At 46.3% G+C, this 57671-nt stretch carries 57 protein-coding genes and 3 tRNA genes (1 of these 60 running past the window's edge); 30 read left to right on the forward strand and 30 right to left on the reverse strand.

The window, feature by feature from the left end:
- Nucleotides 1-316, forward strand: a 316-nt coding sequence (locus B5D26_RS05610) for an IS30 family transposase (protein WP_143833099.1), incomplete at its 5' end; no start/stop codon positions are given.
- A gap of 90 nt (nucleotides 317-406) precedes the next feature.
- On the opposite strand, the gene B5D26_RS05615 is transcribed toward B5D26_RS05610, so the two are convergent.
- The 4 genes from B5D26_RS05615 to hisB all read right to left on the reverse strand — a co-directional run bounded on the left by B5D26_RS05615 (nucleotide 407) and on the right by hisB (nucleotide 3182).
- Complete coding sequence (locus B5D26_RS05615) at nucleotides 407-727, reverse strand: hypothetical protein (protein WP_078744756.1); 321 nt, start codon at nucleotides 725-727, stop codon at nucleotides 407-409.
- 383 nt (nucleotides 728-1110) lie between these two features.
- Entirely contained in the window at nucleotides 1111-1884 is a 774-nt protein-coding gene (gene hisF, locus B5D26_RS05620; RefSeq protein WP_078744757.1) for an imidazole glycerol phosphate synthase subunit HisF, read from the reverse strand.
- Nucleotides 1885-1926: 42 nt separating this feature from the next.
- Nucleotides 1927-2574 (reverse strand): imidazole glycerol phosphate synthase subunit HisH, encoded by a 648-nt coding sequence (gene hisH, locus B5D26_RS05625; protein WP_078744758.1) that lies wholly within the window; start codon nucleotides 2572-2574, stop codon nucleotides 1927-1929.
- Nucleotides 2575-2588: 14 nt separating this feature from the next.
- On the reverse strand, nucleotides 2589-3182 hold the full coding sequence (hisB, locus tag B5D26_RS05630) for an imidazoleglycerol-phosphate dehydratase HisB (RefSeq protein WP_078744759.1): 594 nt from the start codon (nucleotides 3180-3182) through the stop codon (nucleotides 2589-2591).
- Between the two features lie 116 nt (nucleotides 3183-3298).
- Between hisB and B5D26_RS05635 the strand changes: the two genes are divergently transcribed.
- The 8 genes from B5D26_RS05635 to B5D26_RS05670 all read left to right on the forward strand — a co-directional run bounded on the left by B5D26_RS05635 (nucleotide 3299) and on the right by B5D26_RS05670 (nucleotide 9942).
- Nucleotides 3299-3757 carry an acetyl-CoA sensor PanZ family protein gene (locus B5D26_RS05635; protein ID WP_078744760.1) on the forward strand — a complete coding sequence of 153 codons (459 nt, stop codon included), beginning with the start codon at nucleotides 3299-3301 and terminating at the stop codon, nucleotides 3755-3757.
- A 24-nt stretch (nucleotides 3758-3781) separates the two neighbouring features.
- On the forward strand, nucleotides 3782-6472 hold the full coding sequence (locus B5D26_RS05640; protein WP_078744761.1) for an AsmA family protein: 2691 nt from the start codon (nucleotides 3782-3784) through the stop codon (nucleotides 6470-6472).
- A gap of 95 nt (nucleotides 6473-6567) precedes the next feature.
- A complete protein-coding gene (gene mutY / locus B5D26_RS05645) occupies nucleotides 6568-7671 on the forward strand; it encodes an A/G-specific adenine glycosylase (protein WP_234985199.1) in 1104 nt (367 codons plus the stop codon).
- A gap of 44 nt (nucleotides 7672-7715) precedes the next feature.
- Nucleotides 7716-8003 carry an oxidative damage protection protein gene (locus B5D26_RS05650; protein ID WP_078744762.1) on the forward strand — a complete coding sequence of 96 codons (288 nt, stop codon included), beginning with the start codon at nucleotides 7716-7718 and terminating at the stop codon, nucleotides 8001-8003.
- 75 nt (nucleotides 8004-8078) lie between these two features.
- Nucleotides 8079-8154 (forward strand) — tRNA-Phe (locus tag B5D26_RS05655).
- Between the two features lie 9 nt (nucleotides 8155-8163).
- Nucleotides 8164-8238 (forward strand) — tRNA-Gln (locus tag B5D26_RS05660).
- Between the two features lie 24 nt (nucleotides 8239-8262).
- Nucleotides 8263-8338, forward strand: a tRNA-Thr gene (locus B5D26_RS05665).
- A 125-nt stretch (nucleotides 8339-8463) separates the two neighbouring features.
- A complete protein-coding gene (locus B5D26_RS05670; RefSeq protein ID WP_078744763.1) occupies nucleotides 8464-9942 on the forward strand; it encodes a response regulator in 1479 nt (492 codons plus the stop codon).
- Nucleotides 9943-10026: 84 nt separating this feature from the next.
- Here B5D26_RS05670 and B5D26_RS05675 read toward each other — a convergent pair whose 3' ends face one another.
- Together B5D26_RS05675 and pomA are read right to left on the reverse strand one after the other, a co-directional pair.
- Nucleotides 10027-10947 (reverse strand): flagellar motor protein MotB, encoded by a 921-nt coding sequence (locus tag B5D26_RS05675; RefSeq protein ID WP_078744764.1) that lies wholly within the window; start codon nucleotides 10945-10947, stop codon nucleotides 10027-10029.
- 25 nt (nucleotides 10948-10972) lie between these two features.
- Nucleotides 10973-11746: a flagellar motor protein PomA gene (gene pomA / locus B5D26_RS05680; protein ID WP_078744765.1), complete on the reverse strand. Its 774-nt coding sequence runs from the start codon at nucleotides 11744-11746 to the stop codon at nucleotides 10973-10975.
- Between the two features lie 361 nt (nucleotides 11747-12107).
- Here pomA and B5D26_RS05685 point away from each other — a divergent pair, with 361 nt between their 5' ends.
- From B5D26_RS05685 to dxs, 3 genes are read left to right on the forward strand one after another with little or no spacing between them, the layout of a single operon-like run.
- Nucleotides 12108-12350 carry an exodeoxyribonuclease VII small subunit gene (locus B5D26_RS05685; RefSeq protein ID WP_078744766.1) on the forward strand — a complete coding sequence of 81 codons (243 nt, stop codon included), beginning with the start codon at nucleotides 12108-12110 and terminating at the stop codon, nucleotides 12348-12350.
- 9 nt (nucleotides 12351-12359) lie between these two features.
- On the forward strand, nucleotides 12360-13244 hold the full coding sequence (gene ispA, locus B5D26_RS05690; RefSeq protein ID WP_078744767.1) for a (2E,6E)-farnesyl diphosphate synthase: 885 nt from the start codon (nucleotides 12360-12362) through the stop codon (nucleotides 13242-13244).
- Between the two features lie 25 nt (nucleotides 13245-13269).
- Nucleotides 13270-15168 (forward strand): 1-deoxy-D-xylulose-5-phosphate synthase, encoded by a 1899-nt coding sequence (gene dxs, locus B5D26_RS05695; RefSeq protein WP_078744768.1) that lies wholly within the window; start codon nucleotides 13270-13272, stop codon nucleotides 15166-15168.
- 23 nt (nucleotides 15169-15191) lie between these two features.
- Here dxs and ribA read toward each other — a convergent pair whose 3' ends face one another.
- Entirely contained in the window at nucleotides 15192-15827 is a 636-nt protein-coding gene (gene ribA, locus B5D26_RS05700; protein ID WP_078744769.1) for a GTP cyclohydrolase II, read from the reverse strand.
- A gap of 230 nt (nucleotides 15828-16057) precedes the next feature.
- Here ribA and hemE point away from each other — a divergent pair, with 230 nt between their 5' ends.
- Both hemE and B5D26_RS05710 read left to right on the forward strand, forming a co-directional pair.
- Complete coding sequence (hemE, locus tag B5D26_RS05705; RefSeq protein ID WP_078744770.1) at nucleotides 16058-17122, forward strand: uroporphyrinogen decarboxylase; 1065 nt, start codon at nucleotides 16058-16060, stop codon at nucleotides 17120-17122.
- A 37-nt stretch (nucleotides 17123-17159) separates the two neighbouring features.
- Complete coding sequence (locus B5D26_RS05710; protein ID WP_078744771.1) at nucleotides 17160-17534, forward strand: hypothetical protein; 375 nt, start codon at nucleotides 17160-17162, stop codon at nucleotides 17532-17534.
- Nucleotides 17535-17555: 21 nt separating this feature from the next.
- Here the strand turns inward: B5D26_RS05710 and B5D26_RS05715 are convergent, their stop codons facing one another.
- The 3 genes from B5D26_RS05715 to B5D26_RS05725 form a co-directional block, all read right to left on the reverse strand.
- A complete protein-coding gene (locus tag B5D26_RS05715) occupies nucleotides 17556-18836 on the reverse strand; it encodes a DEAD/DEAH box helicase (RefSeq protein ID WP_078744772.1) in 1281 nt (426 codons plus the stop codon).
- A 196-nt stretch (nucleotides 18837-19032) separates the two neighbouring features.
- Nucleotides 19033-19623, reverse strand: a complete 591-nt coding sequence (locus B5D26_RS05720; RefSeq protein ID WP_078744773.1) for a peroxidase-related enzyme — start codon at nucleotides 19621-19623, stop codon at nucleotides 19033-19035.
- 280 nt (nucleotides 19624-19903) lie between these two features.
- Nucleotides 19904-21175, reverse strand: coding sequence for an O-acetylhomoserine aminocarboxypropyltransferase/cysteine synthase family protein (locus B5D26_RS05725; protein WP_078744774.1), 1272 nt, complete (start codon nucleotides 21173-21175; stop codon nucleotides 19904-19906).
- 213 nt (nucleotides 21176-21388) lie between these two features.
- Between B5D26_RS05725 and B5D26_RS05730 the strand changes: the two genes are divergently transcribed.
- Complete coding sequence (locus tag B5D26_RS05730; protein WP_078744775.1) at nucleotides 21389-21640, forward strand: type II toxin-antitoxin system RelB/DinJ family antitoxin; 252 nt, start codon at nucleotides 21389-21391, stop codon at nucleotides 21638-21640.
- A 276-nt stretch (nucleotides 21641-21916) separates the two neighbouring features.
- Here B5D26_RS05730 and B5D26_RS05735 read toward each other — a convergent pair whose 3' ends face one another.
- The gene (locus B5D26_RS05735) at nucleotides 21917-23011 is read right to left on the reverse strand and encodes a DNA cytosine methyltransferase (protein WP_078744776.1); all 1095 of its coding nucleotides are present in this window, start codon (nucleotides 23009-23011) and stop codon (nucleotides 21917-21919) included.
- Between the two features lie 78 nt (nucleotides 23012-23089).
- Between B5D26_RS05735 and B5D26_RS05740 the strand changes: the two genes are divergently transcribed.
- The 3 genes from B5D26_RS05740 to radA all read left to right on the forward strand — a co-directional run bounded on the left by B5D26_RS05740 (nucleotide 23090) and on the right by radA (nucleotide 26052).
- Nucleotides 23090-23347, forward strand: coding sequence for a helix-turn-helix domain-containing protein (locus B5D26_RS05740; protein ID WP_078744895.1), 258 nt, complete (start codon nucleotides 23090-23092; stop codon nucleotides 23345-23347).
- Nucleotides 23340-24440 (forward strand): hypothetical protein, encoded by a 1101-nt coding sequence (locus tag B5D26_RS05745; protein WP_078744777.1) that lies wholly within the window; start codon nucleotides 23340-23342, stop codon nucleotides 24438-24440. Before B5D26_RS05740 ends, B5D26_RS05745 begins: the two co-directional genes overlap by 8 nt.
- Before the next feature lie 241 nt (nucleotides 24441-24681).
- Nucleotides 24682-26052, forward strand: coding sequence for a DNA repair protein RadA (radA, locus tag B5D26_RS05750; RefSeq protein ID WP_078744778.1), 1371 nt, complete (start codon nucleotides 24682-24684; stop codon nucleotides 26050-26052).
- Between the two features lie 30 nt (nucleotides 26053-26082).
- Here radA and B5D26_RS05755 read toward each other — a convergent pair whose 3' ends face one another.
- Nucleotides 26083-26589, reverse strand: a complete 507-nt coding sequence (locus B5D26_RS05755; protein WP_159445603.1) for an outer membrane beta-barrel protein — start codon at nucleotides 26587-26589, stop codon at nucleotides 26083-26085.
- A gap of 206 nt (nucleotides 26590-26795) precedes the next feature.
- Between B5D26_RS05755 and B5D26_RS05760 the strand changes: the two genes are divergently transcribed.
- Together B5D26_RS05760 and B5D26_RS05765 are read left to right on the forward strand one after the other, a co-directional pair.
- Nucleotides 26796-28283: a carboxypeptidase M32 gene (locus tag B5D26_RS05760; RefSeq protein ID WP_078744780.1), complete on the forward strand. Its 1488-nt coding sequence runs from the start codon at nucleotides 26796-26798 to the stop codon at nucleotides 28281-28283.
- Nucleotides 28284-28312: 29 nt separating this feature from the next.
- On the forward strand, nucleotides 28313-29773 hold the full coding sequence (locus B5D26_RS05765; protein WP_327196249.1) for an aminoacyl-histidine dipeptidase: 1461 nt from the start codon (nucleotides 28313-28315) through the stop codon (nucleotides 29771-29773).
- 243 nt (nucleotides 29774-30016) lie between these two features.
- Here B5D26_RS05765 and B5D26_RS05770 read toward each other — a convergent pair whose 3' ends face one another.
- The 6 genes from B5D26_RS05770 to radC form a co-directional block, all read right to left on the reverse strand.
- Complete coding sequence (locus tag B5D26_RS05770) at nucleotides 30017-31015, reverse strand: 2-hydroxyacid dehydrogenase (protein ID WP_078744781.1); 999 nt, start codon at nucleotides 31013-31015, stop codon at nucleotides 30017-30019.
- A 44-nt stretch (nucleotides 31016-31059) separates the two neighbouring features.
- Nucleotides 31060-31440: a SirB2 family protein gene (locus tag B5D26_RS05775; RefSeq protein WP_078744782.1), complete on the reverse strand. Its 381-nt coding sequence runs from the start codon at nucleotides 31438-31440 to the stop codon at nucleotides 31060-31062.
- 9 nt (nucleotides 31441-31449) lie between these two features.
- A complete protein-coding gene (gene mutM, locus B5D26_RS05780) occupies nucleotides 31450-32280 on the reverse strand; it encodes a bifunctional DNA-formamidopyrimidine glycosylase/DNA-(apurinic or apyrimidinic site) lyase (protein WP_078744783.1) in 831 nt (276 codons plus the stop codon).
- A gap of 97 nt (nucleotides 32281-32377) precedes the next feature.
- Nucleotides 32378-32533, reverse strand: a complete 156-nt coding sequence (gene rpmG / locus B5D26_RS05785) for a 50S ribosomal protein L33 (protein ID WP_078744784.1) — start codon at nucleotides 32531-32533, stop codon at nucleotides 32378-32380.
- Between the two features lie 24 nt (nucleotides 32534-32557).
- On the reverse strand, nucleotides 32558-32794 hold the full coding sequence (rpmB, locus tag B5D26_RS05790; protein WP_078744785.1) for a 50S ribosomal protein L28: 237 nt from the start codon (nucleotides 32792-32794) through the stop codon (nucleotides 32558-32560).
- 200 nt (nucleotides 32795-32994) lie between these two features.
- Nucleotides 32995-33669, reverse strand: coding sequence for a RadC family protein (gene radC, locus B5D26_RS05795; protein WP_078744786.1), 675 nt, complete (start codon nucleotides 33667-33669; stop codon nucleotides 32995-32997).
- Nucleotides 33670-33887: 218 nt separating this feature from the next.
- On the opposite strand from radC, the gene coaBC reads away from it, so the two are divergent.
- The 5 genes from coaBC to B5D26_RS05820 all read left to right on the forward strand — a co-directional run bounded on the left by coaBC (nucleotide 33888) and on the right by B5D26_RS05820 (nucleotide 38217).
- Nucleotides 33888-35153, forward strand: a complete 1266-nt coding sequence (gene coaBC, locus B5D26_RS05800) for a bifunctional phosphopantothenoylcysteine decarboxylase/phosphopantothenate--cysteine ligase CoaBC (protein ID WP_078744787.1) — start codon at nucleotides 33888-33890, stop codon at nucleotides 35151-35153.
- A gap of 93 nt (nucleotides 35154-35246) precedes the next feature.
- Nucleotides 35247-35702 carry a dUTP diphosphatase gene (gene dut / locus B5D26_RS05805; RefSeq protein WP_139776624.1) on the forward strand — a complete coding sequence of 152 codons (456 nt, stop codon included), beginning with the start codon at nucleotides 35247-35249 and terminating at the stop codon, nucleotides 35700-35702.
- A 42-nt stretch (nucleotides 35703-35744) separates the two neighbouring features.
- Nucleotides 35745-36647, forward strand: coding sequence for an acetylglutamate kinase (gene argB / locus B5D26_RS05810; RefSeq protein WP_078744789.1), 903 nt, complete (start codon nucleotides 35745-35747; stop codon nucleotides 36645-36647).
- Between the two features lie 26 nt (nucleotides 36648-36673).
- Nucleotides 36674-37291 carry a nucleoid occlusion factor SlmA gene (gene slmA, locus B5D26_RS05815; protein WP_078744790.1) on the forward strand — a complete coding sequence of 206 codons (618 nt, stop codon included), beginning with the start codon at nucleotides 36674-36676 and terminating at the stop codon, nucleotides 37289-37291.
- A 116-nt stretch (nucleotides 37292-37407) separates the two neighbouring features.
- Complete coding sequence (locus B5D26_RS05820) at nucleotides 37408-38217, forward strand: response regulator (RefSeq protein WP_078744791.1); 810 nt, start codon at nucleotides 37408-37410, stop codon at nucleotides 38215-38217.
- 98 nt (nucleotides 38218-38315) lie between these two features.
- Here the strand turns inward: B5D26_RS05820 and B5D26_RS05825 are convergent, their stop codons facing one another.
- The 6 genes from B5D26_RS05825 to ftsY form a co-directional block, all read right to left on the reverse strand.
- A complete protein-coding gene (locus tag B5D26_RS05825; protein ID WP_078744792.1) occupies nucleotides 38316-41588 on the reverse strand; it encodes an efflux RND transporter permease subunit in 3273 nt (1090 codons plus the stop codon).
- Nucleotides 41581-42624 carry an efflux RND transporter periplasmic adaptor subunit gene (locus B5D26_RS05830; protein WP_078744793.1) on the reverse strand — a complete coding sequence of 348 codons (1044 nt, stop codon included), beginning with the start codon at nucleotides 42622-42624 and terminating at the stop codon, nucleotides 41581-41583. The genes B5D26_RS05825 and B5D26_RS05830 overlap by 8 nt, the downstream gene beginning before the upstream one ends.
- Nucleotides 42625-42860: 236 nt before the next feature.
- Nucleotides 42861-43721, reverse strand: a complete 861-nt coding sequence (gene rpoH, locus B5D26_RS05835) for an RNA polymerase sigma factor RpoH (protein ID WP_078744794.1) — start codon at nucleotides 43719-43721, stop codon at nucleotides 42861-42863.
- A gap of 204 nt (nucleotides 43722-43925) precedes the next feature.
- Complete coding sequence (ftsX, locus tag B5D26_RS05840) at nucleotides 43926-45035, reverse strand: permease-like cell division protein FtsX (protein ID WP_078744795.1); 1110 nt, start codon at nucleotides 45033-45035, stop codon at nucleotides 43926-43928.
- Nucleotides 45032-45697: a cell division ATP-binding protein FtsE gene (gene ftsE / locus B5D26_RS05845; protein ID WP_078744796.1), complete on the reverse strand. Its 666-nt coding sequence runs from the start codon at nucleotides 45695-45697 to the stop codon at nucleotides 45032-45034. Before ftsE ends, ftsX begins: the two co-directional genes overlap by 4 nt.
- An 83-nt stretch (nucleotides 45698-45780) precedes the next feature.
- Complete coding sequence (gene ftsY, locus B5D26_RS05850) at nucleotides 45781-47034, reverse strand: signal recognition particle-docking protein FtsY (protein ID WP_078744797.1); 1254 nt, start codon at nucleotides 47032-47034, stop codon at nucleotides 45781-45783.
- 190 nt (nucleotides 47035-47224) lie between these two features.
- Here ftsY and rsmD point away from each other — a divergent pair, with 190 nt between their 5' ends.
- Nucleotides 47225-47851, forward strand: a complete 627-nt coding sequence (gene rsmD / locus B5D26_RS05855; protein ID WP_078744798.1) for a 16S rRNA (guanine(966)-N(2))-methyltransferase RsmD — start codon at nucleotides 47225-47227, stop codon at nucleotides 47849-47851.
- A gap of 8 nt (nucleotides 47852-47859) precedes the next feature.
- Here rsmD and B5D26_RS05860 read toward each other — a convergent pair whose 3' ends face one another.
- Nucleotides 47860-48495, reverse strand: coding sequence for a TetR/AcrR family transcriptional regulator (locus B5D26_RS05860; RefSeq protein WP_078744799.1), 636 nt, complete (start codon nucleotides 48493-48495; stop codon nucleotides 47860-47862).
- A 379-nt stretch (nucleotides 48496-48874) separates the two neighbouring features.
- On the opposite strand from B5D26_RS05860, the gene coaD reads away from it, so the two are divergent.
- From coaD to B5D26_RS05885, 4 genes are all read left to right on the forward strand, one after another.
- A complete protein-coding gene (coaD, locus tag B5D26_RS05870; RefSeq protein ID WP_078744801.1) occupies nucleotides 48875-49357 on the forward strand; it encodes a pantetheine-phosphate adenylyltransferase in 483 nt (160 codons plus the stop codon).
- 28 nt (nucleotides 49358-49385) lie between these two features.
- Nucleotides 49386-49640: a YfhL family 4Fe-4S dicluster ferredoxin gene (locus tag B5D26_RS05875; RefSeq protein ID WP_078744802.1), complete on the forward strand. Its 255-nt coding sequence runs from the start codon at nucleotides 49386-49388 to the stop codon at nucleotides 49638-49640.
- A gap of 132 nt (nucleotides 49641-49772) precedes the next feature.
- Nucleotides 49773-51068, forward strand: a complete 1296-nt coding sequence (locus B5D26_RS05880) for an MATE family efflux transporter (protein ID WP_078744803.1) — start codon at nucleotides 49773-49775, stop codon at nucleotides 51066-51068.
- A 126-nt stretch (nucleotides 51069-51194) separates the two neighbouring features.
- Nucleotides 51195-53750 (forward strand): sensor histidine kinase, encoded by a 2556-nt coding sequence (locus B5D26_RS05885; protein WP_078744804.1) that lies wholly within the window; start codon nucleotides 51195-51197, stop codon nucleotides 53748-53750.
- 31 nt (nucleotides 53751-53781) lie between these two features.
- Here B5D26_RS05885 and B5D26_RS05890 read toward each other — a convergent pair whose 3' ends face one another.
- The 5 genes from B5D26_RS05890 to B5D26_RS05910 form a co-directional block, all read right to left on the reverse strand.
- Nucleotides 53782-54135: a response regulator gene (locus B5D26_RS05890; protein WP_078744805.1), complete on the reverse strand. Its 354-nt coding sequence runs from the start codon at nucleotides 54133-54135 to the stop codon at nucleotides 53782-53784.
- Between the two features lie 29 nt (nucleotides 54136-54164).
- On the reverse strand, nucleotides 54165-54935 hold the full coding sequence (locus tag B5D26_RS05895; RefSeq protein WP_234985201.1) for an EAL domain-containing protein: 771 nt from the start codon (nucleotides 54933-54935) through the stop codon (nucleotides 54165-54167).
- Between the two features lie 62 nt (nucleotides 54936-54997).
- Nucleotides 54998-56230: a heme biosynthesis HemY N-terminal domain-containing protein gene (locus tag B5D26_RS05900; protein ID WP_078744807.1), complete on the reverse strand. Its 1233-nt coding sequence runs from the start codon at nucleotides 56228-56230 to the stop codon at nucleotides 54998-55000.
- Nucleotides 56227-57534 carry a uroporphyrinogen-III C-methyltransferase gene (locus B5D26_RS05905; protein WP_078744808.1) on the reverse strand — a complete coding sequence of 436 codons (1308 nt, stop codon included), beginning with the start codon at nucleotides 57532-57534 and terminating at the stop codon, nucleotides 56227-56229. Before B5D26_RS05905 ends, B5D26_RS05900 begins: the two co-directional genes overlap by 4 nt.
- 16 nt (nucleotides 57535-57550) lie before the next feature.
- On the reverse strand, nucleotides 57551-57671 hold the end of the coding sequence (locus tag B5D26_RS05910; protein WP_078744809.1) for a uroporphyrinogen-III synthase. 680 nt of this gene lie beyond the right edge of the window; 121 of the gene's 801 nt are visible here — the last part of the coding sequence; the start codon falls outside the window, past its right edge; its stop codon occupies nucleotides 57551-57553.

Consider the following 57671-nt stretch of genomic DNA (forward strand, 5'->3'; position numbering starts at 1 on the left):
ACGTAAAAGTATGACCTATGACCAAGGCAAAGAGATGGCTAAGCATGCGGAAATCACGCAACGTACAGGTGTAGCGATCTATTTTTGTGATCCACACAGTCCGTGGCAGCGGGGAAGCAATGAGAATATCAATGGCCTAATCCGCCAATATTTACCTAAAGGAACGGATCTGTCAGTGCACAGTCAGGAGCAGTTGGATGCGATTGCTTATGAGTTGAATATCAGGCCTCGGCAGCGTTTTGAATACCGATGCCCCATTGAAGTAATTAGTGAAGTGATGGCGAAAGAATATAATACCACCACATTAGTTCAGTAGCGTGTTGCACTCAGCGTCTGCAACCGCCGGGTTAAACTATAGAGGTGACACAGAATTTTGAACACTACCGAACTATGAACATCCTCGTAATTAGAGTTGTGATTCTTTTCTACATGCACGAATCAGCTCTAGACCAAAGTTGCAAGCAGAGCTAATGCATTTTGCTTCTCTATCATAAAAAGGTGTTTTTTCAATTTCTGTTTTACAGCCTGAGCCAATAATATTGTTTACGCCCTTCGAACCGCAATACATTAAAACAGGGTCTATACTACATGCTTTTTTACACCGTTCTGTATACCTTTCCATGCATGCCTCATATCTAGCATTTTCTTTTTTATTCCTCTCCTCTTCTGACGTACATCCCATTAGGGCTGTAGTAACTAAAAAAAATATTACTGCTTTATTTAGCATTATTATGTCCTTATTTATTGGTATGCTGCCTGACAAGAGCATCTCACTATTAAATGGTTATAATAGATGGCGAATTAGTTATAGTAATTTCTTGAACAACCAAAGGACTCTAGGGGGTACTTTTTAACGCGATTTTTCCCTGTCAACCTGTGGCTTATCTACGAGTTCTTTTTGGCATATTCCGCGCCTAAGTTTCTCGTTTGGTTCACTATTGTTTCTAACTTGATGAATCTTTTACCTCTTTTCCGAAAGGCTGGCAACACTTACACCGCTAGCTATACCCGAAGGTCTTAATAAGCTGTTTTGATGATTTTATGAAGCAGCCTATATAAAAAACGCTCCAATCAAAATGATAGGAGCGTTTTTTAACTCTCAAACAAACCTCACAAACGCATTTCAATGCCTTGTGCAGCCATAAAGGCTTTGGCTTCTGGGATGGTGTATTCGCCAAAATGGAAAATACTGGCGGCCAGTACCGCATCTGCATGACCTAAGGTGACGCCATCCGCTAAGTGTTGCAAGTTACCCACACCGCCAGAGGCGATAATCGGCACCGCTGTTGCGTTGCTGATGGCATGGGTTACGTCTAGATCAAAGCCGTTTTTGGTGCCGTCTCGATCCATGCTGGTCAGTAGGATTTCACCTGCACCGTATTCGGTCATTTTAATCGCCCACTCCACCGCGTTGATGCCTGTGGCTTTGCGGCCACCGTGGGTGAAAATTTCCCAACGATTGGTTTCGCCCGGTGCGCTGACTTTTTTGCAGTCGATGGCAACAACAATACATTGGCTACCAAATCGGCTGGCGGCTTCTTTTACGAAGTCGGGGTTGAATACCGCTGCGGTATTGATGCCCACTTTGTCAGCCCCTGCGTTTAACATACGACGGATGTCTTCGCAGGTGCGAATGCCACCACCTACGGTCAGCGGGATAAACACTTCGCTGGCGATCTCTTCGACCATATGCACGGTGGTCGCGCGGTCTTCATTACTGGCGGTGATATCTAAAAAGGTGATCTCATCCGCGCCCTGTTCGTTGTAGCGCTTGGCGACTTCAACAGGGTTGCCCGCATCTCGAATATCAACAAAGTTCACGCCTTTTACCACGCGGCCTTTGTCCACATCCAAACAAGGAATAATTCGTTTTGCCAGTGCCATGATGGCTCCTATGGATTTCGATTAGGGTCTTGTGAATTGGGCTTAAGCTTGCCCATTCCACTCGGCAAAGTTTTTCAGCAGTTGCAAGCCTGCGTTATGGCTTTTCTCTGGGTGAAACTGCACCGCCACCACGTTTTGATGCGCCAAGGCGACATGGCAGGTTTTGCCATACACCGTTTCTCCAATCACCTCCTGTGGATGACTGGCTTCAACATAGTAGCTGTGGACAAAATAAAAACGGCTGTTGTCTTCAATACCTTGCCAGATTGGATGGTTTGAGGTTTGCTTGACCTGATTCCAACCCATGTGCGGCACTTTCAGCTTTTCGCCTTGTTCATCCACCAGATTGTCACCGAAGAAACGTACATGGCCGTCAAAATGAGCCAAACAAGGCACGCCGCCATTCTCTTCGCTGTCTTGCATCAGCGCTTGATAGCCTACGCAGATGCCCAGAAAAGGTTTGCCACTGGCGATATTCTCTTGCACCACTTGGTCGATACCTAAACGACGAATCTCGGCCATACAATCACGGATCGCCCCCACTCCGGGCAACACAACGTGTTCAGCGTTACGAATCACCTCTGGGTCTGCGGTTACCACCACGCGCTGGTTGCTAGCAACATGCTCTAACGCTTTGGATACGGAGTGCAGGTTGCCCATACCATAATCAATCACTGCAATTGTTTTCATATCAATCCTAGTGCTTACAAGCTGCCTTTGGTGGATGGCATCATACCTGCCATACGCGGATCTTCAGCCAAGGCCATTCTTAAGGCGCGACCGAATGCTTTGAAGATGGTTTCAGCCTGATGATGGGCGTTGAAACCTTTTAGGTTGTCGATATGCAGGGTAACGCCGGCATGGTTCACAAAGCCGTGGAAAAACTCTGAAAACAGTTGGGTGTCAAATTTGCCGATGCTGCCGCGGGTAAAGTCAACATTCAGGCTTAAACCAGGGCGACCGGAAAAGTCGATCACAACCCGTGATAAAGCTTCGTCTAACGGCACATAGGCATGGCCGTAGCGGGAGATGCCTTTTTTATCCCCCACCGCTTTGGCAAAGGCTTGGCCTAAGGTGATGCCAAGGTCTTCAACCGTATGGTGATCATCAATGTGGAGATCGCCTTTGGCAACGATATCCATGTCGATCAAACCATGACGGGCGATCTGGTCGATCATGTGTTCTAGAAAAGGGACGCCCGTATCAATATTGAGTTTGCCAGTACCATCTAAGTTGATGCTGACTTTGATTTGGGTTTCTAAGGTGTTCCGTTCAACGCTTGCGGTACGCTCCGCCATGATAATCTCCGGAGGCTGCTTATTATTGAAAACGTGAATTATAGTGAATCAACGGCGCTATCCGCTACAATGCAGCATCAGATAGAGCCAATAAGCGCTCTTTTTTGGAGATTTTTATGCCCGTCTTGTTACAAATCGTTGATAACACTACTGATAGCGCTCTAATCGAGCAGCTAGAAAAGATTTACACCGACTCACAGCCTGAGCGTTTAACCCTAAATGGTGACAAAAATCCTTTGTCAGTCACGCAATTTGTGAGTGCGGTTTTGGCAGACCCTGCTCAACAGTTCTATTGTGCGCTGTTCAACCAGCGTTTAATTGGTGCCATTGTGATCAACCCGACAGCCGATCACTGGCAAGCATCGCATTTCTGTGTACGAAAAGTGACCCGCCGCCGTCGCGTAGGAACTCGTTTGCTAGAGCTCACATTAAACGCTGCACAACAAGCTGGGCAGACACTTAAAATACCCGCTCAAGATATGCTCACGCCTGATCATATCTTGCTACAAAGAATGGGCTATTTGTTGGCCGAAGAAAACGAGCATTATTTATTGACCCAGCGTCCTGCTAAGTAAACTCAAACAAGGAAGGAACAACCCGTGCGCTTACTGATTAAATCAATTGTTTACCTATTATTAGGCATCACTGCGCTATTAGTGGCCGCTGGTGTCTATTTAACGCAATTTTTTGATGCCAATAGCTACAAATCGTTGATTATTGAGCAAGCTGACAAAGCGGGTGTTCCGTTAGAGCTGAACGGAGACTTAAAAGTCACCGTTTTCCCTTGGCTGGGTGCGAACATCAATGGCGTAAAAGTGCTGCACCCTATCACGAAAAACAGTCAGCAGCCTTTTGCGGCTTTAAATACATTGAGCGTACAGCTTAAAGTTTTACCGTTATTAAAAGGTGAGATCGCGGTTGATCGTGTCATTTTAGACGGGCTAAGTGCTGCCATTGAAATTGATAAAAATGGTGTGGGTAACTGGCAAGTTTTTATTCCTAAAGCAGATTCAACTACATCAAACAGTGCGCCAGCAGATGCTAAAACCGATACCACTCAAGCAAGTGCAGCGCAGGCTCCCTTATTGTTAGCGGTAGCGGGCATTGATATCACCAACACAAAGCTTAGCTTTGTTGATCATCAGCAAAACCTGAGCGCCACTATTAAGCAGTTCGAACTACACAGCAGCGATATTGCACTGGGTAAGTCTTTTCCATTGAATATCAAGGCAGATATTGAGACTAAAAACCCTGATCTGAACACTCAAATTGATCTGAGTAGTTTGGTCTTTGCAGACCTCGGTAAGCAGCTTTATCAATTAACCAACATCCAGCTTAACGTTGCAGCCAAAACACCGTTGATCGGCTCTCAAACCGTTAATGTGAGCTTAAAAACTAATGTAAAAGCGGATATGAACAGCCAGCAGATCAATATCAGCCAACTGGCATTCCAGCTGAGAAACTTGGCTTTAGAAGCAAAAAATCTGCCTGAAGTACAAGCCAATCTTGATATGGCCTTAGCCAACGCTGATCTAAACCTAAAAAGCCAAGCTTATAAAGCTGATAACCTCAGCTTGAAACTTTTCGCCAGAACACCATTACTTGGCCCTGATCCTGTAAATGTGGATCTCAGCACCTCTGCCACCGCCATGCTTAACAGCGGTGATGTACAGATCTCAACACTCAAACTGAATGTGCAAAATGCCCACTATGTTCAACAAGGTGGGCTGGATGTGCTAGCCAACTTAGATCTGAACAGCGCTGCCAGTTTAAACTTGAAACAACAAACCTATGATCTAAGTAAGCTCTTAGTTAAAGGCGATATTAAAACTGACTTGTTAGGTGCCAATGCACTGCCATTCCAGCTGAACAGCAGCGCCAGTGCTAACTTAAAGCAGCAAACCGCAGAGCTAAAACCCACACAGCTAAGCTTGGACAATATCACCATCACGCTGCAAGCTTTGGCCTCACAGCTTGATAAGCAACCAGAAGTGAATGCGGCCATCAAAATTGATGAATTTTCGCCCCGTGATTGGCTCAATCGCTTAAAAATTGCTCTGCCAGAAATGGCCGACAGCAGCACTTTGGGCAGCCTATCTCTTATCAGCCGTGTAAGTTTGGCAGGGGACAATGCCAAGATTTATGATCTAAGCTTGAAAGCTGATCAAACCACAGTGACAGGCCAAGCGGGTATCAATCTAAAAAGCCAAGCGATGTTTGCCGCTTTTGACATTGATAGCCTAAATGCCGACCGCTATTTACCTACCCCTGTAGAAGCAACAGACACCAAAGAAGCTGAAAAGCCTGCCCCCACAGAAGAGACCGACTTAATTCCAGTTGAGTTACTCAAACCGATTCAAGCCAAAGCCCAGATCAACGTCGGCCAGCTGACGATCAAGAAGCACCTGATTAGTGATATAAAATTAGATCTTGATGCGAATAAAGGTTTAATCAGTTTGCATGCGGCAGATGCCGCACTTTATGAAGGCACAGTGAAAAACCAAGCTAAGCTGGATCTCAACCAAACACCAATCCAGATACAGTTTAGCCACCAAACCAAAGGGCTTAGCATCTATCCACTACTACAAACTGCCGCTGAAATTGACAAAGTGCGGGGCGCAACTTACTTAAATGCCAACTTTAAGACTCAAACCAATCGTTTAAGTACTATTATGGCGAACTTGAATGGTGCGGCACGCTTTGATGTACAAAATGGTGCATTTATTGGCACAAACCTATCCAAAGAGCTTTGCAGCGCATTAAGTGGCGATGCAAAAAATACTATTTGGTCTGCCGATACAGAGTTCAGCTCATTAAAAGGTGACATCAACTTTGTCAACGGCGTAGGTAACAACAAAAATATGACGGTTGCGATTCCCGGTATTTTAACAACGGGCTTTGGCGAGGTTGATCTACCCAAGAGCAACTTTAAATATAATTTAGGTGCGCAAATTACAGATGCTAGCAACACTGTTTGTACCGTTAAAGATAGGTTTGAAGCAGTACGCTGGCCTGTGGCTTGTTCAGGACATTATGGCGAGCCTTTTGCCATCAGTTGTGGTTTAGACTACAAAGCAATTGGCGGCACTATTGCAGGTATGGCAAAAGCTGAAGCGACCGCAGCCTTCAATGCTGAAAAAGCCCGACTACAAGCAGAGGCAGAAGCCAGGTTAGCGGCTGAGAAAGCCGCGCTGAATCAACGCATTGCAGATGAAAAAGCCGCAGCTAAAAAGCAAGTTGAAGACGCCGCTCGCAAAAAATTGGAAGATGCAGTGAAGAAACTATTCTAATCTTTCACGTCTAACAAAGTGACAGACAAAAGGTCGGGCTACCGGCCTTTTGTTTTATTGCAGGTTGCGTATACGTTCAAAGACAACCTTTCTTATTGACCGATAAAAGTACTCTTATTGTGCCCAGTATTCAGCTTCACCCAACAGAGCAGATCTCTAACGCCATTCTAAGTTGGTTTGATCTGCATGGCCGTAAAAATCTACCTTGGCAGCAAACAAAATCGGCATATCACGTCTGGCTATCAGAGGTGATGCTGCAACAAACTCAGGTTGTTACCGTCATCCCTTATTTTGAGCGTTTTATTGCACGTTTTCCTACGGTACAGGCACTAGCATCAGCAGACATTGACGAGGTACTACACCTTTGGACAGGGTTAGGCTATTACGCACGTGCAAGGAATTTGCACAAATGTGCGCAAATGGTATGTAACCAGCATCAGGGTCTATTTCCCAAAACAGTCGTCGAGCTGGAAGCGTTACCCGGTATAGGCCGATCAACCGCTGGTGCAATCCTATCTATTTCAGAAAATATCTACGCACCAATATTAGACGGCAACGTAAAACGCTTTCTAGCTCGATTGCACTGCGTGCCCGGCTGGCCTAGCGCACCTCGTGTACAAAAGCAGCTTTGGCAGGTTGCGGAGCATTATTCACCACATCAGCGCTGCGCTGACTATACCCAAGCTGTAATGGACTTAGGCGCACTGGTTTGCACGCGACGCAACCCGCTGTGTAGCGATTGCCCCTTAGAGCCTTTTTGTGCAGCTAAAGCAACAGCCAGTCAGCACCAGTTTCCTGAGCCGAAACCCAAAAAAGAACGACCAGTACGTCTAGAGAAGCTATTGCTGATCAAGCATGATGGACAAATATTATTAGAAAAGCGTCCTAGCACTGGTATTTGGGGAGGGTTGTGGAGCCTCCCAGAGTTAGACTCTTTTAAATCTAAACATCTTTTAAATGAGATCCCTACCAATCTACACAGTAAAATTAACCATCAATTTACTCACTTTATTTTAGAGGCAGAGGTCCACCTAGTTAGTCTTCAGCAGCTACCCAAACTCTACCTACCGAAGAAGCCCTCTGAGGATGGCGCTGGTAGCGTACAAGATGCTCAACAGTATTTTTGGTATCAAGTAGAGAAGCCCGCTGAAATTGGTTTACCAGGACCTATTTATAAACTGTTACACTCCTCCCTATAATTTTTTATTCGTTACCTGTTACGGCTGATCATCTGGAGCATAAAATGAGTCGCACTGTTTTTTGTAAAAAATATCAACAAGAGTTAGAAGCTTTAGATTTGCCCCCTTTTCCCGGAGCCAAGGGCCAAGAAATCTTAAACAGCATTTCAAAACAAGCTTGGCAAGACTGGCAGAAGCACCAAACCATGTTGATCAATGAAAAAAGATTAAATTTAATGGAACTAAGTGCACGTCAATTTTTGAGTAACGAAATGGACAAGTTTTTCTCAAATGCTGATGGATTGGAGCTTGTAGAGGGTTACGTGCCTATCGAAACTTCAAAAGTGCAATAACCGACTGAATTTTTTTAAATTTATTTGAAAAAGGTGTTGACGAGAAAAAGAGAATCTTGTTTAATATGCCTCGTTGGCCGGATAGCTCAGTCGGTAGAGCAGAGGATTGAAAATCCTCGTGTCGGCGGTTCGATTCCGTCTCCGGCCACCACTTTTTAAATGGGGTATCGCCAAGTGGTAAGGCACCGGTTTTTGGTATCGGCATTCCTAGGTTCGAATCCTAGTACCCCAGCCATACTTCTGCAGTAAATCATACCTTGCCGGTATAGCTCAGTCGGTAGAGCAACTGACTTGTAATCAGTAGGTCCCGGGTTCGACTCCTGGTGCCGGCACCATAAAAACACATCGCAGCAAATTCCAAATCATTAAATAAGAATTGTCTTGAAAAACCAGCTCTTCCGCTTGATCATAACCAGATAGCACTCTTTTACCAAGCTTTTGGATATTTAGTAGCGGATCAATGTCTTATTCTGTTCTTCTGGTTGATAACTCGCCCATTTTCCTCAATATTCTAAAAGAGGCCATTCTTTCTCAATGCCAGTTTTCGCTACGAGTATACACTGCCTCATCTAGAGCAGACGCCCTTGAGCACATTGAAAACAGAACCGACTGGCTCGCAATAGTCAGCGGCTATGAACTCAATGACGCAGGTTCTGGCGAGCTAATTTACGACTGCATTCTACGCAACATCCCCACCATTGTTTTAACCGCAACGCTAGAAGAACAGTCTAGAAAGCAAGCGCTCAAACTGAATATCGTTGACTACTTTTCCAAAGACACCAACTGCTTCTATGATGTTGCCAGCCTTATTGGACAACTCAAAGATAATCACCGCCATAAAATATTAATTATTGACGACTCAAAAGCATTTTGTGATTTTGCCGCAAGACTACTCTCTTGCCAGAACTACCAAGTAATCAATTGTAACACCGCTTTAGAAGCCTTAGATATCCTCAAAAGTACAGATGATATTACGCTGACACTTGTCGATTATATTTTGCCAGACATTGATGGCAGCCAACTTATTCCGCGCATCCGAAAACTTAGAGACGCCAATAGCTTACCTATAATTGCCATATCTGCTTTTAATGAAAAGAATATAGCTGCTCGCATGATCAAAGCGGGTGCCAGCGACTTTTTGTTAAAACCTGTTGATCAAGAGGAGCTATTGCTACGTATCCGTAATAGCCTAAAAATGCTTGATCACTTTAATGCCGTACTTCAATCAAAAATTGATGCACAGAAGGCCAACGAAGCAAAGTCTTACTTCCTGTCACGCATCAGCCACGAGCTACGCACACCTTTGAATGCGATCATTGGATTCAGCCAGCTATTGGCGACAGATGAAGATATTACAGATGAGCAAACAGAGTGTATTGACGAAATCAACACCGCCAGCAAACATCTTCTGCATTTGGTTAACGAAGTTTTAGATTTAAGCCATATTGAGTCAGGTAAACTTGAAGTGCACTACCATCCAGTAGCATTCAAGAAGCTTATCTCTGAAACAGTGAATATGCTGGCACCACTGGCCAAGCAAAAACAAGTAAATGTGATAGAACAACTCAATAACATTGAATGTAATCATATCAACACAGACCCTCATCGCCTTAAACAGATACTACTTAACCTGCTCAGTAACGGCATAAAATACAATAAAGAGGGCGGAGAGCTAAAAATTAGTACCTATCAAGATGAATATCAGATCAGGATTGATGTTGAAGATACAGGTCTAGGTATCCCACAGAGAAAATTAGCAGACCTCTTTGACCCCTTTACTAGGGTTCATAATGATCTGCACAAAATCGAAGGCACAGGCTTAGGCCTATCTATATCAAAACGTTTGGCAGAAGCATTATCAGGCGACCTATCAGTTTCAAGCCAAGAGGGTATTGGCAGCACATTCAGTCTTAGCCTACCGCTAACACCAAAGGTTTAGGCAAAAAAATACCTGAATCGAACAACCAAATAAAAAGGCCGTCAATTCAGGTATATTTTACTCAAACTAAAGCAATTTAGCCGATCAGAAAACCTCGTTAGGTTTTAGCTCAAAGACCCGCTCTTCAATCTCCATATTAATTTCACTTCCCTGCTGCTTAGCTTCTTCATTTTGTTCATTTAAGAAACTGATCGCGCCTGCATCTTCGCTCGCACCCTGATCAACTACAATCTCAACACGGCGATTTTTTGCTCTGTTTTCACGACTGTCGTTAGGCACCAAGCCTTTGGTGTCAGCATAGCCAATCACCTTCATGCGCTTAGTTTCAATCAAGTTATCAAGCTCTAACTCATAGGCCACAGAAGAGGCACGAGCAGAGGACAGATCCCAGTTTGAACGGAAGCGTTCTGTGGCAATAGGAATATCATCCGTATGCCCTTCAATCGTGATCTGCCCAGGAGTTGCAGCCAGCGCCTGACGAATCTTGTCCATAACCAATTCAAATTGCTCTGAAAGCACCGCACTACCCGGAGAGAAAGAGCCTTTCTCTTCAACCCGAATAATGATGTTACGACGACGGCTTTCGACTTGAATTTTGCCCTCTTCAATCTCTTCCTTCAGAATTCGCGCAATCGCTTCTGCATCTGCCTGCGTTTGCGTTTCTTGATCCGTCACCGTTTGCACACTTTCTGTACGTAAGTTGGGATCCTGCTCCGTTGTTTTCTGCTGAATGATTTCTAGCGGATTAGGCTCTGGCTTACCAGGAGTATAATTCTCCATAATCACACTAGTACCCATGGGAACATCATTGGCTTGAATCTGCCGTTGCACCCCGTAGGCGTTTCTCATCTCACCCGCCAAACGCTTAAACTTAGTGACATCCATCTCCGCAAATGACAGCAACAATACGAAAAAGCACATCAATAGCGACATTAAGTCAGCAAAGGTCATTACCCAAGCAGGTATACCTGCGGGGCATTCGCACTCTTCTACTTCATCACTCATAGCTTGATTCCGTTAATCCTGTGCTTTAAGCGGTTGGTTGCTCAAAGTTCGCATCATCCCTTGTGCCTGATGGCAGATAAGTGCGTAACATGTCTTCAATCACCCGAGGGTTCTGGCCCGCCTGAATTGCCAAGAGCGCATCAATAATAATGGACTGAATCTGCGCTTCTTCCGTCATACGCAAATTAAGCTTGTCAGCAATCGGCAAACATATCATCGTCGCCAACATCGCACCATAAAGCGTAGTCAAAAGTGCAACCGCCATCGCAGGACCAATCGCCTTAGGATCAGACATATTGGCCAACATCTGAACTAAGCCGATAAGCGTACCAATCATCCCCATCGCAGGGCCAACATCACCAATGGCACTGAACACTTTAGCGCCCCACTTATGGCGCTCAAGGGTCATCACACGGTCTTTGCTGAGCATGGTACGTACGACCTCTCGATCTTGACCATCAACCAAGAGCTGCATACCATTCTTCAGAAACTTGTTATCCACTTCCTTTTCTTCGAGTGCCAACAATCCGCCTTTACGGGCAACCTGTGCAACATCAACTAATACACCAATGATCTCTTCAGCAGACTCTAGTTTAAACATAAAGGCTTTAGCTGCGACTTTTACCGCACCCAAAAACTGCTTCAGGCTAAACTTAGACAGCACCACAAAAAGCGATCCACCAATAACAATCAATAATGAGGGTGGGTTTATGAAGATTAATGGATCTCCCCCCAAAACCATCGCCATGGCAACAATAGCTAGCGAACCGACAATACCAAGTAGGGTTGCTATATCCACTCTTTGAGCTCCTTGGTTACAAAAGACTAAAAAATACGGCCTGATAATACGAGCCAGCCAGCATAAAACATCCTGTTGACGTATATCTGGCTAAGTTTAGACAAACTTTATATTTTTTCACTAGGCCTTATGATAACGGCTTTTCCTCTAGGGTTGAATGGCTTTTATACGCGACTTTTGATGCCATTGATCTTATATCAAACTTAATGTTTTTTTATTCTGTTACATAAAAAAACATTACATACTAATAACCCCATGATTTAAAAGAATTTTATTCCATTAACTGCAAGATAAGCTGATTTGGCTATTGAATGAAACATTGTTCTCCGGTAAGTTTCGTCGGTTTATTTACGGTGATTTTATGGTCAATACAAAAGCAAAAGACTTCGCAGGTAAAATGACCGAGCTAGAACAGCTCGTTATTCAGCTCGAAGCAGGTGATCTTTCTTTAGAAGATTCTCTACAAGCTTTTGAAACAGGCATTAGATTGATTCGAGATTGCCAGAGCAAACTGCAAAATGCCGAACAAAAAGTCAGCAAACTTATGGAAAACAACGGCCAACTGACACAAGTTGACGTAACTCCCCACTCTCTGACGGACTGAACTCTAAACGTGACCAGCAAAGATCTTTTCCAACCATTGATTCAACGCACTGATCAACAACTGGATCTTGCCCTTAATCAGCTCAAAACCACCTCAGAACAGCTCAGCGCAGCCATGCGTTATAGTGTTTTTAATGGTGGCAAGCGAATGCGCCCAATACTAGTCTATGCCGCAGGACAAGCCCTACAAGCACCTTTAACTGCTTGCGATACTGCTGCTGTCGCTGTGGAGCTGATCCACACTTACTCTTTGATTCACGATGACCTGCCTGCGATGGACGATGATGATCTACGTCGAGGTAAGCCCACTTGCCATATTCAGTTTGATGAGGCGACGGCTATTTTAGCAGGCGATGCACTACAGACAGCGGCCTTTGAGGTATTATTGGGCAGTGAAAGTTTGGTCACCCCCGCTCAGCAGCTCGCACTATTAAAGGAGCTGGCAAAAGCCAGTGGCGGCCAAGGTATGGTGGCAGGTCAAATGATTGACCTAGCCTCTGTGGGCAAACAGCTTGATTTAGCCGCACTGGAAAATATGCACCGTCATAAAACAGGCGCATTGATCATTGCAAGCGTACGTATGGGGGCTATTGCGGCTCAAGCCAGTGACGTACAGCTTAAAGCATTAACCGCTTATGCCGCTGCAATAGGTTTAGCCTTTCAGGTGCAAGATGATATTCTTGACATTGAGAGTGATACCGAAACCCTTGGCAAACAACAAGGGGCTGATCAGTTACTTAACAAGCCGACTTACCCTGCGTTACTGGGGCTTGCAGAAGCCAAGCAAAAAGCTCAGGATTTAGTCTCCACCGCACTATCCGCCCTTGAGCACTTCGGTGCTGAAGCTGATTTGCTTCGAGCCTTAGCCCGTTACACTATTCAGCGCAACCACTAGCTGCTCAACTTAATAAGTACCGACGATGTCCGATTATAAGCTATTTCAAGAGATACCGACCTCCCGCCCAACGACACCTTTGTTGGATCAGGTCAACACGCCGGCAGACCTTCGAGAGCTAGAAGAGCAGCAACTGCCTCAACTGGCCAATGAACTGCGCGAGTATCTATTGTATAGCGTTGGGCAAACAGGCGGACACTTTGGCGCAGGGCTAGGCGTGGTCGAGCTGACTGTGGCACTGCATTATGCTTTTAATACACCTGATGATCGCTTGGTTTGGGATGTAGGCCATCAGGCTTATCCTCACAAAATTCTAACAGGTCGCCGAGAGCAGATGCTCACGGTTCGTCAATACAATGGCGTGGCGGCATTTCCTAAACGGGAAGAGTCTGAGTTCGATACTTTTGGCGTCGGACACTCAAGCACCTCTATCAGTGCAGCCTTAGGCATGGCAATTGCCGCGCGTGAAAGCCAACAACCACGCCATGTGGCGGCTATCATTGGTGATGGCTCTATGACCGCAGGCATGGCTTTTGAGGCACTGGCCCATGCAGCACACGTGGATGCCAATCTACTGGTGATTTTGAACGACAACGAAATGTCGATCTCTGAGAACGTAGGCGGCTTTGCCACTTACTTAGCCAAAGTGCTGTCCAGCAAAGCCTACACCCGCATGCGTGAAGGCAGTAAAAAGGTACTGTCCAAACTGCCGAAAGCTTGGGAACTGGCGCGTAAAACAGAGGAACACTTCAAAGGCATGGTGTCTCCCAGCACACTCTTTGAAGAGATGGGCTTTCACTATATCGGCCCCATCGACGGTCATGATATTCACTCGTTAGTGAACACGCTCAACAATATCAAAGACCTGAGCGGCCCACAGTTTCTACATGTGATCACTAAGAAAGGTAAGCGCTTTGCACCCGCAGAGGCTGACCCGATTGGTTATCACGCCATTACCAAGCTGGAAAAAGAACACAAAACTCACACCGATCAGCGCCCCAAGCCTAAATACTCCAATGTCTTTGGGCAATGGCTATGCGATATGGCTGCAGCAGACGAGCGCCTGATGGGGATCACCCCTGCCATGCGTGAGGGGTCTGATTTAATACAGTTCTCTAAAGACTATCCTAATCGCTACTTTGACGTTGCAATTGCAGAACAACATGCGGTAACACTGGCCGCAGGTATGGCCTGTGATGGCTTAAAACCTGTAGTGGCGATCTACTCCACCTTTTTGCAACGTGGCTATGACCAATTGGTGCATGATGTGGCAGTGCAAAATTTGGACGTTTTGTTTGCCATCGACCGAGCGGGCTTAGTGGGTGAAGATGGCCCAACTCATCATGGGACGCTTGATTTAAGCTACCTACGCTGCGTACCCAATATGCTGGTCATGACCCCTGCGGATGAAAATGAAGCCCGCCAGATGCTGTATACGGGTTACCAACATCAAGGGCCTGCTGCGGTACGCTACCCAAGGGGCGCAGGGTGTGGCAAAGCCATTGAGGAACAGATGCAAGCCTTACCCATCGGCCAAGCTGAACTGCGCCAAACGGGCCAAAAGGTGATGCTGATGGCCTTTGGCTCAATGGTCACACCAGCAGAAAAAGTGGCGGAGCGTAAAGGCTACGGCCTGCTGAATATGCGCTTTGTAAAACCGTTGGATCGCAACGCCATTATTCAGGCAGCACAAGACTACGATGTATTGGTCACAATCGAAGAGAACGTGGTCGCAGGCGGTGCAGGCAGCGGGATCAACGAACTACTGATGCAAGAAGCCGTTGTTAAACCCGTGCTCAACTTGGGCTTACCAGACCGCTGGGTTGACCAAGGCAGCCATAACGAACTGCTGGCTGAATGCGGCCTAAACGCACAGGGTATTGAAAACAGTATTGAGGCTTACCTGAAAAAACTTGCAGGCTAATATTAGCCTGCCCCAAATTTTTTTTACTTAGTGCGCTCAATCTCAACATCTGAAGCTTGCGTGAAAGCGTCTAAGTCCATCATATGTCCTAACTTACCCGCCTTAGTCGCCAGATAGTTTTCATTATGTGGATTCATGCCCGTTTGGATGGGTTCACGGGAGACCACCGTTACGCCAAACTGAGTTAAAGCATCCACTTTACGCGGATTATTGGTCATTAAACGTACCGATTGCACACCAATATGTGCCAGCATCGGTTGGCACATGCTGTACTCTCGCATATCGGCACCAAAGCCTAAAGCTTCGTTCGCCTCAACCGTATCAGCACCAGCATCTTGCAGCGCGTAAGCCTTGACCTTATTCAACAGGCCAATACCGCGCCCCTCTTGGCGTAAGTACAGCAAAACTCCGCGACCCTCTGCGGCAATACGTTTTAACGCTTCTTGTAGTTGATAACCACAATCACAACGCAAGCTGAACAGCGCATCCCCTGTTAAACATTCTGAGTGCACCCGCGCCAATACAGGCTCACCATTGGCAATATCACCCATTGATAAGGCCACATGGTCTTTGCCCGTCTCTAACTCTTCAAAGCCGTGCATGTTAAACACGCCCCACGGCGTTGGCAGTCGAGATGTTGCAATAAAGTTCACAGACACGGCTCACCTCTGTCTTAACCCGATATAAAGAGTCGGACATTCTAGCAGCCAAGACCATAATGTCATCTGTTAGCACCTGCTAAATGCTTGTTTGAGAGTAAAAAAACTATTCACTCTGAATGAATAGTTTGACTTTTATGCTAGTGAGTCAGGCTGTCTCAGGTACAATATGGGCAAATTAGCCGACCTTTATAGTCTTCTCAAACCCGAAAACTGCGGTTTATTGAATCATGACAGAACTTAAAAACGATCGTTTTCTACGCGCTTTACTTCGCCAACCTGTTGATGTCACCCCTGTTTGGATGATGCGCCAAGCAGGTCGTTACCTACCAGAATACAAAGCCACCCGCGCCCAAGCGGGTAGCTTTATGGATCTTTGCATGAACCCTGATTTGGCCTGCGAAGTGACCATTCAGCCTTTAGAGCGTTTTGATTTAGACGCCGCGATTCTGTTCTCTGACATTCTGACCATTCCAGATGCCATGAACCTAGGCTTATATTTTGAAGAGGGCGAAGGCCCTAAGTTCAAAAAAACTGTGCGCACACAAGCCGATGTTGACGCCTTGCCTATTCCAGATCCAGAGCGTGATTTAGGTTATGTGATGAATGCCGTAAAAACCATTCGTCATGAACTGAATGGCCGTGTGCCACTGATCGGCTTTTCTGGCAGCCCTTGGACACTGGCGACCTATATGGTGGAAGGCGGCTCAAGCAAAGAGTTTCGTCATATCAAAGGCATGTTGTACGGACAGCCAGACACCTTGCACCAACTGCTAGAGAAACTAGCAGAATCTGTAACCAGCTACCTGAACGCACAAATTCGTGCAGGCGCTCAAGCGGTACAGATCTTTGACACTTGGGGTGGCGCACTGAGCACTCCGGCATACTTAGAGTTCTCGCTGAAGTATATGGAGCAGATTGTCCACGGTTTAATTCGTGAACATGAAGGCCGTAAGATTCCAGTGATTCTGTTCACTAAAAATGGCGGTCAGTGGATTGAGCATATTGCAGCGGCAGGCGCAGATGCGGTTGGCTTAGATTGGACAACCGAGCTAGGCTCAGTAAGAGCACGCACAAAAGGCCGTGTGGCACTGCAAGGCAATATGGATCCGAACGTACTATTTGGCTCGCCAGCGGGCATCAAAGCCGAAGTAGCGCGTATTTTAGACAGCTACGGTTACGGTTCAGGCCATGTTTTCAACCTAGGTCATGGTATTAACCAGTTTGCAGATCCTGAACATGCCAAAGTTTTTGTGGATGCCGTTCATGAACTGAGTGCGCGCTACCACCGATAGCACGCCAACTTCAGCCAAACAGGCAAAGGAGATCGAAATGGAAGCTTCAAATGCAACTGCTGACTCTAAAAAAGACAGCGGCACACACTCCCACCCTCGTTTGGCTGAACAAGAACTGTTCGGCCTCAATATTCAGCTGGAAACCCGAGAGCGCTTAGTACGCTTAGAAGAGGAAAATCGGCACTTAAAAGAGCTGGTAACAGAGCTGAGCGATAAACAAAAGCGCCTGCGCCAGAGCTTAGATGAGTTACGCTCCGAACAAAGCAGCCAGTTAAACGAGCGCGCAGGCAAACTCAGCACAAGAATCGACACTCTTGGCCGACGCTCTGACCGCCTATTCAGCTTCTGGATGCTGTCCACCATGCTACTGATGCTTTTTGTGGTTGGCCTGATGGCAAAACTGAGCCTCTAGACTCAGTTTTTTAATCACCGCTTAATTGGCCTTTTTATTCCAAATTGATTGATTCACAGGTGTGGCAGCCGCCGCAGCTTCTCGTAACTTATCCTTTTTGCTCTTGCGCTTGCCTTTTACTGGAGCCTGCCCCTTAGTTTTCGGCCCAGCCACTTCAATATTAGGGTTACGCTCAAAGCCTTTGATCTGCTCTCTAGGCACATTCAAAGCATTACGCTTTTCAATCAGTTTAAAGTGCGCATCGCTTTCATGATCAATAAAAGAGAACGCCACACCCGCCACACCCGCCCGCGCTGTACGGCCAATGCGGTGAACATAATCCGCAGGTGAACGCGGCAGATCATAGTTCACCACATACGGCAGCAAAGGAATGTCGATACCACGCGCCGCCAAATCCGTTGCAACCAGCACACGACATAATCCCGCCTTGAACTCTGCTAAGGCATTGTTACGATCAGTTTGCGCCAGATCACCATGCAAGGCTTGTGCGGAAAAACCCGCACGCTCCAGCTTCAAGACCACATTATTAGCCGTGCGCTTGCTGGCAACAAAAACTAAAAACTGCGCCCCAGAGGTTTCAAGCAAGAGATGCTTCAGCAGAGCCGTACGCTGTTCATGATCCACCTCAATAGCGCGCTGTGTGAGTTGCTCTGGAATATGACTGTCCTGCTCAAGCTCAATACGCACGGGGTCTACCAGCAACTGATCTATAAGCGACTGCACCTCTTCTGGGAAAGTTGCTGAAAACAGCAAGTTCTGACGCTTTTTCGGTAATAGCGCTAGCAGCTGATTCAGCTCTTCAGAAAAGCCTAGATCCAACATACGATCCGCTTCATCCAGCACCAAACTTTTCACAGCCCTCAGATTAAGGGCGTTACGCGCCAGCAGATCCAGCAAACGACCCGGTGTCGCCACAACAATATCGCAACCTGAACGCAGGGCCTGCATTTGAACGTTAACAGACACGCCGCCATACACCGCTAAGGTTTTCAATTGTCGAGGGAAGAATCGACCATATTGACGAACGGCTTGCTCAACTTGTAGCGCCAGCTCTCGAGTCGGCACCAAGACCAACATTGTTGCTTGATTGGCTGTAGCAGGTGACAACGCTATCAACTGCTGCAACATTGGTAACATAAAGCCCGCAGTTTTCCCTGAGCCTGTCTCTGCCGCAGCTAACAAGTCACGTCCTTGTAAAACCGCTGGAATCGTTTTGTGTTGAATTTCAGTAGGCTGCTCATAGCCAAGCTCAGCCAGCGCCATTAACAGAGATTCGGAAAGACCAAGGGAGATAAAAGACATATAGATGCAGCAACTCAGAGTAGACCAATAAGAAGCTGAATTTTAGCAGGGTTTGACTATAAATAACTGCGCAAAAGTAGCGCTAAGCCAGACAGACGCTTTCTATGCCACATTCAACAACACAAGCAGGCTGACCTGACACTACACTTTATTACGATACAAACCGTAATAAAGTGTAATTAATAGGAAATTGAGCTTATTTTTTATCTCTTGGTAAACGCCCCATCAGATAAAACTCATCATTCGGTGGTGTATTGGTTAAGCTCACCAAACGATTAGACAAACCGAAGAATGCACTGATCGAACCAATATCCCAAATATCATCTTGAGTAAAGCCTTGCGCTGCAAGCTTCTGCTCCCAATCCGCGTTCAACTCGCCCGTTTCTTGTGAGATATAAAGCGCAAAATCTAGCATCACACGCTCACGCTCACTGATCTGTGCGGTTTTGTGGTTTACCGCTACTTGGTCAGCAATTGTAGGCTTTTTACTGTAAATACGTAATATGGCACCATGTGCAACAACACAGTACAAACACTGGTTTCGGGCGCTGGTTGTCACCACAATCATCTCTTTCTCAGAAGGTGTCAGCGTATCAGACTCACGCTCCATCAACGCATCGTGGTAATCGAAAAAAGCACGCGCCTCTAGCGGACGGTGCGCCAACATCAAAAACACATTCGGGATAAAACCTGCCTTCTCCTGCACAGCCAAAATACGCTGCTTAAGGTCTTCAGGAAGATCATCAATGGTTTCTGGCACAGGAAAGCGGCTTAGAAATTGCGACATGGGAAAACCTCTGTTTATTTATTGGTTTATTTGTATGACAAATACAGTAATTAAGCGAAGACTGATTCACAAGAACAATTAGTGACCATACAGTCTAAACAGAAGATTCAAATCAAAAAGGACAAGCTATACGGGAGGCTTACCAGAGACAAAAACAGGAGCACAAGGCTCCTGTTTTTTAAGGCAATCGCCCAGAAAACCGAGTTAAAAAGTAACTCAGAACGCCGAGCAAAACAACAATTTTAACTGCTTTTTTGCCGATGATCGCGGCACATTCAACCTACTTAGTAGTAGATAGTGCTTGGTCTAAATCGGCCAAAAGATCATCAATATGTTCAATACCAATCGACAAACGCACCATGTCCGCAGACACGCCCGCCGCAAGTAATTCTTCATCATTCAACTGGCGGTGAGTGGTTGCAGCCGGAATAGCCGCACAGCTTTTGGCATCACCAATGTTCACCAAACGTAGGATCAATTGCAGCGCATCGTAGAACTTCGCACCCGCCTCGCGGCCACCCTTGATACCAAAGCTCAAAATACCTGAGGCTTTGCCACCCATAAACTCTTGCGCCAACGCGTGATCTTTATGCTCAGGTAAACCTGCATATTTCACCCAACTGACTTGCTCATGGCCTTTTAGGAACTCCGCAACTTTTTGCGTGTTTTCGCAAATACGCTCAACACGCAATGACAGCGTTTCCAAACCTTGCAACAAGTTCCACGCACTCTGAGCCGACAGTGCCGCACCCATATTACGTAATGGCACCACACGCGCACGGGCGATGAAAGCAGCCGCACCCACATCACGGGTATAGCTGACACCGTGATAAGACACATCTGGCTCATTCAACAGAGGGAAACGATCGGCATGATCTGCCCAAGGGAATTTACCCGAGTCCACAATCACACCGCCGATGGTTGTACCATGACCACCGATATATTTAGTCGCAGAATGCACCACAATATCCGCACCCAGCTCGATTGGACGGCATAAAAATGGTGTTGGCACCGTGTTATCCACAATCACAGGCACGCCATGCTTGTGAGCAATTTCGGCCAGTTTCGGAATATTCACCACACTACCCGATGGGTTGCCGATAGACTCGCAATACACCGCACGGGTATTGGCATCAATCAGGCTTTCAATTTTGGCGAAATCATCTTTATCTGCAAAACGCACTTCAATACCTTGGCGCGGCAGCGTATGGGCGAATAGGTTGTAAGTACCGCCATAAAGCTCGCTGATTGAAACAATGTTATCGCCTGTAGAAGCAATCGTTTGAATCGCGTAGGTAATTGCCGCCATACCTGAACTGACCGCCAGCGCTGCCAAACCGCCTTCAAGCGCCGCCACACGTTGCTCTAACACATCGCAAGTGGGGTTCATAATGCGCGAATAGATGTTGCCCTGTACCTTCAGGTCAAACAGATCTGCCGCGTGTTGTGCATCGTCAAAAGAAAACGACGTGGTTTGGTGAATCGGTACCGCAACCGACTTCTGATTATCAGCGGTGTAACCGTGGTGTAACGCTATAGTCTCGCGCTTCATAGGAGCCTCTTACATTATCCAGCCATTATTATTAGAAAAAATCCCTGCCAGAGCATTATACAGAACCCTGTGCACTGCAACAGTTGACGTAAAAGTTATGCGAACGGAGCTTTAACTCGCCAGCTTATCCACAGCCTCTATTGAGCACAGACCAAGGCTCTCCTATACTCGTGTCTAACGATGTAATACGTTGTATGCACAAAGGTGCTATTTATGAGAACAGAAATGCTAAGCACACGTATCGACCACGACACAAAAGTGGCTTTTACCAATGTGTGCGATGAACTGGGTTTGAGCACATCACAAGCGCTGAAGCTATTTGCTAAAGCGGTGATCAACCACGGTGGAATCCCTTTTGAACTGCGAACACCACAGCCTAACGCAACAACTGCATCAGCGATTCAAGAGCTTGTTGAAGGGAAGGGACATAAAGCGGATTCGGTAGAGTCGATGCTGCAGAGCTGAGTGACGGTCAAGTTAAGCGTGTATGAGTTAGAGAACTCCTGAGGAGCGACTATTGCCAGTACAGCATAAAGGAGGTAAAAGATAGCCTTATCAGTGAACAAAACGAGTGACTTAGTCGTGGAATAGGCTAGAAAATAGCTTGTAGATAAGCCACAGGTTGACAGGGAAAACATTGCATTAAAAAGCAAATTTCCTAGAGTCCTGCGGCTGCTCCACAAACGGTTATAGCCATAACTTTGCCATTTGTATAACCGCTTATATAGCTATATTTCTACGTCACACAAAAGCCAACTCCATGTTTTCACCCTCTTCAACATGTTCTTTTTCTGAAAGAGTAACACCAGATAATATATCCATCAAACAGCTGGCTACTACTTTTGCTAGCTCGCAAGGAACAGCATTGCCTATTTGAGAATATACTTTGCTATTAGGTCCGCACCAAATGTATTCCTCTGGAAACGTTTGCAGCAAAGCAGCCTCATTAATAGTTAGCCTTCTTAGATAGGATGGGGCTTCATGCATACCTTGAGGCTTACACCCCTTTAGTAGATTTCGATGGTATTCTTCAACCCAAGAGTTGCCACCTTGGTAAAGATGCCTGTCATCAATTATAGGAGTACGATTTCCTCCCATGCTGGCAGGTAGTGTGCTTGCCCAGCCATCTGGATTTAATGGACGTCCTTGACCATTAAACAGCATTCCCGCATAAGGAGATTTTCTAAGTATAGGCTTTGCAGCCAAAGTTATTTTTGCATTACAAATGCGGTCGTTACGTTCAGTGCCGGGTTTGCCAAGAGGTATTAGCACCTCTCTTAGGGTTGGTGCTGTTTTCAGGTACTTTCTAAAATTAGCTTTATGGACTGCTTTTTTTTCATTTCTAACACCAATAAAGAAAACCCTTTCGCGGGCCTGCGGCACGCCAAAGTCTTTAGAATTTAAAATATGAATGGTTGTCACATAACCAGCTTTTTGAAATCGCGACAAAAGCTCTGTCCTTACATCTTCAAATTTTGAAAGTGAACCTAGAGCCTTCACATTTTCCATTACAAAAGCTTTCGGTTTCACCCTCTCAACAACACTGCAAAAACTAAAAATTAGTTTACTTCTTGGGTCGTCTGGATCCATTTTTCCTGCAACAGAAAAGCCCTGACATGGAGGACCTCCAAAAACTAGATCAATATCTTTCAAGGAGAATAATTCTTCACCACAGATATCTATATCGCCTTCGATTAACTTGCAATTTGGGTGATTAGCCTTAAACGTCTCACATGCGTGCTTATCCATTTCATTAGCTGCAACTACGTTAAAGCCGGCATCTTTGAAACCAACATCCATGCCACCAGCACCACTAAATAAAGAAATAGCTTTCATTAAATTATTCCAATTTCGAATAATTTATTAATCATAGCATCATGCTGCTTATTTACAAGCTTCTGAATGATCAGATATATGGGCAAAACTATCCACAACAGTAAATACCAAGCTTTGGTGCAAGAACTCACTCAAGAGAGAATAAGGCTAAATGTATCCCAAGGAGAGCTAGCGGAGCAGGTGGGTCTAAATCAATCTGATATATCTAAAATCGAAAAATTTGAAAGACGTTTGGATGTTCTTGAGTTTTCTCAGATTCTTAACGCACTTCGCATAAAAGAAAATCTGAGACTCCAAACTATCGTAAGAGAGTTCACAGGGGTTCAGCATGACTAGTATCACTGAACGAAATACATCGGGCCAGTACTATGTTAATACAAGGCTAGGTGTTGCAAAGACAAAAAGTGAAGCGGATTTCCCAGAGTTTAAGTCTGGCTCTAATGTCCATCAGTTGCTAACTGATTTAATTGAGGTGAATGCCAAAGGTTTTCGTGGTGTTGTAGTAACTGCATTGACGGGCTTACATCTTAATGAGAATTATGATCCTTTAAATAATTTTTATGGCTGCAATCCAAGACCGATTTTTGAATCTGGCATATGGTATGCATTACAAGAAAATGGCATTCCATGTGGGAAATCCGACCCGCTAAATGTAGCAAAGAATACGAACCAACTTAACGAAGATTGGGCACAAGGAAGAAGGCCACAAACAGCAGCTTTGGCTGCTGTAAACTATTTGCGCTTGGTAATGAGTTCTAAGCAAAACAAAAGAGCGAGGTTAATTGATTATTTCTTTTTTCGTTTATGGGCATACTCACAAACAATAACGGGCTTTCAGCTTGCAGAAATTGAATCATCAGAGCATTCAAATCAAACAGTTGGGAATCGACTTGTAGGCTTTACTCTCAAATATCCTGAGTCAGGTAATTTGCCTCAGTATCTTGTTTCCCAGCTTTTATCCGGTTTGTTTCGTACATCAGAGACTGAGGTGATAGGCGGTGGGGAAAGCGCATTTGGTACGAATACAACCTCAAAAAAACCAGCAGATATCTGGCTAGAAACTGACGGAAAACCAATAACCCTTTATGAGATCACGGTAAAACCTGTTTCTCTAAAGCGACTCGATGATAGTTTGGATGCATTGCAATCAACTGGGCATTTAAATCTTCCGGTTACATTTATATGCCGAATGGACCTTGATACTAAGGATCTGAATCTCGCTGATGGCAGCTTTCAATACAAGGGAAAACGTTTCGATTTTATTGATTATAAAAGCTTTTGTTTGTCTGTTTTCTCTCTTCTTAGTGATGAAGAGTGCTCAACAGTAATAAAGAATGTCGCAAGCTTTGTTCAAGACAAAAACATTTCTATGAGAACAAAAGCAGGTTGGAATGAGTTCTTTGAAACTACTCAAACGGAGCGGGTATAAACTCCGAAACGCCACTCACACTTAAATCTCCATCAATCTGTTGGAGATTATTTCATGGCCTCTTGTACGTCAGCACATAACCGAGCAGACGACGCTTAAAGGTTCGTGCCTGCACCTCAGAAAGCTTATTTGTACCAAATTGCCGGATAGCCTGATTAATTGGTAATCTTTACTACAAAACCCCAATATACTGTATATTTACCCATAACTCAGTTGCAAAAGCTTTTAAAAAGGCATCTTCATGGCAAAAGCAAAAACCGGATTTGTCTGCATTGATTGCGGGGCAGATTATCAAAAGTGGCAAGGTCAATGTAACCAGTGCGGTCAGTGGAATACGGTGCAAGAGGTGCGTTTAGGTACGGCGTCTCGTAGCAGTAGTAACAGCGCTGCCCGCAGTGGTTATGCGGGGTCTGCCGCGGGGCAGTTGCAGGACTTGTCTGAGATTAATCTGCAAGAGTTGCCGCGCTTTAGCAGCACCATTGGTGAGTTTGATCGAGTCTTAGGGGGCGGTATGGTGCCCGGCTCGGCGATTCTGATTGGTGGTCATCCGGGGGCGGGTAAGTCGACCTTACTGCTACAGACGTTATGTCAGTTGTCGCAAGTGTTGCCTGCTTTGTATATCACGGGGGAGGAGTCATTACAGCAGGTGGCGATGCGTGCCAAGCGCCTTAACTTGCCTACACAAGGTTTAAAGCTACTGACGGAAACCAGTGTTGAGGCGATTATTGCCACCGCTGAAGAGATGAAACCGAAGGTAATGGTGGTAGATTCGATTCAAGTGGTACACCTTGAAGATATTCAATCTGCCCCCGGCAGTGTCAGCCAAGTGCGCGAGTGTGCAGCGGCATTAACCCGTTTTGCCAAGCAAACGGGCACGGTATTGCTGCTGGTGGGGCATGTCACCAAAGATGGTTCTTTGGCGGGGCCTAAAGTGTTGGAGCACATGATTGATGCCTCTTTACTGTTAGAGGGCAACAGCGACAGTCGTTTTCGTACCCTGCGCGGCCAGAAAAACCGTTTTGGTGCGGTGAATGAGCTGGGCGTGTTTGCCATGCTGGAAACCGGTTTAAAAGAGGTGAAAAACCCCAGTTCGATCTTTTTAAGCCGTGAGCAAGAGGATGCCCCCGGCAGTGTGGTGATGGTGGTATGGGAAGGCACCCGCCCTTTGCTAGTGGAGATTCAAGCGCTTGTGGATGAATCCCACATGAGCAACCCAAGGCGGATCAGTGTCGGTTTAGACAGCAACCGTTTGGCCATGCTACTGGCGGTTCTGCATCGTCATGGTGGCTTATTTACGGGTGATCAAGACGTTTTTGTGAACGTGGTGGGTGGCGTTAAAGTGCTGGAAACCAGTGCGGATTTGGCACTGTTATTGGCGGTGGTGTCGAGCTTACGCAATCAACCTTTGCCTCACGATTTGGTAATTTTTGGCGAAGTGGGTTTATCCGGTGAGATTCGCCCTGTACCCAGTGGTCAAGAACGGATCAAAGAGGCGGCCAAGCACGGTTTCAAACGAGCCATTGTGCCTAAAGGTAACGCCCCCAAAGCGGCTATTGCGGGCATGGAGGTAATCGGTGTGACCAAACTCAGCGAAGCCTTAGACGCGCTATAACGCGATACACTGAGCGTAAGCGGATAAAGTTCAGAAGCTCAGTTCAACCCCAGCGGAGAGATGATAGGCATCAGATCTCAGCTGGGTGTATTCACCAATCAGACCGATACGATTATTCAGCTTTAACACTAAGCCCAAGCCGTAACTTAAGTTGGTGCTGTTGAACGCCTCTTTGGCTTGGTTGCTGATGTCGGCATTTTTAAAGTTGTAGTCGGCCTTTAAATAACCCAATTTAGCACTGTAATCGATCCAACTACTGGCACTTTGAATCAATACCAAATATGCTGCTTGCGTGCTGTAGTCCACTAAACAAGTTTCAGTTTTACCCTGCTTACTCACTTGGCTTTTAAAACTTTCTGCAACACTGTACTCAAGCTGAAATGCAAATCTTGCGCTTAAACGCTGGCCTAAACTAAAAATCACAGGATTCGCTTGATCCCCCTCTATCCCTGTCGCATTTAATGAGCCTGCATGAAGCCCTAAATAGCCGTGCCGCCCCGCAGACCAAGCCAAAGTGGGTAATAAAAGTAAGATCAAAAAACTGCTTCTTAACACCTTAAGCAACCCCGCGATGAATAGGATAACGCTATAAAAGCCTCACAAAACTTGATCACTGTCTGTACAACAACCCGTTTAGAATCCCATACTTAGATGTAAATATCTGTGACTTGATGCAATTTTTTTGCGCTTATATTTTAAATTTCCGATAAACGCCTCTTAATAAACTGAATAGGTGCTGTTTTATGTCATATCAACAACTGAGTGAACGCTTCCAGCAACTACACCATTATCGTCATCTGCTCAGTATTGCGGGCTGGGATCAGGCCACCATGATGCCGGCTAAAGGTAACGATGCTCGTGCCAATGCCATCGCTGAACTCAGCGGACTCTGCCACCGCATCAGCACTGCGAGCGAAGTTTATGATTGGTTAAATGCGGCTGAACAGGAAACACTGACCCACGAGCAACAGGCCAATCTGCGAGAGATCAAGCGTCAGCTGACTCACGCCCAAGCATTGCCAGAATCCCTTGTTTTAGCCCAGAGCAAAGCGGGTGCCAAATGTGAGCACGCTTGGCGACAACAGCGGATCGACAATGACTGGGCAGGCTTTGCCAAAAATCTAAAAGAAGTGGTTCAACTCAGTCGAGAGGAAGCCAGTTTACGCGCAGAACAAACCGGACTGTCCCGTTATGATGCGCTGATGGATCTCTATGAACCGGGTATGCGTAGTGCTGAAGTTGATCGCGTATTTGGCGATCTGCGCCAATGGCTGCCAGACCTGATTCAACAGGTGCAAACTCAGCAAAAAAGCCAAGTCATTACTCAACCCCAAGGGCCGTTCAGCATTGAGCAGCAAAAACAACTGGGACAATATGCGATGCAGTTGCTGGGCTTTGACTTTGACGCGGGGCGTTTAGATGTCAGCAGCCACCCGTTCTGTGGTGGCGTGCCTGAAGATGTACGCTTGACCACCCGATATAACACCGACAGCTTTGCTGAGAGTTTAATGGGAGTGATCCATGAAACAGGACACGCCCGTTATGAGCAAAACCTGCCCAAAAACTGGCTAGGGCAACCCGTAGCAGAAGCACGTTCAATGGGCATTCACGAAAGCCAAAGCCTGTTTTTTGAGATGCAGATCGCCCGTAGTCGCAGCTTTTTAAGTCACCTTGCACCTGAAATCTCACGCATCTTTGGCGCTCAGGCTGCCTTTGATCCAGAGAACCTCTACCAACTTTACACCCGCGTTGAGCCAGGTTTGATTCGGGTTGATGCCGACGAGGTGACCTATCCCGCTCACGTCATGTTACGCTACGAAATCGAACAAGCTTTGATCGAAGGCCAGATTGAAGTCGAACATATTCCCGACCTATGGCAAGCCAATATGCAGCGTTATCTGGGCTTGAATACCGCAGGCAATTATAAAGATGGCTGCATGCAAGACATCCACTGGACCGATGGTAGCTTTGGTTACTTTCCAAGCTATACCCTAGGGGCGATGTATGCGGCACAATGGTTCCACTGCATTCAGCAGCAACTGCCGCAGGTAGAAAACCAGATCGCCCAAGGGGATCTCGGTCAAATCAGCCAATGGTTAAACCAACATATTTGGCAGCAAGCCAGCTTTCTCACCACACCCGAGTTAGTACAGCAGGCCAGCGGAGAAGCACTCAACCCCAGCTACTTCCGCCAACATTTAGAAAACCGTTATTTGCACAATCTGCGATAATAACGCCGAACGACTTTGAGAGTAGATGTATGCCAACACTGAACCATCATTTAACAGAGCTATCACCGCAGCCACTGTGGTCATTTTTTAAGCTGCTGGCCGATACGCCAAGACCCTCTAAGTATGAACACCAAATTATTCAAAAGCTAAAAGCTTGGGCCGAGTCTGAAGGTTTAGAATACAAACAAGACAAAGCGGGCAACTTACTGATTCGCAAACCTGCCACTCAAGGCTGTGAACAGCGCCAGACTATTGTGATTCAAGGCCATGTGGATATGGTGCCGCAAGCCAACCAAAACTCCGCACATAACTTTATCACTGACCCGATTCAAACCCGCATCGTTGAGGGTTGGTTGCAGGCCACAGACACCACCTTAGGTGCCGACAACGGCCTAGGTGTCGCGGCAGGCTTGGCAATTTTGGCCAGTGATGAGATCGAACACGGGCCAATTGAATTACTGCTCACCATCGAAGAAGAGAGCAGTATGCGCGGCGCATTAGAACTACAAGCCGACTGGTTGCAAGGCAAATGGCTGCTGAATTTAGACTCTGAAGACAGAGGTGATGTGTACGTAGGCTGTGCAGGTGGCGTTGATGTGAATGTTGACCACCAATTCAGCCTAAGCCCTAGCTTCAGTCCAGAGGCTTTAAGCCTTCAGATCACAGGGCTCAAAGGTGGCCATTCAGGCTTAGACATTGATAAAGGCCGTGGTAACGCCAATCGTCTATTGGTGCGCGCCCTGACTCGTCTGCAAGAACAAGTGCCTTTTCAACTGATCAGCTTCAATGGCGGCACTCTACGCAATGCCATTCCTCGTGAAGCTCAGGCTACCATCAGCTTACCCACCGAGCTGCATCAAACCGCTTTAAGTGCATTGAATGCCAGTATCACCTTGTTTAACCAAGAGCTTGCAGAAACCGACAACCCTCTGCAACTGAGCAGCCAAGTCACGCAGGCTGAACAAGGTCTTTCAATGGAGGATACCCGTAAACTGCTTAACGTGCTGAATGCCGTACCCTGCGGCGTAGAGCAGATGAGTAACAGCGGCTTTTCAGGTGTCGTCGAAACCTCTAACAACCTTGGTATTGTGTTCCTAGCCAACGGCCTGCTGCAAAGCTGCTTACTGGTACGCTCATTAAAAGACAGCGCGACCCAAGCCTTGGCGGAGCGCATTCGCAGTTGTTTCCATCTGATCGGGGCCAATGTCAGCTTTGATGGCGCATACCCTGGCTGGACACCCAACAGCCGATCCAAACTGCTGCGCCACTTCCAAGCTTGTCACACCGAACTGATGGGCGAACCTGCTCAGGTGAAAGTGATTCATGCGGGGTTAGAGTGCGGCATCATCGGGGCAAAATATCCACAACTGGATATGATCTCCTTTGGCCCGCTGATTCGCGGCGCGCACTCACCAGAGGAGCGGGTAGAGCTGCAATCCGTAGAAGAGTTTTGGCGCTTACTGGTCGCACTGGTTCAGCGCTTGCCTTAACTTATTTATCTTAAACGATGAGTTCATTGATAGATAAAAAAACGCCCAGTGGAAGGGGATCCACTGGGCAAGACCGTGATTAGCTTGATGAGGAGATAAACCATTAATATCTGGAACCTGAACCTGAAATCTTTGGTTTAATGCTTATCGCTAAGCATGTGCAAATAATAATACTTCTCATTAAGCCTGTAAAGAGTTTTTGAGAATTATTTTCATCTACAAAACTGCTTGATTAGTCTTTTTTCAAATATTTTGCGTAAGTTCATTCGGACAGGTCTGTTGGCGCTCAAGCTGGTCAAGGTTGTTGAGTGTGGTAAGTGCAATCTGAGTCAACGCATCTTCTGTAAAAAAGCCTTGGTGTCCTGTGATCAACACATTGGGAAACGACAGCAGGCGCTCAAACAACTCATCATCAATAATCTCCCCTGAATGATCATGGAAGAACAACTGACTTTCCTGCTCATACACATCTAAACCAAGGGCGCTAATCTTTCGACTTTTCAGACCTTGAATTAAGGCATGGGTGTCCACCAATCCGCCTCGGCTGGTGTTGATCAGCATCACACCCTGCTTCATCTGCGAAATCGCTTCGGCATTGATCAAGTGATGGCTCTCGGCACTGAGCGGACAGTGTAAGCTGATGATGTCAGCTTGCTGATATAAGGTTGCTAAATCGCAATACTGGCCGCCTAAAGCGATAAAATCGGCATTTTCATAGGGATCATGTGCCAGTAACTTGCAGCCAAAGCCGTTCAAAATCTTCGCAGTAGCAAGACCAATTTGTCCTGTACCAATCAGACCTACGGTTTTGCCGTGTAGGTTAAAACCTAGTAGGCCATTCAGCGCAAAATTACACTCACGCACACGGTTAAACGCACGGTGTGTTTTCCTATTCAGGGTCATAATCAGTGCAATGGTATGTTCAGCTACCGACTCGGGTGAATAGGCAGGCACACGCACCACTGGCAGGTTTAAGGTTTTGGCCGCTGCAAGATCAACATTATTGAAGCCTGCACAGCGTAGCGCGATATAGCGCACCCCTTGGCTTTTCAGCTGAGTGAGCACTTCAGCATTCAGCTCATCATTCACAAAGGCACAGACCGCATCAAAATTTTGACAGAGTGTCGCCGTAGTGCGGTTCAGGCGCTGTTCAAAATACACTAGCGTTTGCTGGTGATGGGCATTTTCCTGCTCAAAGTAGACTTTGTCGTAGGGTTGGGCGCTGAACACTGCGATACGCATAGCTGAAAAACCTTATCTTGATGGGTTCGATGTCCGTAACAGGATTAACCTAACCATGACATGGGGCTGTGTTTAATCGCTGCACCTACAATGTAAGCGACACTGATGAACGCTGCAACTAAGGCGGCCGTTCGAATCGTTTTGGTTTTGCCGCGTTTTAGGGCAAGGGTGCCAAAAACAATATAGGCCACTAATCCCAAGACTTTTGCAGTCAACCAGCCCTCTGCAAATGGGTATTGTCCAATGATCACGCACAGCGAAAGGGCGCTCACAAGCAGTGCGGTATCAATTATATGCGGCAGAATTTTTACCCAACGTTTTTGTAGTTGAGGCGAGTCTAATAACATCCAAACACTGCGCAGTAAAAACAGACCTAAGCTAATGGCAACAGTGAGTAGATGGATATGTTTGATGGCGGCGTACATGGTATGACCTTATGGCGTGAGGTTTAAAGGCTGACACTGTGGACAAAACACAGTGCTACGATTGTTCTGGCGGATCTCTTGCAGCTGATTTGAGCACTGCACGCAGTTTTGACCTGATTTACCGTAAACGTTCAGTTGTTGGGCGAAATAACCGGGTTTGCCGTCCCCCCCGACAAAGTCGCGTAAGGTGGTGCCGCCTTGAGTAATGGCCTTGGCTAAAATTTGGCGAATTTGCAGCACTAACTCTTCCGCTTCTGATGTGGATAAAGTGCCTGCGAGACGCTGAGGATGTATACCGGATAAAAACAAGGCTTCGTTAGCGTAGATATTGCCCACGCCTACCACCACATGACTGTCCATGATGAAACTTTTGATCGGTGTTCTACGATTGCGGCAGCGTTCGAGTAGATAATCAGCGGTAAAACGCTCTGAGAGCGGCTCAGGGCCTAGTTTAACCAACAGCTTATGCTGTGAGATGGGTTCGCTCGTCCAGAGCACTGCGCCAAAGCGACGGGGGTCGTGATAACGCAGTGTTGCACCACTGGCCAATACAATATCCACATGATCGTGCTTGCCCGCAGGTTCCGCTGCCAGCATCACCCGCAAGCTGCCCGACATACCAAGGTGAACCAGTAGTGTGCCATTGGGTAGAATAAACAGCAGATATTTGCCTCGGCGCTCAATGCGCTCAATAGATTGCCCTAACAATTTTTGCTCCAAGTCAGCGGGAATCGGCCAGCGCAGTTGGGCTTGGCGCACAGTCAGCGCACAGATCTGTTGTTGTTCGCAGTACGGGCTGATGCCGCGTCGGGTGGTTTCTACTTCAGGTAGTTCAGGCATGGCGACTCTCTGTGCGACTATATCCAACTTGAATAGTCGGATATTATGCAGGCATAAAAAAACCCGGACAAGCCGGGTTCTTTCAAAAGCAAAAATCTTATTTGATTTTTGCTTCTTTATACATCACATGCTGACGTACAACAGGATCAAACTTTTTGAATTCAAGTTTGTCTGGTGTAGTACGTTTGTTTTTGGTAGTGGTATAGAAGTGACCAGTACCTGCAGATGATACTAACTTGATTTTATCACGCATCTCATTTGCTCCTTAATTCAATGCTTACAGCTTAACGCCGCGAGCTTGAATGTCAGCAAGTACCTTTTCGATACCTTGCTTATCAATTACACGCATACCTTTAGCAGATACACGTAGTTTCACAAAACGCTTCTCGCTTTCTACCCAAAAGCGGTGCGTGTGAAGATTAGGAACAAAGCGACGACGCGTTTTGTTTTGAGCGTGTGATACGTTATTTCCGGTCACAGGACGCTTCCCGGTAACCTGGCAAACCTTGGACATTTTCTAGCCTCCAGCCGCTAGCGTAGGCGTCTTAATTAAGAAACCTGGGGAATCAGCCGGGGGATTCGATGCCCTGCTTCAACCCGTAAATTAAAGGCGCATCGTTATATCAGAAGACCCACGCACTGACAATGTTTTTCTGTTTTTTGACCTAAAAAACCTATAAAAACGGAGTTTTTAAGATCAATGGCGGCCATTATCTACATCAGGCCGCGTTCGGCAAGTGAAACCGTTTCACCATTGCCAATTATAAAGTGATCAAGCACACGAACATCAATTAATGCCAGTGCTTGTTTCAATTTTTCGGTGATGCGTTCATCCGCTGAGCTGGGCTCGGCAACTCCCGAGGGATGATTATGCGAGAAGATAACAGCTGCCGCATTATGAGCCAGCGCCCTTTTTACCACTTCTCGAGGATAAACGCTTGCGCTATCAATGGTTCCGCGAAATAAAGGCTCAAAAGCGAGCACTCGATGCTGATTATCCATGAAAAGGCAGGCAAACACCTCGTGATCATGATGACGCAATTGTGTCACTAGATATTGCTGAGCCAACTGTGGACTGGTCAGCGCCTCACCAGTTTGCAATCGTGCCAACAGATGACGCCGCCCCATTTCCAAAACGGCTTGCAGTTGTACATATTTTGCGGGCCCCAAACCATGATGGCTACAAAACAGGTCAAGATTTGCTTCTAACAGAGGACGAAGGCCATTAAAACCTTGCAGTAAATCTCGGGCTAACTCTACCGCGTTTTTACCTGTAACCCCCGTGCGTAAAAAAATTGCCAGAAGCTCAGCATCGGTTAAGCTGTGAGCACCTTGTTGTAGTAGTTTCTCTCTTGGCCGATCTTCTGCTGGCCAGTCTTTTAGTGACATCAATGATCTCCCTATCGGTCTGAGTAAAACCCACTACTCCTGTGGGCAGCTCTACATTTTTAGACCAGTTTATGTCTTTTTGCTAGCAGCCATAAGACCAATAAAGCTTTATTTTTTCTTACCTGAAAACAGCGCTCATGCTATCTTGTAGCCCTTTTTCAGCACCTGTTTTATGACAGGGCTGCTAGACGTAATTTTAGATATCATGAGGGTGCTTCATGCTGCAAGGTTATCGGGTGCTATTGGGTTTAAGCGGTGGTATTGCTGCTTACAAATCAGCCGAGCTCACTCGTTTGTTGGTCAAAGCTGGCGCAGAAGTGCGTGTGGTAATGACGCAGGGAGCACAGGCTTTTATCACCCCGCTCACCTTTCAAGCACTTTCAGGAAATCCTGTACACACTAGCCTACTTGACCCAGAGGCCGAAGCAGGTATGGGTCATATTGAGCTGGCAAAGTGGGCAGATATGATTTTAATCGCCCCAGCCAGTGCAGATCTGATGGCACGTTTAGCTGCTGGTATGGCCGACGATCTTCTCACCACCTTGTGCTTAGCCAGCGAGGCGAAGCTATTAATTGCCCCAGCCATGAATCAAGCCATGTGGCGCCATCCCGCCACACAGCGCAATCTTGAGCTATTGCAACAGTATGGCGCTCAGATAATTGGCCCAGCTCAAGGCGAGCAAGCCTGTGGCGATGTTGGACCTGGCCGCATGTTAGAGCCTGAGCAAATTTATAGCCAAGTAGTTGCCAATATGGCACAGATTCAAGCGGTAAAGACCACAGTCTCTCATGTCATCAGCCAGACACTCCCCTTAGCAGGTAAAGTGGTGACAATTACCGCAGGGCCAACACGGGAAGCTCTAGATCCTGTACGCTACATCAGTAACCATAGCTCTGGTAAAATGGGCTTTGCTTTGGCAGAGGCCGCACTGAGTGCAGGTGCAACAGTACACCTGATTGCAGGCCCAGTGCAGTTACAAGCACCAGAGGGCGTGACGCACTACGGGGTGCAAAGTGCCGAACAGATGCTTGAGCAAAGCTTAGCCTTAGTTGCACAAACCGATATTTTTATTGCGGCAGCAGCAGTAGCAGACTATCGGATGGCAGAAGTCGCTGAGCAGAAAATGAAAAAAGCACAGGGTGAAACAGACTTAGTTTTACGCTTAGTACAAAATCCCGATATTGTGGCGACAATTGCTAGACACCCTGAGCGTCCGTTTACCGTAGGATTTGCCGCAGAAACACAAGCGGTAGAAGCTTATGCAGCAGACAAGCTACAGCGTAAAAACTTAGATATGATCATTGCTAACGACGTCTCACGCACAGATATCGGTTTTAACAGCGATCAGAACGCGGTGACGGTGCTTTGGCGCTCTCACAATGGCGTACAGCGCCATCAACCAGAACAGGCCAGCAAGCAGGCTCTAGCGAGCCAGCTAATCAATTGTATTGTTGAGCAATTTGAAGCAAATAAAGCGATTTAATGCATAGCACTGACCACAAACTTAATCACAATGACTTTGACCTAAACCTATCGGCCTAATCGCAAACTAGGTTTCTAAACACAGCGAAAAATGATGAGCATCTTAGACGTAAAAATTCTGAACCCTAAAATTGGCACTGAACTGCCCTTACCAAGCTACGCCACTGAAGGTTCGGCTGGTATGGATCTGCGCGCTTGTATTGATGAGGCCATCACTATTGAACCAGGACAAACGGTTTTAGTTGGCACAGGCTTAGCAATCCATATTGGAGATCCTAAACTAGCTGGTATTATCTTGCCTCGTTCAGGGTTAGGTCATAAGCACGGTATTGTATTAGGTAACTTGGTGGGCTTAATTGACTCTGACTACCAAGGGGAGTTAATGATCTCTTGCTGGAACCGTGGGCAAACCGCGTTCACGCTGGAACCGGGTGAACGTCTGGCACAATATGTACTGGTGCCCGTTGTGCAAGCCCAATTGAACATTGTGACTGATTTTGAAGCAACAGATCGCGGTGCCGGTGGTTTTGGGCACTCTGGTCGACAATAACATTGAATTAACCCGATACTCTCACGAGCTAGCAGGAACACTATGAGCACAAATACTGCACGCGCTATAGAAGTGGTCAAAATTCTCAGTGAAGCGCTGCCCTATATTCAGCGTTTCTCAGGTAAAACCATCGTTATCAAATACGGCGGCAATGCGATGACAGATGAAGATCTGAAAGCGTCATTTGCCCGTGATATCGTGTTGATGAAAGAAGTGGGTATCAATCCAGTTGTGGTACACGGTGGTGGTCCTCAAATTGGAGAGCTGCTTGAAAAGCTGAAAATTGAGTCTCGCTTCGTGAATGGCATGCGCGTCACCGATAACGACACAATGGATGTTGTGGAGATGGTATTGGGCGGTTTGGTGAACAAAGAGATTGTTAGCCTGATCAACCAAAGCGGTGGTAAAGCGGTGGGCTTAACAGGTAAAGATGGCGGCCTAATTAAAGCGAAAAAGCTGAAAGTAACCCATAAAACCCCTGAAATGACCGCACCTGAAATCATTGATATCGGTCATGTAGGTGAAGTAGACGACGTGTGCACCGATGTTGTGGATATGCTGGTCAGCCGCGACTTTATTCCGGTAATTGCACCGATTGGGGTTGATGATCTGGGACGCTCTTACAATATCAACGCAGACTTAGTCGCAGGAAAAATTGCAGAAGCGCTGAAAGCAGAAAAGCTGATGCTATTAACCAACGTGGCAGGTTTGCAAGACAAGAACGGTGATATCTTAACGGGCTTGAGCACTGAACAAGTGGATGCCCTGATTGAAGATGGCACCATCTATGGTGGCATGCTGCCTAAAATTGATTGTGCGTTAAGCGCAGTTAAAAATGGCGTGATCAGCTCGCATATCATTGATGGCCGAGTCCCACATGCCACCTTGTTAGAAATATTTACTGATGCAGGTGTCGGTACGCTGATCACCAATCAGGAAAACTGATCACCCGTTGGCAATTTGGAAAGAATATGACACAGGCTGCTAAGAAAACAGAGCTAAAAGTATCCCGTCGGGATCAAATTTTACAGGCGCTGGTGCTAATGCTGGAGAATAATCCGGGAAGTCGGATTACCACCTCATCATTAGCGAAAGAGGTCGGTTTATCTGAGGCAGCCTTATATCGCCATTTTGCCAACAAAGCCAAAATGTATGAGGGCCTGATTGAGTTCATTGAAGACACGATATTCAGTCGTATCAATCGCATCTTGCAGGATGAACCTCAGGCCATCTATCGCTGTGAACATATCCTGACATTGGTACTGGCTTTTGCCGACAAAAACCCCGGCCTTTGCCGTATTATGACAGGTGAAGCTTTAGTGGGAGAGTCTGAGCGTTTACGGGCTAGGGTCTCTCAGTTTTATGAGCGTTTAGAAACTCAACTCAAGCAAGTCTTGCGTGAAGCAGAAATTCGCGACCAGATGAAAAGCCTAATGCCTGTATCTGCAACAGCCCAACTATTACTCACGATTATTGAAGGTCGTATTATACAGTTTTCTCGCAATGGTCGGTCACCAGTTGAGTTTTGGCCAGAGCAGTGGGCTTTCTTGGCTAAAGACCTTTTAAAACCTGTACTTGTTTCCGTTTAAACAGTATTTATGAGCAATAATTGTTTAAACTGATGATATAAACTCAAATACTACTTAATGCGTTAAGGGCTTAAGAGAGTAAGCCCTGATCTTTTTGGTTTGACTAGGATGCTGTAATGCCGACCCTATCCAGTACTGTAAGAGCGAAGCTTCTAGTCGTGGATAACTCAGTTTTTTTCCGCGATGTGCTTGCAGATACGTTGCGTAAAGAGATTGCACAACTTAGCGTTGATTCCGTGCGAAGCTGTCGTGAAGCCGCACAACTCTTAAATGACAATCCCGACCAATACCTAGCAATTATCAGCGGTCTAGTGTTAGAGGACGCACCACAGGGTGAAATGCTTGATATTGCCCTAGAGTCCAATGTACCTGCTATCGCCTTAACCAGCGCCCTTGATGAAGAGACCCGTCATAAAGTCATGTCTAAAGATGTGGTCGATTACTTCTTTAAAGACCCAGACGGCCTACATGCTGTGGTCAGCTTAGTAAAGCGCTTACTTTGTAATAAGCAACATCAAGTGCTGGTTGTGGATGATTCTCCCACTTACTGCACCTACCTACGTGTACTACTCTCTCGCCACCACTACTCGGTGATTACTGTGAACACAGGCGAGGAGGCATTAGAAATTATCAACAGCCGTAATGATCTTTCGATTGTGCTATTGGATTACCAATTACCCAAAATGAGCGGCTTTGAAGTGATTCGCCAAATTCGGAAAAGCTACAGTGCGATGCAGCTACCCGTGATGGGAATTTCTGGGCATATGGACCAGCAGATTCCGGCACAAATATTAAAGTGCGGTGCCAACGACTTTATGTACAAAGGCTTTACAGTTGAAGAGTTTTATTGCCGCATCAATAACATGCTCGACTTTAACCTCTGCCAGAATGAATTACAGGCTTTAAAAGAGCTAGCCAGTGCATAATGCACCTACTCTTAATATGCACTAGACAGCAAAAAGCCATCGATAAGATGGCTTTTTGCGCTTTAGGGTCAACAATCTACAACTAAAAGAAGTAGAAGTTAGATTGTTTTAGCCACTGCTTTAGTTTGATCCAAATCTTTAATACGCTTCGGTGCAAAGGCGTAGTACATCACTGGAATGACGATCAAAGTCAGCAGCGTTGAAACGGTTAAACCGAAGATCAGCGCGATAGCCAGACCGTTAAAGATCGGGTCATCCAGAATAAACAGTGCGCCAACCATAGCCGCCAGTGCGGTTAAAACAATCGGTTTTGCACGTACAGCTCCCGACTGAATGACCGCTTCCTCAAACGACATGCCTTCTTCTAGCTGTTGGTTGATGAAGTCTACCAACAGGATAGAGTTGCGCACGATAATCCCCGCTAAGGCGATCATGCCAATCATTGAGGTAGCGGTGAATTGTGAACCCAGTAAAGCATGGCCCGGCATCACGCCAATGATGGTCAGCGGAATCGGCGTCATGATGATCAACGGCACCCGATAAGAGCGGAACTGTGCCACCACCAGCATATAGATCAAAATCATACCAACACCATAGGCGATCCCCATATCGCGGAAAGTTTCATAAGTCACTTGCCACTCACCATCCCACTTCACGGAAGGTACTAAAGGCCACTCGGGCTGTTTGATAAAGAACTGATCTAAGGTTTTATCTTCAAACAGTGGCTTATCCTTCAAGGCACCAATCAGGTCGAACATACCATATAGCGGGCTGTCTAATTCCCCTGCCATATCGGCAGTAACGAAAGTTACAGGTAATAGATCTTTGTGATAGATGGTGCGCTCCCACTGGGTTTCACTCAATTTGACCAGCTCAGATAATGCAATCATCTGCCCAGACTGGCTATTCACTTTCAGCGTTAAAAACTGCTCTAGGTTGCTTTTATCCGCTTCACTCAGCTCTAAGCGAATAGGTAGTGCATACTTCATGTGGTTTTCATGTAAGAAACTCACATCCTCACCACCCAAAGCTGTGGTAATAGCTGAAACGATGGTTTGTTGCCCAACCCCTAGCAGTGCAGCTTTTTCACGATCAATCTGTAGGCTGTACTTTTTAGCGGGCGCTTCGATCATATCGTCAACATCCACAATGCCGTCTGTTTGCTCTAGACGAGCACGCAGGGCTTTGGCTGTTTGATCCATCAACGCACTGTCTGGCGCATATATTTCAGCGACCAATGGTGCGATTACGGGTGGGCCTGGAGGTACTTCAACCACTTTAATATTGGCGTTATAGCGCTCACCAATAGCCTGTAAAGGCGCTCGAATGGCTTGCGCGATCTCATGACTTTTGCGGTCACGATGTGCTTTATCCACAAAGTTAACTTGAATATCACCACTATGTGCCGCTTCACGTAGGTAATATTGGCGCACTAAACCGTTAAAGTTGATGGGCGCTGCGGTGCCCGCGTAAGTTTGGTAGTGCGTCACTTCTGGCACCTGTTGCAGATATTCGCCAAGCTCTAATAACACGCGCTGGGTCATCTCAACGGGTGTACCTTCTGGCATATCCACTACCACTTGCAGTTCTGACTTGTTGTCAAAAGGCAGCATCTTCAGTACGACAGATAAAGTGGCAGGCAATGCAGCGGCGGCCAAGGTTAGCGCCACCACCGAAATACCTAGCAATGCCCGCATACCACGACCTTTTTTATCCCGTAAAAATGGCGTCAGCAAAGTGCGGAAAAAGCGCAACATCTTGGTATTGGTCACATCGTGTTCTGGCTCTGCACAATGCTCTTTTGCTTCATGCTTGAGTAATTTGAATGCTAACCAAGGCGTAACCACAAATGCGATCACCAACGAGATCAACATGCCCATACTGGCGTTAATTGGAATAGGGCTCATATAAGGCCCCATCAAGCCTGTAACGAACGCCATCGGCATTAAAGCGGCGATTACAGTAAAAGTTGCCAAAATGGTAGGGCCACCAACCTCTTCTACTGCCAGCGGAATAGCTTCGCGCATGGACTTTCCGCCCATCTCTAAATGTCGGTGGATGTTTTCCACCACTACGATGGCATCATCCACCAGAATACCAATAGAGAAGATCAGCGCGAATAGCGAAACACGGTTCAAAGTGAAGCCATACGCCCACGAAGCAAACAGGGTGATCATCAAGGTGATAACAATCGCAAGCCCCACAATTAACGCCTGACGCCAGCCCAACGCAGCAAACACCAGCAATACAACAGAGCCTGTGGCAAAGATCAGCTTAGAGATTAAGGTATTAGACTTATTGTTAGCTGTTTCACCATAGTCACGAGTTACTGTAACGTGCACGCCCTCAGGCAAAGCAACGTTTTCCAGCTGCTGTAAGCGGGTATTAATGCCCTCTGTAATATCAATAGCGTTTTGACCAGGTTGCTTGGCAATGGCCATAGTCACCGCCGGAAATAGCCTGTTTTGCTTGTTAAACTGCTCTTCTACGGTGTTAAACGCAGGGCCTAAACCCATGAAAACACTTTTTTCTGCTACATCGGCATCTTTAATGATGTCGGCTACATCTTCTAAGTAAACAGGTGTTCCCTTATTCAGCCCCACCACCAAACGTTTAAGTTCTTCGATATTGGTTAAAAAATTCCCCGCCTGCACTGGAATAATTTGATTGTTCTGTACAATTTGGCTTTCAGCCCCTGTGGTATTGCCACTTTTCAGCGCATTACGCAGCGCATCTAAGCTGATGTTAAAGCCTGATAAGCGCACAGGGTCAAGCTTTACCTGTACCACGCTATCAGGGCCGCCGATGGTATAAACGTCACGGGTGCCTTTGACACGTTTAAGTTCAATCTCAAGATTATGAGCGATCTTTTTTAATTCATGGCCACCAATCTGATCATTTTCTGACCAAAGTGTCAGCGACATGATCGGTACATCATCAATACCCATAGGCTTAATTAAGGGTTGGCCAACCCCTAAGTTTTGCGGTAACCAGTCCATATTAGACATGACTTGGTTATACAAACGCACAATCGCTTCTTGGCGGGTAATGCCTACTTCAAACTGCACGGTTAACACCGACATGCCTGCGCGCGAGACGGACATAACATGTTCAACCCCTTCCACTTCTGCCAGTACTTGCTCGGCAGGAGAGGAAACTAGCTGTTCAACTTCAACAGGCGATGCACCATAAAATGGAATGAATACGTTAGCAAAAGTCACATCAATTTGAGGCTCTTCCTCTTTTGGTGTGATTAAAATCGCCAACAAGCCGAGCAACATACCAACAATTGCCAGTAACGGTGTAATCTCGGTGTTTTGGAAGGCTCTGGCGGTTAAGCCAGATATGCCCAGCTTTTTATCTTCATGCATCTTTGCCAACCCTCGCAGTATTGATTAGGTTGAGCGCTTCGTTAGGGTCTAGCGCAATCTGATCACCCACTTGCAGCCCTGATAAAATTTCAACCTCTTGCCCTTGACGTTGACCAAGGCGCACTTGGCGTAGCTGTGGTTGCTGCTGTTGATCCAAAACATAAACCGCACGCAATTCACTGCGTACCACAATCGCTTGTGCAGGAATCATAATGCGCTGCTGACTTCCCAATGGCATAGAAACTTTTACGCTCATGCCGGGATACAGCCCTTGAATATTTTCAGGTAGATGAATACGAACGCGGAAATTGTGAGTGTTGCTGTTTGCATAAGGAAAAATCGTCATGCCTTTTGCCGCCAACATCTCACCGGAAGGCAACGCGACTTCAGCCAGTTTATTTTGGCGTACAGTAGTGGCATAGCTTTGTGGCAGATCAACATTTACACGTAACTGGCTTAAATCAACGCCACTCATCAAAGGTGAGCCTGGGGCAACGACCTCACCTACTTCAACATGACGCTCTGTGACCAAGCCACCATAAGGGGCAATGACTTTGGTATACGACACTTGCTTTTGTGATTCTTTCAATGCCGCGTTGGCCTGACGATAGCTGGCCTTTGCTGAATCAAGCTGGTTACGTGCTTGATCATATTGAGACTGAGAAGCCAACTGTTTTTTATAAATGCTGTCGATACGATTAAAGTTCTGCTCAGCATTAGTCAGGTTAGTTTGCGCCACTCGCAATCCCGCTTGCGCTTGTTCAAAACGAGCTTGCTGTTCTGTATCGCTGATTTGCAAGAGAACGTTGCCTGGGCTGACCTGATCATCAACATCATAATAAATTGCGCTCACAGTTCCCGCGGTTTGTGCTGCCACTGTGCTTTGGCGTACAGCCTCAACTAAACCATTGAGTTGAATATTCTGTGTAATAGCCTTGGTTTCAACCCGTAAAGTCTCTAAAGCTTGGGCACTGGATACCGATGAAGCAAACAGAGTGGCGAGTAATAACCACTGTGGCGTATTGGGCTTTAACATGGATATTGGCTCCTGTTGAGGTCGAGTTTTGCTCGACGCAATCAGTCTAGGATAATGAACTACCCAATATATTAGATCAATCTAATAATAAAGACAATAAGCTAGAGGTCATATCACTCATAAAGTGTGACCTATACTGTTTAAAGTTGCTGCCGAATAGTTTTGATGGGGATATAAACAAAAAAACCGCTCAGGCGAGCGGTTTTTTAAATCATAACAAATTAGAGATTAGAGCTTTAAAGCTCTTGCTCCATAAGTTTACGTACTTTGTTCATGGCATTTTTTTCAAGCTGGCGAATACGCTCAGCAGATACACCATAAACTGCCGCCAACTCGTGCAGTGTGGCTTTATCATCGTTTAGCCAGCGTTGCTGCAAAATGTCTTTGCTACGCTCATCTAGCTGCTCTAAAGCAAATTGCAATCGACTAGAGGAGTCACTCGCCCAATCAGAAGCTTCTAACTGATTAGCAGGATTATATCTATGATCTTCTAAATAGTGTGCAGGTGCTTGGTAAGCCTGCTCATCATCATCGTCAGCATAAGCGTCAAATGAAGCATCATGAGCACTCAATCGGCTTTCCATTTGGCGAACCGTTTGCGGCTTCACATCAAGGTCTTGTGCGATGGCATCAACTTCAGCGTTGTTCAGCCAACCCAGACCTTTTTTGGCGCTACGTAAGTTAAAGAACAACTTACGCTGTGCTTTAGTGGTGGCAACTTTCACGATGCGCCAGTTGCGCAGAACATATTCGTGAATCTCAGCCTTGATCCAATGCACCGCGAAAGACACTAGGCGCACACCAACATCGGGATCAAAACGTTTAACAGCTTTCATCAAGCCCACATTGCCTTCTTGAATCAGATCAGCTTGTGCTAGACCATAACCAGAGTAGCTTTTGGCAATATGAACAACAAAGCGTAAATGCGACAAAACCAGTTCGCGAGCAGCACTGATATCTCCGTGCTCCTGCAGACGACGAGCCAAAGACTGCTCTTTCTCTACAGAAAGTACAGGGAAGCTGTTGGCGATCTGAATATAAGCATTCAAATCCTGACCCGGTGAAAGGTAATCAACAGTTTGTAGGCTAGTTTTCATACAACCTCGTTTTCTCGTTGAGTGACTCAAGTTATCTGAACCAACAGAGTGCAAAAAGTTCACTACAGGTATAAAGCGTTCAATAACGTACACTACTTTAGTTGCTTTGGTAAAGAGCTGCCATGTAAAACAAATATTAATTCTGAGTATTTACTCTGAGCCAATTGTCGACTGACGGCTTAAATTACGAGCAATGATTTACCGCTAACGAGGTTCGATATCACCCAAATGGCGACCTACGGCCAACCATGCGCCTAACCACCCTAAAATTGCGCCCGAAAGAATCAATACTAAAGAATCACCAGAGTTCAGACCTACCAACTCGAAGCTGCTGGCATAAACACTTGCCAATGCCTTAACGGGACCATCAAGCCAGAACAGGCTAATATTGATAATCCCCCATGCCATGATGCCTCCACCTAAACCGTACCAGATGCCCGTATATAAAAAAGGGCGACGCACAAAAGCATCAGTGCCACCAACCAGTTTGACAACAACAATTTCATCTCGGCGATTTTCGATGGCCAAACGAATGGTGTTACCCACCACAAGCAATACGGCTATACCAAGCAAGACCGCTAATGCGCTCACCATGCGCTGACTTAACTCCATGATGTAATACAAGCGCTTCACCCAAGCCAAATCTAGCTGGGCTTCATCAACTTCTGGCAAGGCTTGTAAACTGCGTAGCAGTTGTTCTTGCTGCTGAATATTACCTGCCAATGCCGCAGGACGTACAATTAGGACGCTAGGTAGCGGGTTGCCATCTAAATAATCTAGCGCACCACCAAAACCTGAGAACTCTTTAAATTCGTTCAACGCTTGCTGTTTGGAGATATATTGCACGGCGGCAATATCGCCGCGCTCGCGCAGCTCATCTGCCAGTTTCTCTGCCTTCTGTTCGGTGACATTCATCTTTAAGAATAAAGACATTTGTGATGCGCCATCCCAGTTACTCGTCACCAATTGCGCGTTACTTAGGAACAGATATAAGCCTGTTGGTAACGCAATAGCGATAGCAAGTACCGCCCATGTCATCAAGCTGGCGATTGGTGCTTTCAATACTCGCCATAAGCTATCCAATGCCATCATGCGATGGTGTCGTAGCCAACTGTTGAGTTTGCTTTTGGTTTTAATATGCGACTGACTGGCACCCGCACTAGGCTCTGTTACAGGCTTTCTAGGTGCCTGCTTTTTAGCAGTAGTAGCGCCCTGATGGTGACTTGCACCCGCTTTAGCTACTGAGCCAGTATTGCTGGTACTGCTGGAGCGTGTAACAGCCCCCCGATGATGAGGCTTACCTACTTCACTCACACATCACCTCCATTTACCAATTCACCATGATGCAGGGTGAGTACTCGGTGCCCCATACGCGCCACCAAACCTAAGTCGTGAGTGGCGATCAAAACAGTTACGCCAACCTCTCTAAACTGCTCAAAAAGATGCATCACCTCTGCCGAAAGCTGAGGATCAAGGTTACCCGTAGGCTCATCCGCTAATAGCAACGGTGGCTTATTCACCACTGCTCGGGCAATACCAACGCGCTGCTGTTCACCACCTGACAACATAATCGGGTTTAGCTTTTCTTTTTTCAGTAGCCCCACTTTATCTAAGGCAGCACGTACACGGCGGGCAATATCGTTAGGCTCTGCACCTTCAATTAATAACGGCAGGGCTACATTGTCAAAAACAGTACGGTCGAAAAGCAGTTGGTGGTTCTGAAACACAACACCAATATTGCGACGCAAGTAAGGTACTTGCCCTGCTCGCATACGGGATAGGTTCTGTCCGTTGATAAAAACCTGACCTTGCGAGGCATTTTCCATGCGCATAATCAGCTTTAGCAGCGTACTTTTACCCGCACCAGAGTGCCCCGTTAAAAAACACATTTCGCCGGGTGCGATAGAAAAATTCAGTTGCCGAAGGGCTTCATGCCCGTTTTCGTAGCGTTTACTGACGTTATCGAAGCGGATCATGGCATCCTGCAATTCAGTTTGGGAGTCGGTGCTGCTGCTTGTGACGCACGGCTAACAGCACGGCTCAGTTGAAAGATAAAGTGTTAAGCGCTTGTAGATTGATCGAAAAGCGCATTGGTAAACTCATTGGCATCAAATGGCCGCAAGTCATCAACCTGCTCACCCACACCGATATAACGGATCGGGATCTCCATCTCTTTGGCTAAGGCGAAAATAATACCGCCTTTGGCCGTGCCATCAAGTTTAGTCAAGGTGATACCTGTTAAACCTACGGCCTCATTGAATAAGCTGGCTTGTGATAATGCATTTTGGCCTGTGCCAGCGTCTACCACTAACATCACTTCATGGGGAGCGCTGTCATCTAGCTTTTTCATTACGCGAGTGACTTTTTTCAACTCTTCCATCAAGTTGCTTTTATTCTGTAAGCGACCAGCGGTATCAGCAATTAAAACATCCACCTTACGGGCTTTGGCGGCCTGAATCGCATCAAAAATAACTGAGGCACTATCAGCCCCTGTATGCTGTGCAATAACAGGCACTTTATTGCGTTCACCCCAAACTTGTAGCTGTTCTACAGCGGCTGCGCGGAAAGTATCCCCAGCGGCCAGCATGACGCTTTTACCTTCACTTTGATAGCGCTTGGCCAGCTTACCAATTGTGGTAGTTTTGCCTACACCATTTACACCCACCATTAAAATAACGAAGGGAGTATGGGCGCTGTCAATCACCAGCGGTTTGTCCGCAGGTTCTAACATTGCCCGTAGTTCTTCTTTTAGGGCTTGATAAAGCGCTTGGGCATCGTCAAGTTGCTTACGGGCGACGCGCTCTGTTAAACGGTCAATAATTGCGGTAGTGGCTTCAACACCGATATCAGATACTAAAAGCTGAGTTTCAATCTCTTCCAGTAGATCATCATCAATCTGTTTCTTACCTAAAAACAGATTCGCTAGACCTTCGCTTAAGTTCGCACGAGTGCGCCCTAAGCCCGCTTTAATACGCGCAAACAGCCCTTTTTTAGGTTGTTCAGGAGCGGCCTGTATTTCTGGTACTGGTGCTTTTACTTCCGGTACTTCCAGCTCGGCTTGCTCTGTTGCTTCTGTTGAAGCGGGTACAGGTATTGCCGCAGAGGTTATGGAAGGCGTCGTTGTAGTAGCCTCAACCACAGCAGGCGCTTGCTCAACTGCAACTGGCGTTGCCGGTTCAACAACGGTTTCAGGCACCGCTGATTCCGGGCTTGCTACAGGCTGCACGGGCGCTTCTGGTTGAGTTTCAACTTTAGCTTCAGGAGCCTCTGGTTGTGCAGTTTTATTTTTTTTGCGTTTGAAGAAGTCAAACATGAGTCAAATTCTGTGTGTGTGATACGAAAATTGGCAGGGCGCTATCCTACCACTTGTCACGCATGGGGGGTACAATCTGCAACGCTTTGTCAGACCAAGGAGGGGTATAATTGACCCTTCTCAGCATTTTTAATCGAATTGCCTGCTGTTTTCTTCCGATACTATCCATCAGCCACAAGTTAGAGTTGTTATGCCAAAACCGAATTCCAAATCTTCCGCTACTAGTCAAACCGCAGGTCGAGGCCAAAATCAACTGCGAATTATTGCGGGCGAATGGCGTGGCCGAAAGCTGAGCTTCCCTGATGGAGAAGGACTACGCCCAACAGGAGATCGTTTAAGGGAGACTCTATTTAATTGGCTGGCCTATTCTGTTTCAGGGGCCAAAGTATTGGATCTATTTGCGGGCAGTGGTGCTTTGGGATTTGAGGCGCTATCACGAGGAGCCGCCTCAGCTGTATTTCTAGATACTTACACACCAGTTGTACGTCAACTTCGCCAAAACCTAGAAGTGCTAAAGTGTACTCAAGCAGAGGTACATCAAACTGATGCCCTGTCTTGGCTGTCTCAATCAAAGGCTCCGGCATCACCTTTTAATCTTATCTTTCTTGATCCCCCTTTTGGGAAAGGCTTGCTTGCACCTGTCTGTGCCACGTTAGAGCAAAAAGGCTGGCTGGCAGATGATGCATGGATCTATCTAGAGGCAGAAAAAGATCTTGCCCTATCAGATATACCCAGCAGTTGGCAGCTGCGCAAAGAGAAGAAAGCAGGGCAGGTGATATGTCGACTCTACCGGCGCGATTCAGCACCGATAGAGTAGAGGCTAATTTAAAATGGTTTGAACTGCTCTAATAATTGCTCGGTCTCTTCTTTAGTCACTTCTGTTAGGTAGGGCATTTCAAGATAAGTCAGTTGGTAGATCACTTGGTTTAAGTGTGCTGGCGTGATCTCCTCTTCTGAAATGCCTCGCGCGGTACGTAGATAGTTCGCCCAGCCAGTGCAAAGCAACCAAACATTCAAAGCTAAAGGCTTTATTTGCTCAGGTGTCATCTGCATAAAACCGCTGTCACACATCCGTTGATAGACCATCGCAATTTGGTCCGTCGCATGATTTGCAAAAGCCTGATAACGTTGGTGTAGCGCCTCATCATTTTCAAGCATTCCCACCAAATCTCGGTGCATGAAGCGGTAATTCCATAGAAGATCGAGTAACTTTTCCGTTAAAACTGCTCTGTCTTCTAAGGTGATATGACGTCCTTGAGGTAGATCAAATAAGCCCGCCACCGTAGTTTCATACTGATCAAAAATGCGCGCGATGATGTCTGATTTATTGCGGTAGTGGTAATACAGATTACCTGGGGATATTTTTAGGTGAGCGGCAATGTGATTGGTAGTGATTTTTCGCTCACCAAATTCATTAAACAACTCAAGTGCGACATGTACAATCCGGTCTTTAGTTTTCACGGTGTTTTTCTCGGGTTTAAGGTCTCAGGTGGCCTTTGCTTTTGGCTTTAAAGTGATTTTTTCGGACTTTATTGCTTATTATTATGTTTTTGTTATTAAAAGCATTGTAAATATACCATTAATCTATACCTAAAACTGTGACAGACTGTAGCCGACTATAGTCGTGCTAATCTAAATCAAAGCATCTGTTTTAGGATATGTTAATGTGCTTCGCTGCGATTTTAACTAATTTAAACCACAATCCAAACAAGGATAACTTGTTGGAGGCTGCTGTTGCCGGAATTGGCTATAAGGATATAGCGCAGAGAAGTTTGTACCGTTGCGGCAATTTGTTTAACATTCAGCCTCTTCGAAACCCGCGCCTAAGCAGGATGAAGCGATGAAAACGGTTGTATACCCCGGAACGTTTGACCCGATTACCAATGGTCACGCCGATTTAATTGAGCGGGCCAGCAAAATTTTTGACAAAGTGATTGTCGCAATAGCGGCCAGTCCACGGAAAAAACCGTTATTTTCGTTAGAGAAACGGGTGCAATTGGCAGAAGCTGTCGTTGCAGGCTACGGCAATGTGGAAGTATGTGGCTTTGACTGTTTGTTAACCGAGTTTTTAGCACAACAGCAGGTACGCGTTGTGATGCGCGGTTTACGTGCGGTATCTGACTTTGAATATGAGTTGCAATTGGCGAACTTAAATCGCGCCATGGCTCCAGATGTAGAAAGTATTTTTCTAACACCGGAAGAGCGTAACTCCTATATCTCCTCAACCTTGGTGAGAGAGATCGCAAGCCTTAATGGTGATGTCAGTAAATTTACCCATCCCATTGTAGAGCAAGCGTTAAAAGAACAGTTTAAAAATGATTAAAATGATTAGCTTTTGGTGAGGTAGCGTTATGGCTTTGATGATTACTGATGAATGCATCAACTGTGATGTATGTGAACCTGAATGCCCGAATGGTGCAATCTCTCAGGGTGATGAAATTTACGAAATCGACCCAAACCTGTGTACAGAGTGCGTAGGTCACTATGACGAGCCTCAGTGCGTATTGGTTTGCCCAGTTGAGTGTATTCCTAAAGATCCTACTCATGTTGAAAGTAAAGATGAGCTGATGGATAAGTACAACATCATCCAAGCCTCTTTAGGCTAAATTGATGAGTTGCCTGTTATTGGCAGCGTTATCTTTTTTGATGTCAGAAGAAATGCAGCGCCCTATTAATGGCGCTGCATTTTTTTTGCCCTTGCATTCGGTGCAGTCACAAACCGCAAACTAAGGTGTCTTGTGCTTAAGCTGGCCTATCAAATCTACCTTTTAGCAGCCCCTATTGTACTCTCAAATATCAGTGTGCCATTGCTAGGCTTAGTCGATACAGCGGTAATGGGGCATTTGGCCTCAGCAGATTACCTAGCTGCGGTTACCTTAGGCGCCAGTGTTTTAAGCTTTGTCTTTTGGGGTTTTAGCTTTTTACGAATGGGTATCACAGGTGTCACGGCACAGGCGGTAGGGCAGCGGAACTTTGCTCAAGTAGTGCAAACTTTACAGCAAGGGGTTTTACTGGCTGCTGTGATTGCGCTGCTACTATTAGCGGCTCAAATACCTTTGCTAAAAATAGGACTGAAGCTAATCGGTGGTGAACCTGCCGTTCAACAGCTGGCGCTTGATTATGCTCAGGTCAGAATCTGGTCAGCACCTGCTGTTCTTATCAACTATGTCTTACTAGGTTGGTTCTTAGCACAACAAAATAGTCGATTTACGCTCTTGATGTTGGTACTGGGTAACAGCCTAAACATGCTGTTAGATCTCTGGTTTGTTTTAGGGCTAGGCTGGCAAGTAAAAGGGGTAGCACTGGCCTCTGTAATAGCAGATTACTGCACTTTAACTTTAGGGTTATGGTTAACACAAAAACAGTTAGTACGCTGGGGTTTGCCTTTGGGCAGAAACTTAATCCGCTGGAGCTCATATAAACGCCTGATGCAAGTGAATCAACAACTGTTAGTTCGCACTTGGGCATTGCTATTGGTAATGGCAATATTCACTGCACAAGGCGCTAAATTTGGTGCCGATAGTTTGGCAGCTAATGCTATTTTAATGCAGCTGGTATTGTTTGCGTCTTTTGCCTTAGACGGTTTTGCTCACGCGGCAGAAGCATTGGTAGGACAAAGTGTTGGTGCAAAAAGTCGAGCACATCTGAAGCAAGTGGTGATAGTCAGCGCGCTCTGGAGCTTGTTGCTGACTGTGCTCTTAGTCCTAGTTTATGGATTTTTTGGCAGCGCAATACTAGGGTTATTAACAAGCTTGGCCTCTGTAACTGATTTAGCCTTGCAACACCTACCATGGGTTTGTATTGCCATATTATTTGCCGCAGTCAGCTACTTATTAGACGGTGTCTACGTGGGCTTAACCCGCACAGATGTCATGCGTAACAGCGTGCTATTGGGTTTGTTAACCTATTTAGTAATTGATCAACTGAATGATAGCTTTGGGTTATCTGGCTTATGGTTGGCTTTCTGTGGGTTTATGGCAGTACGTAGCTTGGTATTACTTGGGCATTTTATGTATTGGATTACAAAGGACTGAGTAGTCGCTTTTAAGTCAAAACCTCAACCCTTTTAGCTAAAGAATATGAGTGTAAAATCATTTAATATGACATTTAGAGTGTTTAGCCACGCTGCTTGATTAACTGTCCTTAATAGAGAATATGCTATGTCTCAGCCCGTTAAGTTAGGCATTAGAGCAAAACTAGTCAGCTTGTTTTTGCTAATAAAAGTTGTGCCGTTAATTTTATTGGCACTATTGGCATGGCAGGGTGTGCTCTATCTTGGTGAGCGCGTAGGTGCTGAAACAGACCTTTTAAGCCGAGAGGTTCAAGCGACTGTTTCCGATATGGGTAGCACCTTCTCGTTAAGTGCCGAGAAAGCCTTAAATGATCGCGCTCGTGAAGAGATTGAACGTCTTTCTACTGACACTGCACGCAGCATTGCAGATTTTCTATACGCACGAGATCAAGACTTGTTGTTAGCCGCACAGCTGCCACTCAACGAGCAGCAGTTCAGGCAATTTTTACAATATCGAACACGTCAATTAGTCGACAGCGGACAGTGGTCTTTATCGGAGGATCAAAGTCATTGGCAGCAAATTGATACCGATGATTTTGTCAGCCAAAGCGTTACGTCTACTAACCCAGAAAATCGACAAGAATTCCACTACCGAGTACCAGAATCGGTACTGCCTAGCCAGGAAACACCGCTCTATCATGAGATTACCTTTGTTGATATCAATGGGCAGGAGCAGATCAAAGTACAAAGCTCCAATCTTTTACCCTCTCAGCTGAACGATGTTTCAAACCCTGCTAATACTTGGAGTAAAGCAGAGGACTATTTTATTCATCTGAAAAAACTTAAAGCTGGCGAGATCTATGTTTCAGATGTAATTGGTCCCTATGTACCCTCTAAAATTCTGGGTCCAATGACACCAAGTCGTGCCGCACAAAAAAATATTCCTTTTACACCTGAGCAAGAAGCCTATGCAGGTAAAGAAAATCCTGTTGGTAAAAAATTCAAAGGGATAGTGCGCTGGGCAACCCCTGTAGTACGCAACGATAAAATTATTGGTTACTTAACATTAGCACTTAACCATGATCACATTATGGCGTTTACAAACAATATTCATCCAAGCAATACACGTTATCAAAATATTGCTGATGCCGCAGAGGGCAACTATGCCTTCATCTGGGATTATAAAGACAGATCTATTGCCCACCCTCGTCACCACTCTATCGTAGGATTCAACCCTGAAACAGGGGAAAGAGCCGTGCCTTGGCTAGAAGCTTCAATCTACGATGAGTGGCAGAAGAGCCAACAATCTTTAGAGGATTACCTTGAAGGAGTGCCTGCATTTGAGCAGCAAACTCGCAGCAAGAAGCCTTCAAAGGAACTGACACAGCAAGGCCAGTTGGGTTTAGATTGTCGCTATCTTAACTTTGCCCCTCAGTGCAAGGGCTGGTATGACCTGACTCAGTATGGTGGCTCGGGTTCCTTTTTAATTCTATGGACAGGTGTTTGGAAGCTGACCACCGCAGCGACTATTCCGTATTACACAGGACATTATGGTAACAGCCCTCGCGGATTTGGTTATGTCACCATTGGTGCAAATATTGACGACTTCCAACTGCCTGCGAAAAAAACCGCAGAGATGATGGAGAGTCGCGCGAAAGACTTTAGTGAACATTTGCACACTAGACAAACCGACCTTCTTAGCGTGATTGATGAAATCATGGCCGATATTGCCGTTAACTTAAGTGTTTCGACACTGGTAATGGTGGCGATCGTCGTGATCATTGCGGTATGGATGGCCTCATTGCTCACAGACATGGTGAAAAGCTTCAGCCAAGGCCTAGCCAAAATCGAAGCAGGAGAGTACGACTTTCGCTTTGAGCACCGCCGAAAAGATGAGCTAGGGGAGCTAAGCGACGCGTTGAACCGTATGGCCGATGGCGTACAAGCATCTTTTGCCTTATCCGATCAAGCACGTATCTCTGCCGAACAAGCCAGTCGCATGAAAAATGATTTCTTGGCTCGCATGTCTCACGAATTACGCACACCACTTAATGGCGTTTTAGGTTTTGCCGAAGTGATCAAAATGGATCCGTCTGACCCAGAAGAGGTTAAAGATTACGCGACAGTAATAGCAAACAGCGGCGAGCATTTATTACACCTTGTAGATGATATGCTCGACATGGCGAAAATGGATGCCGGACAGCTTACATTATTACCTGAAAAAGTTTATCTCGCGCCTTGGTTACGTGATTTAAGCCACCTCTATCGCCATAACGCAGAGAAAAAGCAGCTTGATTGGCAAATGGAGCTACGGCTTGAGGAAACCTTCAGTTGCTATCTTGATCCTGTACGCTTAAAGCAGATTTTGGGCAATTTGCTGGATAATTCGCTGAAATTTACAGCAGAAGGGTATGTGTTATTGCGTATTAGTCAACACGAGGATCTGCTCTACTTCGATGTAGTTGATACAGGTATAGGTATCGCAGAAGAGGCTCAGGGACATATCTTTGAAGCATTCCGTCAGGCCTCAGATTTTGTGACACGCCATCATGGTGGTACAGGCTTAGGGCTGGCTATTGCTAAAGAGTTAACAGAGTTGATGGGAGGACAGTTAGAGCTTGTCAGCTCGATTGAGCAGCAAGGCAGTCACTTCCGCTTAAATCTGCCAATTGTCCATGATCCAGACTTGGCAGTGCTATATTGAGAAAAGCTTCAATAAAAGTGGTTCCGCTGTATTACCCCTCTAATGCCGCCAGCAAGCTTTGAACAGAGATGGGTTTGATCACGATCGTATCAAAGCCAGTTGTCATTATTTCACACTGCTCATGCTCAAGCGCATGAGCAGTGTAGGCCACAATTCTTAGGTGTTGTAAGGCCGATTGAGCGCGTAAGCGCCGACAAGTCTCCATGCCATCTAAATCTGGCATATTAATATCCAACAAAATATGGCTGAACTTGGCTAAGTCATCTCTATTAAGCGCGGCTATACCGCTATCAACTTCCTCTGTATGCCAGCCATTTTTCTTTAAAATCACGCTGGCGATCTTTCTGTTTGATGGTATATCGTCAACTATCAATACGGACTTCATATACAACCTTAAATAAATCGTGAAGCAGCTTAAAATAGCGCAGGGTCAACCGATACTAATTGTTCAAAGGCAGGTCTAGCAAAGTAGTAACCTTGGAATAAATCAATGCCCTGTCCCACCAGCCATTCATATTCTTCTTTTAGCTCGACGCCTTCTGCTAACAACTCTAGGTTCAGCTCTTTGCACACTAGTATAATGCCTCGAATAATAGCTTGCCTGCGCCTATGTTGGTGAATATCGACGATGAGATCTCGATCAAGTTTAATGATATTTGGCTCATAATCCGCCAGCAAATTTAACCCTGAATATCCAGCCCCAAAATCATCAATTGCAGTCTTAAACCCCATTTTTTTGTAAGCATTAATAATATTTACTAAGTGCTGTTTGTCTTTTACTTCCTCACCTTCCACAACCTCAAAAACAATTTTCTCGACCGGAAATCCATATTGCTTGGCCGCCTCGAGGGTTGTGCGAATGCAGAGCTCTGGCTTGTAAACCGCATTAGGAGTGAAGTTCAGGTTGAGATAAGTATCTAAACCTAATTCAACCGCTTTTTTAATAGCGGTGACACGGCAAGCCTGATCAAACTGATACAAATTATCATTGTTAACATTAGCGAAAACGCTATTAGCTGGCTCGCCATTTACGCCTCGAACCAGTGCTTCATAGGAGACAATTTTCTTATTTTTTGCACTAACAATAGGTTGAAAAGCGAAGCTGAATGTAAATGACAGAGGTGCTTTATCACGACAATTATCACACCCTTGAATATCATCACAGAGATCTACTTTTGTCATCATGACTCTCCTGATTTTAAGCTATAGCTCTCAATATAGACGCTATTGCTAATAAGCCGTCCGGCTTAATGCGCATCTTTCGGCATTGGTAGCTCAGGCAAGTGATAACCCGCGAGATCTAAACAGGCCTGATAGTAAAAACGGCTTTTACTGGTGCGTCCCATACTAGAATAAAGCCGACTCAGCTCTGCCGCCGTTGTCGCCATTGGTTGCAGTTTGTAGCTGGCTTCTAAATAGTCTGCACCTTTACCCCAAAGTTGGTTGCGAATCGATAAGCGACCTAAGGTTAAGTGCAAGACTGGTTTGTCGCCGTATTGTTTTAACCACTGCTCCGCTTGTGCCAATAACTTTTTACTGTCGGTACCGCTACCTAGCAGGCCGTAAATCACCACCAAATTGTCTGACCACTGATGGCGTAGCTTTTCCGCAATAAACTTTTCTAACGCCCCTTCCGCACCACTGGCATGTAAGGCTCGGGCATATGCCTCACTGAGCATTTCATTGCTTTTCAGCTCAGAAGGCATCTTCTGCCAAATATTCTGCAACAGGCTAATACGCTCCTCTTTGGCAAGCTGAGCGCCTTGCTGGAACAGCTCGCTATAGAGTTTAAGTTGTAGCTGTTGGCCTTCTGCCTCAGTGAGTACTTTATATCTGAGCAGTTGGGGGTAAAGCGTTTGCAGCGCCTGCCAGTCACCCAGCTTTTGATATACTTTTAACAGTGTTTTCAGCACCCAACGATGCTTGGGATTTTTCTTTTGTAGGCGTAATAATGACGCCAAGCACTGCTCATACTGTCCCCGCTCGTATTGAAACTCCGCTTGAGAAATAGCCACTGCGGTTTCCGCACTGGGGGTGCTTTCAAGCGCTTTTTGCAGCATCAGATCAGTTTGCTCGTTATGGCCTTGGGCATGGGCTGCCCGCGCTGCTGCCAAATAGTTGATCAGCGGAGCACCAGAACGTAACGCGCTTTTTTTCAACAAGCGTTCTGATTTACGCCACTGACCCTCTGCCAGTAATAACAAGCCACTGACAGTGGCTTTTAAGGCGCGCTTGTCTTTATTGCCTGCGGAAAATAGGTTCAACACTTTTAATGGCTGGCGAATACCAGACAGTAGACGCAACAGTAAATGTACGCCAACGACTAAAGTGAAGATTAAAATCAACGCAACCCATAACGACATCTCAACAGTGGTGTTGCCCCAGCTGAATAATACATAACCAGGGTCTTGCTGCATTAACAAGCCTGCAAAAATACCTGTGGTTAAAGCGAGCACTGCGGCGATATACAATACCTTCATGCTTTAGGCTCCTGTACAGGCGTGAAGCGGTGCTTCTGCTGTTCACGTAATAACTGCAAAGAAGCGGAAATATCAGGCCTCACCGTTTGAATATTCAACTGGCTGAGACGTTTGAGTTCATTAAGCGTGCTCGTTGTCAGTGGCTGTTGAAGATCAAAATACGCCTCCACCCAGTGGGCGGCTTGAGTCAATAAGCTTTGATAGAGGCGGTTATCCTCTTTCATCAGCGCAATTTGGGTCTGCTGTAAGGTAAGGCGTAAGTTGTGGCGTAGATAAGCGGTTTGCTCAGGCGGTAAAAGTGCGCTAATCGCCTGTTCCCGCTGACGAATAATCACCAAACCTTTCAACTCATGCCAAACGCTGAGCCAAAGCGGTGTATCTGGGCTGTCGCTTGTGTCTGAAGAGGGTTGGTTGAGTTCGCTGCTTTCCTCTGGAGACATGGGCAGAGGTAAACGCTCAATTTGGTTCTCTAAAGCAGAAAGAGCAAAGTACAAACCGCTTTTGTCCACTGCGCCAATGCTGCTCAGCGCTAAACGTTCTGTTGCGATGGCTTCGCGTACGGCAAATAAAGCGGGATTGTCGGCGCTTTGTAAGCGCTCATCGGCACTGGCAAGCAGTTTTTCAGCCCCTACCAAATCGCCTTCTAGCTGTAAACGGTGGTTGGCAAGACGTAATAAATACTCGGCTTCCGCTTGTAGCCAATCATTGGGTTTAGGGCCTTGGGCTTTGTTCAGTTCTGCGGCAAGCCCCACCAACTGCTGGCGCTGTTTATTCTGCTCGGCGACAAGAGTTTGCGTTTGTGCAGGCAGTTGCACTAAGGGCGCTAATGGCTTGAGTTGCTGCTGCTGTTGGTCAAGCTGCTGTTGCAACTGCTGAATCTGCTGCTGTTGCTGCGTCAAGGTCGATTGCCACTGATCTTGATTCTGTTGCTGCTGCCATAGACTGAATCCGGCAAAGCCTGCTAAACCAAGGGCTGCGATACCAACCACCAAGCTTAATTGAGCCAAAGGCTGTTTCTGAGGGTTGTCAGAGGTTGGTCGACGCGGGCTTGCGGTTTTCGTCTGAGAGGAAGGCTCAGGGATAGAAGTCTGCTTTTGCGCAATTGAGGCTTCAGCGGCAGGTTTTTCGGTTTCAGTTTTTGGCTTATCCGTTGACTCAGGCTTTTCAGGCGAAATAAGGATAGCGCTGCCTTGATCACCCGTTGCCGAGGCAGAGGTCTCAGAAACCAAATGATCCGCAACAGGTTTCTCCTCAGGCTGATGAGATGCTGGAGAGACAGGGGGGGTGTGCTGTTTATCGCTCATTAGATCGCCTCATGCGTTAGCGCTGGCTTGCAATTGTTGCCAATGCTGCCAGTTGCCATTGAGTGCCTGCCCCTCGGGCTTGGACTATTTTTTTAAAGCCAAGGGCACGAGCCTCAAGGCGTAAACGGGGACTAGAC

Origin of the sequence: Oceanospirillum multiglobuliferum (genome assembly GCF_900167095.1) — a bacterium.
GTDB lineage: Bacteria > Pseudomonadota > Gammaproteobacteria > Pseudomonadales > Halomonadaceae > Oceanospirillum > Oceanospirillum multiglobuliferum.

Bases quoted from the DNA above. Each gene is read 5' to 3' on its own strand.
- B5D26_RS05615 (WP_078744756.1), bottom strand. From the start codon at position 727: ATGCTAAATAAAGCAGTAATATTTTTTTTAGTTACTACAGCCCTAATG.
- hisF (WP_078744757.1), bottom strand. From the start codon at position 1,884: ATGGCACTGGCAAAACGAATTATTCCTTGTTTGGATGTGGACAAAGGC.
- hisH (WP_078744758.1), bottom strand. From the start codon at position 2,574: ATGAAAACAATTGCAGTGATTGATTATGGTATGGGCAACCTGCACTCC.
- hisB (WP_078744759.1), bottom strand. From the start codon at position 3,182: ATGGCGGAGCGTACCGCAAGCGTTGAACGGAACACCTTAGAAACCCAA.
- B5D26_RS05635 (WP_078744760.1), top strand. From the start codon at position 3,299: ATGCCCGTCTTGTTACAAATCGTTGATAACACTACTGATAGCGCTCTA.
- B5D26_RS05650 (WP_078744762.1), top strand. From the start codon at position 7,716: ATGAGTCGCACTGTTTTTTGTAAAAAATATCAACAAGAGTTAGAAGCT.
- B5D26_RS05670 (WP_078744763.1), top strand. From the start codon at position 8,464: ATGTCTTATTCTGTTCTTCTGGTTGATAACTCGCCCATTTTCCTCAAT.
- B5D26_RS05675 (WP_078744764.1), bottom strand. From the start codon at position 10,947: ATGAGTGATGAAGTAGAAGAGTGCGAATGCCCCGCAGGTATACCTGCT.
- B5D26_RS05685 (WP_078744766.1), top strand. From the start codon at position 12,108: ATGGTCAATACAAAAGCAAAAGACTTCGCAGGTAAAATGACCGAGCTA.
- dxs (WP_078744768.1), top strand. From the start codon at position 13,270: ATGTCCGATTATAAGCTATTTCAAGAGATACCGACCTCCCGCCCAACG.
- hemE (WP_078744770.1), top strand. From the start codon at position 16,058: ATGACAGAACTTAAAAACGATCGTTTTCTACGCGCTTTACTTCGCCAA.
- B5D26_RS05710 (WP_078744771.1), top strand. From the start codon at position 17,160: ATGGAAGCTTCAAATGCAACTGCTGACTCTAAAAAAGACAGCGGCACA.
- B5D26_RS05715 (WP_078744772.1), bottom strand. From the start codon at position 18,836: ATGTCTTTTATCTCCCTTGGTCTTTCCGAATCTCTGTTAATGGCGCTG.
- B5D26_RS05720 (WP_078744773.1), bottom strand. From the start codon at position 19,623: ATGTCGCAATTTCTAAGCCGCTTTCCTGTGCCAGAAACCATTGATGAT.
- B5D26_RS05725 (WP_078744774.1), bottom strand. From the start codon at position 21,175: ATGAAGCGCGAGACTATAGCGTTACACCACGGTTACACCGCTGATAAT.
- B5D26_RS05730 (WP_078744775.1), top strand. From the start codon at position 21,389: ATGAGAACAGAAATGCTAAGCACACGTATCGACCACGACACAAAAGTG.
- B5D26_RS05735 (WP_078744776.1), bottom strand. From the start codon at position 23,011: ATGAAAGCTATTTCTTTATTTAGTGGTGCTGGTGGCATGGATGTTGGT.
- B5D26_RS05740 (WP_078744895.1), top strand. From the start codon at position 23,090: ATGGGCAAAACTATCCACAACAGTAAATACCAAGCTTTGGTGCAAGAA.
- B5D26_RS05745 (WP_078744777.1), top strand. From the start codon at position 23,340: ATGACTAGTATCACTGAACGAAATACATCGGGCCAGTACTATGTTAAT.
- radA (WP_078744778.1), top strand. From the start codon at position 24,682: ATGGCAAAAGCAAAAACCGGATTTGTCTGCATTGATTGCGGGGCAGAT.
- B5D26_RS05760 (WP_078744780.1), top strand. From the start codon at position 26,796: ATGTCATATCAACAACTGAGTGAACGCTTCCAGCAACTACACCATTAT.
- B5D26_RS05765 (WP_327196249.1), top strand. From the start codon at position 28,313: ATGCCAACACTGAACCATCATTTAACAGAGCTATCACCGCAGCCACTG.
- B5D26_RS05770 (WP_078744781.1), bottom strand. From the start codon at position 31,015: ATGCGTATCGCAGTGTTCAGCGCCCAACCCTACGACAAAGTCTACTTT.
- B5D26_RS05775 (WP_078744782.1), bottom strand. From the start codon at position 31,440: ATGTACGCCGCCATCAAACATATCCATCTACTCACTGTTGCCATTAGC.
- mutM (WP_078744783.1), bottom strand. From the start codon at position 32,280: ATGCCTGAACTACCTGAAGTAGAAACCACCCGACGCGGCATCAGCCCG.
- rpmG (WP_078744784.1), bottom strand. From the start codon at position 32,533: ATGCGTGATAAAATCAAGTTAGTATCATCTGCAGGTACTGGTCACTTC.
- rpmB (WP_078744785.1), bottom strand. From the start codon at position 32,794: ATGTCCAAGGTTTGCCAGGTTACCGGGAAGCGTCCTGTGACCGGAAAT.
- radC (WP_078744786.1), bottom strand. From the start codon at position 33,669: ATGTCACTAAAAGACTGGCCAGCAGAAGATCGGCCAAGAGAGAAACTA.
- coaBC (WP_078744787.1), top strand. From the start codon at position 33,888: ATGCTGCAAGGTTATCGGGTGCTATTGGGTTTAAGCGGTGGTATTGCT.
- dut (WP_139776624.1), top strand. From the start codon at position 35,247: ATGAGCATCTTAGACGTAAAAATTCTGAACCCTAAAATTGGCACTGAA.
- argB (WP_078744789.1), top strand. From the start codon at position 35,745: ATGAGCACAAATACTGCACGCGCTATAGAAGTGGTCAAAATTCTCAGT.
- slmA (WP_078744790.1), top strand. From the start codon at position 36,674: ATGACACAGGCTGCTAAGAAAACAGAGCTAAAAGTATCCCGTCGGGAT.
- B5D26_RS05820 (WP_078744791.1), top strand. From the start codon at position 37,408: ATGCCGACCCTATCCAGTACTGTAAGAGCGAAGCTTCTAGTCGTGGAT.
- B5D26_RS05825 (WP_078744792.1), bottom strand. From the start codon at position 41,588: ATGCATGAAGATAAAAAGCTGGGCATATCTGGCTTAACCGCCAGAGCC.
- B5D26_RS05830 (WP_078744793.1), bottom strand. From the start codon at position 42,624: ATGTTAAAGCCCAATACGCCACAGTGGTTATTACTCGCCACTCTGTTT.
- rpoH (WP_078744794.1), bottom strand. From the start codon at position 43,721: ATGAAAACTAGCCTACAAACTGTTGATTACCTTTCACCGGGTCAGGAT.
- ftsE (WP_078744796.1), bottom strand. From the start codon at position 45,697: ATGATCCGCTTCGATAACGTCAGTAAACGCTACGAAAACGGGCATGAA.
- ftsY (WP_078744797.1), bottom strand. From the start codon at position 47,034: ATGTTTGACTTCTTCAAACGCAAAAAAAATAAAACTGCACAACCAGAG.
- rsmD (WP_078744798.1), top strand. From the start codon at position 47,225: ATGCCAAAACCGAATTCCAAATCTTCCGCTACTAGTCAAACCGCAGGT.
- coaD (WP_078744801.1), top strand. From the start codon at position 48,875: ATGAAAACGGTTGTATACCCCGGAACGTTTGACCCGATTACCAATGGT.
- B5D26_RS05875 (WP_078744802.1), top strand. From the start codon at position 49,386: ATGGCTTTGATGATTACTGATGAATGCATCAACTGTGATGTATGTGAA.
- B5D26_RS05885 (WP_078744804.1), top strand. From the start codon at position 51,195: ATGTCTCAGCCCGTTAAGTTAGGCATTAGAGCAAAACTAGTCAGCTTG.
- B5D26_RS05890 (WP_078744805.1), bottom strand. From the start codon at position 54,135: ATGAAGTCCGTATTGATAGTTGACGATATACCATCAAACAGAAAGATC.
- B5D26_RS05895 (WP_234985201.1), bottom strand. From the start codon at position 54,935: ATGATGACAAAAGTAGATCTCTGTGATGATATTCAAGGGTGTGATAAT.
- B5D26_RS05900 (WP_078744807.1), bottom strand. From the start codon at position 56,230: ATGAAGGTATTGTATATCGCCGCAGTGCTCGCTTTAACCACAGGTATT.
- B5D26_RS05905 (WP_078744808.1), bottom strand. From the start codon at position 57,534: ATGAGCGATAAACAGCACACCCCCCCTGTCTCTCCAGCATCTCATCAG.